Raw genomic sequence first — 44,816 nt, 5'->3', positions numbered from 1 at the left:
TTCATTACTAATGCTGGTGGACTGCGATGCCCGATTTGATTCACTTAAGGAATCTGACAGACTAGCAGAATCGCTAACCTGCTTGTTTGATGTTGAATTTGACAGGCTGACTGAAAGACTTTCACTATCGACTTCCGACTGTGACACGCTAGCCGAAACACTCTCGCTGGCAGCCTTCGAACCTGACAAACTACCAGAAACCGACCCGCTAAGCGATGCACTCCGCGACTGTTTAGCGCTCTCTGAAGCAGACATGCTTGCAGACTTGCTATCAGTAACCGACTTGCTAGTCGAAGTATCCGTGGACTTGCTTGCGCTGGCAGATAAACTCAGGGACTGGCTACCGGAATGATCGCTCGACCGGCTGCTACTTAGTGATGCACTTAGTGACTGGCTCTTCGAAGCCTGCGTTGATGCGGATGCACTCGTTGAAGCAGACAGTGACTTGCTCGTACTTTCACTTGAGCTTTTGGATGCAGACGTGGAAGCAGATGGCGTCGTGGACGGATTCTTACTGATACTTTCGCTCTGCGAACGACTAGCTGATTCCGACGCACTCTTAACGGCGGATTTGGAATCAGATTAGCTCAATGATGCACTCTTCGACTGACTGTAAGCAGTTGAAAGACTATCACTCTTCGACTGCGAAGCACTGGTGGAACCACTGTGATCTGCTGACTTACTCAAAGACCCGGATAGGCTTGCCGACTTGCTCAACGACGTGGCCGTCGACAAACTGTTAGCAGTGGACTTGCTACTACTTTGCGAGCCACTAATAGCCGCTGAAATCGACTCAGAGGTAGACTTCGAAGCACTGTGGGCTGCGGAGGCTGACTTACTCATAGAAACAGAGTAGTTCAGCGAATCACTATCCGACGCTACGCTCTGGGACGCCGACGTCGACTGACTTTGCTCAATACTCTCGGACTTGGACGCCGATTCCTGGGCGCTGATGCTCTCACTCGTGGAGACCGATTGTGAACGTGAATGGTCGTCGCTGATCGAGTTCGATTCAGAAATAAACTTACTCTTGCTGTCGCTGCTGGACTTCGACGCGCTGAGGGAGAGACTCGTGTCGGTACTCTGCGACTGTGAACCCTTACCACTAATGCTACTAGATAGGGATTCCTGCTTCGAAACGCTAACCGAACCCGATAGGCTGGCGGAATCGCTTGCCTGCTTGTTTGATTCCGATTCGGAAAGACTGTCCGAAAGACTCTTGCTGGTGGCAATGGAGTCAGAGACACTCGCTGCCTTGCTCAAGCTTTCAGACTGGGATCTGGAGCTGATGTCGGAACGACTACGTGACGTCTGCTGAGACAGGCTATCAGATACAGATGCGGATAGTGACAGCGACTCCTGCCGACTCTTTGATGTAGCGGTAGACCGGCTGACGCTCTTGGATACCGATCCTTCTAAAAACCCTGAAACAACACCAGAATCCCCTGATGATTCCGATGCACTGTTCCTGGTAGAAGCAGACAGCGACGCCGAACGTGACGCCGAGGTAGATTCTGACTGCAGAATCGAGTCTTCTGTGCCACCAACACCCAGTCTAGCTAACGAAGCAGACTCGGACAGCGATGTTGCTGTACTGATGGAGTCCGACACACTTGCAGACAGAGACTCAGAAGTTGAGGCCGATTCAGAAAGGCTCTGCGATTTAGCAATTGATTCCGAACGAGAAAGCGAGCTGGACGTCGAGTAGCTGGCTGAATCTTCAGCTGATTGGGATGCTGAAAGCGACTTGCTCAGCGATGCTGCTTTGGACAAAGATGCAGAAGCCGACTCGCTAAAGAAACTGCTGGTGGACTCACTTTCCGACTTATCAGCCGATATTGACTCACTGTTGAACGTAGACGCGTTTGTACTGCCACTGTTGCTTTGCGCAGACGCAGAAACTGATAACGATAAGCTGGCAGTCTTGGAAAGAGAGGTGCTACGGGCAGTGGAAATAGACTCGGACGTAGAATTAATGTTCTCGGAATCACTAACACTATTCTTCGAGATACTCGTTGAATTGCTGCGCATGTCACTCAATGACAGCGAATCCGACTTGGATGCCGAAATTGATAGCGATTGGTCCGTGGACAGCGAACCCTGACGCGATAATGAAGCGGAATCCGACAGAGAATTAGTCCTTTCGGTGACTTCATTCGGAATAACGGTCAGCGTAGCCGGGTTGGTTTCAATGACCGTACTCTTACCTGCCGCAGAGGTAACGGTAATTTGGACTTTGTACTCCGTGCCGTTATCCGCCATCGTAGTGGCCGGCGTTTCGTACGTTTGACCCGTAGCACCAGGGATAGCCGTATCGCCCTTGTACCACTGGTAGGTCAACGTCCCACCGGCATCAATAACTTCGGCAAACTGATCAGCCCCACTGGCTTCAAACGTCGCCGAATCGCCTTCAGTAACGGTTTGCGAAACCGGCAACCCTTTACCAACTTCAATGGTGAAAGTTTCGGTGTAGGTATTCCCATCCGTGGTGGTGATATGCGCCGTGATTGTGGTCGAGCCTTCAGCTACGGCAGTAATCAAACCGCTACTATCAATAGTGGCAACACCAGCATCACTACTGCTCCACGTAACCGCCTTCACAGTATCCGTGGTATTGCTTGGGCCCAATGTGACGTGGGCCTGCGTCGTGGACGTCGTAAAGTCGAGGCCCAGGTCGTTGCTAATCACGTTAACGTTGTCCAACAGGTAATCAGCGTCTGGGTAGGCTGTCGCACTAGTCGAGGCGACCGGCTTTGCAACAACAGCGACGTCAACAACATTGCTGTAGTAATTTTGTGAACCGCCACTGAAATTGAGGGAAATTAAGTTGGCAATTTTTGTAATGAAACTTGGATCGTACTCGTAAACAACCTGGTAATAATTGTCGCCAGTGCTATCAAGGGTGACGGTGAAGGAACCGGTACTATTGTGATCGGCGCTCGCGTTTTCCCATTTGCCAGTGGTGGAATTGTAATGGTATAGGTAGTAAGCAGGTGCCGGCGCACTAATAAGGCCTAACGTAGCCCAACTGGTAATTGTATCAAGTGCCGTGCCCCAAGCCTGGTTAAATGCGTCCGCTGCCGTCTGATCCAAGGTAGCACTGATAGTGGCTGAATCACCAGCAACAATGGTGCTACTCGAAGGCTGTGACGCCACCCAGAGGTAAACCGAATCCCAAAAATAACGATCCCACTACCCGTAGGTGACTTCACACCAGTAGGCGCATTATTACCGGCCAAAACGCCAGTAATCGTCTGTGCGTTGCCCGTGACGTTGTACAGCGCATCAGCTACTAGCTTGGCCAAAGTGACTGCTGATTCTGCGTAGGTTTCATCGGACAACGTAATGGTAGTGGTGTTATCCTTGGTCAGGATTTCCGCTGCCGCAGTGGTAATCGTTAACTGCGTGATACCTTGCTGGGTCATGTACTGCGCGATGTTTGTCGCCTGTGCAGCAGTTAGCGTAGCATCAGCGGACAGGGTCACGTTTAACCCACTGGTTCCCTGCGTTGCACTGATATCATGGCCATCTAATCCCAGCGCGGCACTCACGTCCTGCGTTGTGCACTAGTATTGCTCGTACTGGTGGTCGTAGTCAGCGAATTAGACAAAGACACCGAAACGGAACCACTAGCACTCTGGCTACTGGTTTGACTTTGGCTATTCTGATTACTCGTCTGGTCAACGTTGGTCGCACTCTGGCTACCACTATTGCTCAGACTTGTACTGCTGGTACTTCCCGAGGTCGAGACGCTAGTTGACTCGCTAATGCTCGTTGACAGTGACCCACTCGCTGATAAACTCAGCGACTGTGAGGCACTGTCGGAGTTGGTCTGGCTTTGGGAGTTAGTCTCAGAAGTACTATTAGAGCTAGTTTCCGAGGTCGCCGGGATGGTCGTGCTCTGCTTAGTTGCAAGCACGTCCCCCGTATCAACCTGCTTAGTGGCCGCCGGCGTGGTATCCGCGTGGGCTAACCCTTGTGGCAACATGAGTAAGCCACCCAGTAAACCGCCTAAGGAAGCAGTTCCAGCTACTAGCCATTGCCGGCCCGCTTTAAACATTTTAAAACGAACCTTACTGTTGTTGTTAAAAATCTCTGATCTCTTACGTCTGAAATAATTCATGAGGGTCCCTCCCAAAAAGAATCCGTTCAAAGTAATACCCGATTTTTATTCTATAACACGATGGACTCTCATCTCGTGCAACTTTAGATAGAAAATTTTTGTTTTTATAAACAACGATTATGCAACGCTAAGTAAAACTATAAGTTTTTAAAAAAATAGTGTTGCAGCCATCAGTTGCCACCGTTACCGGTTCGCAGCGGCTCATCAGTCATCTATAACTGTAATTTTACGGTCGCTCATACCAGCGGCAACCACCGCATCACGGTCTGCGCGTGTCATCCGTACTTCCTGAATATACGGAATTTCGTCCTGTAAAATACCTGCCAGGTTACCGCGCACCGCGCCCGTATCATCCAAAGGGGATTCCACCATCTCCAGCACGTTGTGGGCGGGCGACTGGGCCACGGCATCTAGCTCCACGCCTAAGTAGGTGATCGTCACGGTGTCTTGCGGCCCCACGATTTTGGCTAACTCATGCGCATAAAAATCAAGTTGGGTATTGTACTTGGTTTGTACCTTGTGGGTTTGCGGATCTTCAATGGTGATAAAGTTCAACGCCCCGCCATAATAAAAGAAGCGTAACCGTGCATTGCCCGCATTGTCGTAAAAGACCATCTCTTGTAACTCGTTATTGTAGTAGAACAAATTGCTGAACCGGTTACCATCAAAGGCGTACTCTTCAACGTAATCCATGGTGCCATCAAGGTTGTGGTACCGTACGTCCTGCGCACGGCGCCGGGTATTGGCATATAGGAACTCCTTGCCGATTTCAATGCCTTCATGAATGAGCGAAATACTGCCATCCTCATTCATAAAGATTTCCGTGTTTGTGGGCACCGGCACGTCGTTAAAGAAGCGGTAGCCATCAGGATCGTAGGTGCGGCTAGTGATTTGATCCACCAGGTTGATGCCCTGCACCTGTTCTGCCGCTAGCACGCCGCTAAATCCCGGCATGGGGGCCAACGTCAACATTTGCCGCTTGTTTGCCTGTACACGGGCCTTAATCGCCGCCCAGTTGGGAGATGCTGTGTTAATACTAGTCAATAGCTCGTAATCCATGAATAAGCTCCTTCCACTTGTTAGCAATAACGTGATCCTGAAACTGCTTGACTGAGGCCTGTGTGTTCTTGACCAGGCGACCATAATCAGCTTGCATCAGGCGCTCCAGCCCCTTAACCAGTTGGGCAACGTTAAAATCATCATCATCCCGCTTAAACTCCTGCAGGAAACCATTGTTGCCGTCTTTGACTAACTCCATTGCCCCAAAACGAGCTTTAAAAGTAACGACGGGCAAAGCGGCGTTTAGCGCTTCAATGTAGGTCAAGCCAAACCCTTCCGAGAAGGAAGCGGAAATAAAGGCGTCATACTGCGGATAGACGTGTTCCAAGTCGTTCGACAACCCCTGCAGCTGCACGTACTTTTCCGCGTGCACGTCCTGAATGGTCTGCTTCAGCTTTTTATCCTCGCCACCCTGACCATAAATATCAAAGATAATATTGCTACCTAAATCATGTAATTTGGCTACGGCACGAATCGCCAGGTCAATATGCTTTTCACTGGCTAAGCGGCTAGCCGTAATAATTTTGATTGGGTCACCCAATTTACGCTTGTTACGCCGCTTACCACCATCGCGCACGCCGCCCACGGGAATCGTCACAATTTTCTTGGTGGCTTGCGGGAAGTCGATCAGTAGATCTTTGCGTTGGAGCTTAGTGGCAACAACCACCCGGTCGTACAGATCAATATGTTGTAGCATGAACTCGTTGTAGTTGTTCCACAGCGGGTGCGCGGGTACATCACGGTCGGATAGATGGTCCGCATGAATCACATCCACCAACTTCACGTCCGGAATCTTGTGGGTGGCTAACGCAACTTCATTTTCCTCACCCCGGTCGATTAGGAACGTGCTGTGGCCGCCAAAGACACGGTCCAGTTGCTGGAAAAAGAAGCGGTGCAGGTCGACCAGATTGTTGAATAAATAGTGCTTCCCGTTTTGGTGGTACAGGTGGATGTTCGTCATCAACGCTTTGCGGTTAGGATCATCCACGTACTCGATCATCACCCGCCGTTCGTTACTCTCGACGTTGAACAACTCGATTCGCCCGGTGCTAACCACCAAGAGTTTGTTATTCGGGTCGTGCTTGTCGGGATACTTGACGTAGTGGTACACCATGCGCATCCCCGCCGACGTCACCGAATGACGAATACGGTGCGTGTTGGTGCCGTCCACTACCAAATCTTCACTCGTGGGGTACCGTTTCTTCAATCCATGCCGCAAATAATCGTCGTCATGCACAAAGTACTCCCACATGTTAATGACCTGGTCGTCCCGTAAGTGCCATTTATCCATGGCCTCGTGTAGTTCCTTGACCAGTTCCACAAACACAAATCGATACGGGATCTTGGCTTGGTCAAACCTGGCTGCACGATAAAATTCAGCGTGCTCAACACCAGAATTACCAATTCCCATTGCTCCATCAATAAAGAAATTCATTAGTGACCTCCATCGGCTTTCAAGGCTTTATTTACTGCCGCAACGATACTCGACGTACCAAACCCAAAACCACGTACCCGTGGTTCGGGTCCCACCAACCGTTTGACCTGGTTGACGAACTCACCAACTTCCAACGCGTCGTGCTCCTGACGCGGTACTTGATAGTACAAATTGTCCCCACCAGGTACAAACGGCCGGCTAACCACTGGCCCAGAACGTGGGATGATCCAGACGGTGGCGGGGCCACCGCGATCGTTACGCCACAAGTGCCAACCGGGCGTTGACAGCCGCACCGGTCGGTAACCGTCCAGGACATTACTTTGCCCCAGCGTTAAGGAATAAAACTTAAAATGCTCATTATTTAAGTTCACTAAGGCGATACTGTAGTCCACCGCCCCGTCGGGTACCGTGAACGTTAGGTCCAGAGTACGTTCCAAAATTTGCTGCACGTTCACACCCTGCGCATCCACAAAGTTAATGCTCAAACCCAGGGTGTCCTCCGGCTCGCTATCAATATCTGCGGTCAGCGTATATTCACGGTCATTCCGCAACAGCGGTAAGTATGGACCGCGGCCGTACGTCGCATCATTGCTGCGACTAGACCACGTGTGGATCGCAAACCCTGGTGATCGCCGGCGGGCACGATAGCTTACTATGCCATTGGCCGCGTAATCAATGATGGCGCCATGACCCGCGGTGGCCATGCCATTGACTGGCCAGTAAAAGTCATAAATTATCTCGGTCATTTGGCATTCACCGCCTTCGTCGCGGCATTGGTCCCCGCAGTTCGCTGATCATGTGTCAGCGGGTTACGGCGGCCAAAACCCTGTTCAAGTAGGTGCCAGTACTGGAATAAGAACCAGTTGACGACGCCACCAGTGTCATCGTTATGGCGACCGACTAAGCCTTGTACAGCACCCGCGTCTCCGGAAAGTGTTGCTTCAGGTAATCGCGGAGCATCGGAAACGCCCGCTGGTCATAATCATCATCATACATATAGGCCACTGCAAACGTGGTGTCCTTAAAATCGCCGCCCTTAAATTCATCCCAGAACTGTGCGTTCATTTGGTCCAGGTTCTGATGATGGAGGTCACCCGTGTACGTCAGCACCATGTCGAGTGCGGTAGCAAACCCACCAACACCTAACATTTCGGGACGCCAGAGTCGCCCGTTGCGGGCAATATTGCCCAAATTTACCAATGGTTTACCAATAACAATGCCATAGGGCTGTAACTGAGCCCCGTAATATAACGCGGCATAGGTGCCCATGGAAATTCCGGAAAGGATCAACTGGTTATGACTAAAGCCTAGCCGGTGTAAGGCTTGCCGGATAACGTCCCGGACTTGTTGCTGGAGGTCATCGCTACCCAGGTAGAATGCCCCACCTTCTAGCCGCGGATCCATGATCAACATGAACGGGGTACCAAAACGCCGCATCATCCCAAAACCTTCAAAGGCTTCAGCCGTTTGGTAACCGGAAAAGTACACGCTTAGTGGTGGCCGCAAATCACCCGGATCGAAATAAGCCATAATTTCTTGCCGCATGCCGGCGTGATCCATCAACCGTTGACCGCCCACCAGGATCTCGCCATACTGACCACGCGAACGACGGAAATGGATCCCGGCGAGGTTCAGTTGCCCGTGACCACGCACAAAGAAGTCCAGCTGCAACCCCGTGGGGTGATCAGCGGGTGGGACTTCCACCCCCACCGGTAACTCCTCGTTAACGGCCTGGTAGCTGCCACTGACCTTCTGGGCCCCGTTGATCACGTGTATCCGCGCCATAATATCAACGGTGGTGTCAACTCGCTCGACCTCGATGACAGCCCGTTCAGCGTAGTTGGCCGGCAACCACATAACGTTGGTGGTTTCACCCAAATGCTGCCAACTATCACCGTAATCACCGGTCACGACGCGGTAAGCTTCACCAACTTGTTGGATATGGCCGCTAAAGCGACTATCAATATGCAATTCCGTAAAGTCCGTTTTATAGGTCGCCTGCTGGTCATAGAAATAAACCTGAATCACGTGTGCTAAATCCTCAACGTCGGTGAAGTCCAGCCGCTGTGCGTTCTTTAACGCCATGACGTGCTCCGCGGCGGCCGAAAAGACGACGTCATTGGCCACAATGATGCGGTTTGCCGGTAGCGCCCGTAGCCGGGCAATATCGCTCAACCACGGGCAAGTTTGGTCGATGAGCACTACTGCGTCACGGTACTGCGCGTTCCACTTGGCACCATCGAACAATGGTTTTTTTCGCCACGGGCATCACATCATCCGTCACGGCCCAAAAATATTGGTACGGCGGGGCTAATAGCCGTCCCAGTGCCAAAGCCGTGCTCCCAATGTGGATAACATTAATTGTCCTTTGCGCCATCGCTCATCACCTTCTTCCAAGCCGCAATAATCCGTTCCGCAGAATACCGTTCAATTAGCTGTGCGTTCACCACTAGTGCCTGATTCCAATGCGCTAACGTGCCCAAGTAATAATCTAAGCCACGGGCAATATCGCTGCTGTCGTGTACCAGCCGCCCGTTTTGGTGGTCAATCAGTAAATCAGAGGCCGCCATGTTCAGTTGCGGAATGCCAGCACTGACCGCCAGCACTTGCAAACTTAAATCTGATTGGCCGTCAGTATTGATCACAATGCGGGCGCTGTGTATCTGTTGACCCCAATCAGTGATACTCAACGGCTTCCGAATAGCAATACGTGCCAGCACGCTGTAGGCACCACTCAACGCGCTCCAATCTACCCGTTTCTTTAATGACTCTCCGACCCGCTCAGTTTCAACCATCATTTGCCCCTGGGCCCTGGCGTTGAAATAGTCAGCTACTTGTTGGTAATCATCACTGTCCAGATCCACGCCATACTTGTCCGCAACCCACGCCTGCACGTGGTCGGTCAAGTCGGTTTGCTGCGCGGTGCTGGCTGTGCCAATGACGAGCTGCCAATCATCGTGCTTGGCCATGCCCGCGGTTAGTGTCGCCATCACCTGACGCACCAGACTGTCACTGGCATCGCCAACCCGCCAGGCAATAATTTGCTCGGCCAGTTCGTTGCTGACACCTAGACTCAACGTGGTTGCCCGCGTCGGTAACACCACTTGGGGTACGTGACTGATCCGACGGGCCAACGGCGACTGTTGAATAATGCGTAGATCCGTATGGGTAGGGCTAATAATTAAATCATGCCGGGCTAACTGACCCAGATTCTTAAGACGGTCGCCTGCCGCTAAATCGCGGCTCGACATCAAAACGCCCAGGCGTAGCCGTAAGTCTCGCAGTGAGCGTAGCGCGAGTAACCCGGAAAACGGACCGGTAATGGCTAACTCATCGTGATCTTGCGCAATGTGCCGGCCCAGTACTTCAGCGACCACCGCCTCCACCGACGGGTAGTGCCGCTGGTCAAATCGGGATGCCGCCACGTCCATAATCTGCACACCACCACCTTGTGTGGCAATCATGACAACATCTCCTGCCGGCGAATACCATTGTCGCAGTAGAACTGCGTGATCGCTCGCACTTTTAGTTCGTGTAAGTAACAGTCCACGATCATCGTACTGATCGGTCATCACCGTACCGTCTGCTTGCGGATAGTCTACTTGCCATACAAAACCGTCCTTGTACAAGTGCACCAGCGCAAAAGTGTCTTCGCCCTGGTAATACCGCACGCTCCCCTCCAAGTATACCGGCGTCACTCCCGGTGGAAAAGGCAACTCGTTAACGTTCATCGGCGTACCAGCCGTCACATCAATACCTTGAATCTCATCATAGGCTTGCCACACATCAACGTTGGCCAAGCCCGCCTCCCGTAACTGGTAGTGAATTGCCGGTAATTGCGTAACCGTAATTAAATTAAACGGATAGTCGTTGGCGGTCATAATGCGCGCAATCTGCACAACTTCGTCCTGATCGAAACTATGCGTATCCATATTGAACCCTGGGATTAAATACATGGCAATGCACTCCTTAGACATGCGTAGTTACAAATCCAGTAACCGGTAACGATTCTTTGAGTAGAGCGCCCTAAACTGTTCAATGACGTTGTCAAAGATGGTCACCACAATGAAAATGTTACCCAAAAACAGGGAGTAATTAGCCACGCCGGGCCAAATCAAGCCACAAATGAGTGGAATTACCCCAATCAAGATTTCCACCAAGTTACCGATCGTACACAGCAGGAAAAAGTGGTTGGTGATGAAGCTTTCGGTATCGTCACCGGGAACCACGTTCAGAAAATAATCACCGGCATACTTCAACTGTCTAGCCGTCTGCACCGGCCGCACGTTCATGTAGCCAAACGCATACCCCAGCAACATAATCACAACCGCATAGATGACCATACCGTTGACCGTCTTATACGACGTCCAATGCAGGATGGTGTGCCCAATGGGCTGCCAGCGTAAAGCGGTGTTTTGAATAATCATCTTGGGCAAACTGAATAACGAGTTGGAAAACATAAACGGCATGGCGCCCGCGGTGAGCACCTTGATCGGCAGGTATGAATTACGGTAATCACCTTCTAACAACGTCCGTTGAATTGGTAGCCGCACTTCGCCTTTGTATAGCCAAACCGCCGCAGCCGTGAACAGTAAAATAACAACGGCAGCCGTCAGTAGGTGTTCCGGTGAGAAACTGTAAACTTCATCCCCCCAACCCTGATGCAGGGAATTGGGTGTACTCAACAAGATCCCGGGCAAAATCATAATGGCGGTCGAGCCAATCCCGCGGTTGCTGTTCACGTCGGCTAACCAGGTCACCAGCATGGCGCCGGCCACTAACAGCAACCCCGTCACCCATGGCCCCCAGTCGTACGGGTAACCGAAGAGGTGTAACGGCTGGAGCGCGGACGCGTATAACCGCATCATGGTGATGGCTTGTACGATGGCTAACACTAACACCAGCACCCGCTGAATCAGGCCCGCCTTTTTCATGGAAAGACTATTGATGCTCTTCAAATCCAGACTCTGTACGGCCGACCAGACGATCATCGTCGTCATGTAGGGCGATAATCCCAGCGAAAACAGTGTGGGTAAGTTCAAGCGGCCCCCAGTCGCACTACTCAAAATGGACAGGAAGGTCGGTTGCTTCAATACTGTAGCTGCTGCGACCTGGTCCACACCGGGCAGTATTACTTGCTGCCCCGCAGCTAAAATCATTACTAAGAACAGGGTCCAGGAAACCCGTTTGATTATTTCATGGTTGTCTGACATACAAACATCCTATTCTAGCACCGCCTATGCAAACTGTAAGTCGATCGATCCATCTGGCTTCATCACCAGTACCGATTGTAGTAGATTTCTGACGATATTTAACTTTACTTTACCCCGCATAACACCGTAACTACGCTGCGATTCCATCTGGTACTCGTAAATAGGGTTGTGTTGCGCCAAACTACGATTATTCGTGATTGCTTGCAGTGACTCCAAGTTATCCACTTGGTCGATCCAGGCATTATCGATGGCTTTGAGTATGGCCACCCGCTGAAAGTATTGCCATTGATCGTTGGCTGGCAGTTGCTGCCGCTTACGTTGTATCCGGTCCTTAATCAGTTGCTCCAAATAGACCACCCGTTCCTGCGGTCGCCCTAATTGCGGCAAGGCAGACGGCAAAAAGTCGCTATCAACATTTTGATAAATAAAGTCCAATATGTCCGCTTCCTGGTACTGGGGGTGCTGCTGAACATAATCCGCCGCCACATTATGAATGACCCGCTGGACGGACGCATCCAAATTTTGGCTATTCATCACGCGGTTCCGCGTACGGTAGATACTTTCGCGCTGAATGCGGAACACTTCCCCATATTGCAAGGTTTGGAAGCGGGACGCACGTTGTGAAACCATCAGCCGTTTTTGCGCGGCATTCACCACACCCTTAAACCGGCCCCGTAACCGCAGCTGTTGTTGTCGCCGACTGGCGTGGCGTTCACGATACTTGGCCACCCAGCGGGGCGAATTTTCCTGCACAACGGTGTCCTCCAAGGAGGTGAAAAAGATACTCGTACCAGGATCACCTTGGCGCCCCGCACGACCACGGAGCTGGTTATCGATCCGCGGGTTATCCATTCGTTCAGTACCCAGAACGAGCAGACCACCCTTTTCGACTACACCATCGGCCAACCGGATATCAGTACCACGTCCGGCCATCGAGGTAGCTACGGTCACGGCACCCATATTTCCGGCTTCAGCCACAATTTTGGCTTCCTTAGCGGCCGAACGCGCATTGAGCAGGTTGTGAGGAATTCCTTCCCGCAACAGCAAGCGTGAGAACAAGTTGGACAACGATAACGATCCCGTTTCAACGAGCACCGGTCGTTGGTTAGCGTGGGCGCGCTTTACCACGTCCAGTGCGGCCATCAGCTTGGCCGTGTTGGTAACATACAACTTATCCGGCAAATCATCGCGAATCATCGGTTTATGCGTGGGGACCGTGTACACGGCTAACCGGTATGTTTCCAAAAATTCATCCGCGTCCGTTTTGGCCGTACCCGTCATCCCCGCCAGCTGGTGAAACATCCGAAACAAGCTCTGATAAGTGATGGAGGCCATAGACCGCTGTTCCTGCGTAATATGCAGATGTTCCTTAGCTTCAACGGCCTGGTGCATCCCCGCCTGCATCTTCATGCCTTGTAGTTGTCGGCCGTTTGCCCGGTCCAGCAAGATAATTTCACCGTTTTCAACCACATAATTCCGATTACGTACAAGTAACACGTTAGCGCGCAATGCCAACACCAAGTGGCGGTATAAGTCCGCATAGTGCTCACCCAACAACCCGGTAATGCCAAAAAAACCGTTCCATGCGCTGAATACCGTCGGCAGTAAACCACACGTTCTTGGTGTCTTCACTCCGCTCATAGTCGCGGTCCTCGTCCAGAAGCTTAACCATCTGGTCGGCCATCCCGTACAAGTTCGACTGTACCCGGGGTGCGCCCGAGATAATTAACGGGGTGGAGGCTGTGTCCAGCAACACCGCATCCGCTTCATCGAGTAATGCGAAGCTAAAGCCGTGTAAAAACTGCTCCGTTGGGTTAGCAGCCAAATTATCAAAGAGGTAATCAAAGCCCAAACCGCTATTGGTGGTATACACAATATCGGCTGCATAAATGGCTTGCCGATCACGCTGGTTGTCATCCTGGCCTTCTGCCGCGACCCCGGGCATCACGGTCAGGCCCAGCCAACGGTACACGCGCCCCATTTGCTCCGCGTCACGGTTGGCAAGGTAGCTGTTCGCGGTAATCAAAAAGTTACCCGGACCCGTCAGGCCGTGCAAATACATGGGCATGGTCGCGGTGAGCGTCTTCCCCTCACCTGTTTTCATTTCCACGATATTGTTGAATTCCATGGCCACAGCCCCTAGAATTTGGTTGTCAAAGGGGGCTAGACCCAAGACCCGCTCATCGGCGACACACACCACGGCGTACGCATCCACCATAATGTCCTTCAGCGTGCTCCCGCTATTAATCTGAGCACGCAGCTTGCCCGTCTGGGCCTGCAAATTAGTATCAGACAACGTAGCAAAATATTCGCGCCGCTTAATAATGCGTTTGGTGATGCGACGGTAGCGTCTACTTGATAAAGATAATTTCATATCGGTCCCGCCTCTCCGCAAATAATTGCTTTTAACCGCTAAATCAATATAATGAGGGTTATTATGACAGGTAAAAAAAACAATCTGATTGATCGTGACATTCACGATCGCATTGCTGACGAAGATAAGCTGGTACTACCACCGAAAAAAAGAACGGGACCACGGTCGCTTACCGCAAATCATTATTGGTATCGTGATCGCGGCAATCGCGTTATTTGGTATTCTGTACCCACTTTTCAACTAGTCAATGCTATTTATTACGACATTTCGTCAATCATGGCCTGCACGATTGCACGCTCAGGATGTTCATTCTGTAGCCACTGCTTTGTGTTGGCCTTTTGTTGTGGCCGCAGTTCGTCCGGGTGGTTCAGCAAACGTAAAACCATTTGTTGAGCGGCAACCACATCGCTAGTAGCGTGCACTCCGCGCATCAACCGTTGTCCCACCTGCGTAAACTCTGCGTGGTCAGGGCGCAGGAGGGCTACTATCGGCTTGCGTTGGACCTGCATCTCGTATAGCGAGGAAATACCGTCCGTTAAGATGACGTCCGCCGCGGCGGTGAAGCCATACTGACTTTGATGCTCCACCACATTACCGTTTGGGAGCGCCGTAAAGTCACGCAAAAACTGTTCGTACGCAGCCATCGGTAGCCCCGGGTACTGGTCATTACGCAGGTTCTCCCGTAACAGTGGGTGGGGATTAAACACCACGTTCACATCGCCATGGTCCCGCGTCCACTGCAACATCTGCTTGTAAATACGTGGAAAGGTGCCAAAGTTAAACCACGCATCAAAAATACTGTGGTGGGCCATCCACACCACCCGCTTACCAGCGCGGTCATCGGGCCACTGCGGCCGGGCCTGGCGAATTACCTGGCCTTCATTGAGCCGACATACTGAAAAATGTCCCTGGCAACGAACGAACCACCGATTGCGTGCAACTGCTCCGCACTCAGAGGCTCCGGGGTAAAGTACCGCCAAACGTGCTCGTAATACGGATTTACCAGTAACGATTGGTGGTCAGAATTAGGAAGATTAAGCGCAGATTCAGTAATGGTATACGGTACGTGGATGAGCCGCGACCAGTCGAGGTGTTCAGCGCTTAGTGCGGGCAAGTAATCTGCGTCCCACTCAGACTGACGCACAATAAAGTCTGCCTGCCAGCGGTGCAACCCCGCAACGGCCTCCGTTCCGTCACCAGTAACTTCAATAAAGGCGTACCCACGCTGACTAAAATAGGCTGCCACTTCAGGCAGGGTGTTTTGTGACTCGACGTAATCGAACATTTTGTTGGTCACCAACAGCTTCATTTCAAAACGGTCATCACCATGTACCAGCGTAATTAATGGTTCCAGCGCGGGTAAGGTCTCCATACTTTGGAGAAGGAAGGCCACACGGATGCGTTGGTGTTTGGGTACCATTCGGGCTGCATTTTCGGCCGTCGTCCGCACATCGTGGTGTACCTGGTCCTGCACCCGGTGAACAATTAGGTCCACTAGTTCCGGCGCAAAGCCCGACCCATCGCGTGCCCGCAATGTATGTACAACCTGATCATCTTTGAGGTAATGCCCCACCAGCCCTTGGGAGGCGACTGCCTGCGGAGTAGCCGGTAGTGGGAACGTGGTAGTCGGTCCACCATTACCATCCAGCAACACGAGCTCGTCGTCGTTGAGCTGCCAGCGGCTCTCGTTGAAAGCGGGGTAATTCTTCACCGTGCCATCACTACCAAACTCCATGGCGGTAGTGTACGGTACCCGACCCTGCTGCCCAAAAATAAAATAATGATTTTCTAGGTAATCCGTCCACGCTAATTTATCTATACTCATAACCGGCCTCAACCACGTGTGTTCTGACTGCATTAAAGTCTTGTGCCACCGTGACCACCCAAAAATTACAGCAGTCCAGCAGATTGTCCTGGTGTATAATACCATTATTATAACTACTTGTTCGCCTTATTGGCTAGGCCTCTGAGCGGAAAACACGGCTTCGGTAATTTTTAGGAGGATTCCTCATGCATCGCTGGATTACAAATATGATTCAACCCACTACGGTTAATTCTGTTTTCAAGGCAAAAAAACGATATTAATGATATTGCCCAGCGGATGGGCTACCAAACTCTTTCTATCTTTCGTTACGATGTGGAGGCCGATACGGACGATCAATTGTACTCCCGTATTGACGGCATCACCGCGCCCGTCGTCAGCGGTGACCTAGTCATCTTTCAGTACCCCACTAACGACGGGTTCAAGTTTGATGAACAGTTTATGTCCCACCTCGTAGACCGGGGCGTCCACGTGGTCATCCAAATTCACGACGCCGAATGCCTACGTGGCTACGTTCCTTACGATGAGGTGGCATTCTTCAACCGAGCCAGTGCCATCATTACACATAATGACAACATGACTAACGCCTTGGCAGATAAGGCGTCACTGCACCAATGTTTGCCAACTATGCCTTTGATTATCTGAGTGTAAACACCAAGAACCGTTACACCCAGGCTGATAAGCACCTGGAGAAATCGCTGGTACTGGCCGGTTCCCTTGATAAGTCACGTTACCTAGAACACTGGCCATACCAAACAAACCTCGTCGCCTTTGGCCGCAACGAAACCATGCAGCTGGATCCACAAATTGATTTTCGCGGCGAAGTGAAGCCGGAAGAGTTAGGTTACATCATCCCCTACCGCTTCGGGCTGGCTTGGGATAGCAACATCCCGAATGGTGGTCAGTACAAGGACTACACCCGATTTAATAATCCACACAAAGTCTCGATGTACCTGGCCAACGGCTTACCGGTCGTCTTGTGGAAAGACGCCGGCATGGCGCCGTTCGTCGTCAAAAACCACCTGGGTATCACCATTGAATCCCTCGATGAACTGGACGACGCCCTCGCCGCCTTGTCGCAGGCGGAAATCGATGATATTCTGCAACACGTTGAAACCGTCAAGTGGGCCCTCCGTGATGGCTTCTTCACCCGCCGCGCAATTATGCGTATGGAATTGGCCATTTTGGGACGGCAAATCAAGCTGTAACCACCCGCAAAATAGAATTGCACAAAATGAGGCGGACTGGACAACGGTTATGCCTCGATATACAAACGTGGGCCAGCAACAATCCCTAACTAAGGATCGTTGCTGGCCCACGTTTTAGTTTGCGGACGCTACACTCTGTGTAATATTCCACCTGCCATTTATTGGCGTAATGCCTTCAACCACTTGATCATCACGGCCGTACGTAAACTCCCGGGCCCACGCCAAAGCCGCGGCACTCTTGGCAGACCAGTCACGTTTGTCCGTCAGCAACTTGGATACTTTGGCCGCCATCTGCTTGGTGGCATTATCAGGCACGACGTAACCGTTATCCCCGTTCCGCACCAGGTTAGCCGCCCCGTACGGCACGTTATAAGTGACCACCGGCACCCCGTAACTCATCGCTTCGACCAGGTTCATGCCGAAACTCTCGGAGCTGGAAGTTTGCACGATCACGTCGGCCGTAGCGTACACGTGGGCCAGGTCTCGTTGGCTCAGGTAGGCGCCGACAATTACGTGGTCCTTCAACCCCAACTTGTTGATCTGGCGGTTGAGGTTGGCCAGCGTGGCGTCATCCGGTGCGTAACCATAAAGGTGCAGTTGCGCGTTGGGCACGCGTTGGACCACCTGGGCCATCATCTGGATGGCTTGTTCGGGGCGCTTATCCGGCCCAAACCGGCCAACAAAGATAACCGTTGGCTGTGCGCCCGCCTGGTGGTCATACGTCGTAGGCACGGTGGTATCGGGTGCCACCCGCACCGTCATGTCGGGGAACCGTTGCTGCAACTCGTGCTGTTGCTCGGGAGTGGCCACAAAGACCCCATCAAATGCATCCGCGCGGTCTTGCAACAGGGTGCGGTACACGTTGAGGATGTGTCCGCGTCCCGGGGTCGCAGGCTTATCGGTATGCACCCCGTGCAAGTAACCCCACTTGGCCTTGGCCCCCTGCACGTCAGCCACGACGTAATCCAGAGTGTGGCGGTCACTGATCAAGATTGCCTGGTCATCTTTGCTAATCAGCTCGTTCAGGAAGAACAGGAACAACTGGTCCTCCGTATTGAAGCGGTAATTGTGCCCACGATAGTTCAACAGTTCCCACATCGAGGGAGCCAACTGCCCGTTGACGTTCATCCAGACCTCTTCCAAAACGGGACGACCCTGCCGGTTAAAGTAAGTGCGCGAGGCCACACTCCCGTCCGGGTGGAAGTGATCTTGCGAGGACTTAAATCCACGCCAGTCCCAGTTCTCCCGGGCGACGATGTTGCCGCGCAGGTCGCGGCTCTCCACGTCCATCGTCAAACCCACCGTGGCGGGTAAAACGTTAATGCGGCCGACTTCCCGGCCTGCATGCTTGATCACCGAATAGTTGGCACTCACACCATCCACGTGGTACTTATTCAGCGGAACCTCCGGCAACAGGCGGAGATTTTGCTCCCGCCGTGGCACGTCCAGAGTGTCCTGAAAAAAAGTCGTACATGTTGATCGATTCCTGGGGGTTCAGGCCAATGTTCGCTAAATCCCGGCTGAGGAACCGGTTGTAGTTACGCGAAACGTAGTAGGCCCGCTCGCCCTCAGCGTTGAACAGGTTGGTGCGCCGGGCCGCTGCGTGTTTCGTCCCCGAATTCAAGCCGAAAACATTTTCCGTTATGAAGTAATACATCTACTTGTCCCCCTTTGCTGCCGTTCCGTCGAGCCGCGCCGCCGCCAACTTAGCCGGCCACAGCTGGTCGGCGTCGTCAAGTAGCGCCCGCCAGGCCTGCCAGACATTCGCCTCGGAGTACCGCTCAGCTGAAGCGTACGCCGCGGTGCTGTAGCGCTGCGCGAGGTCGGGATCCTGCAGAATTTCGATGGCGGCCTGGGCAAAGGCATCGATGTCACCGTATGGCACCACCCGCCCATTTACGTGGTCCTGGGTAATCTCGTTTGGTCCGTAATTGACGTCATAGGTGATGGGAATCAACCCGTGGGCGATGGCTTCCATGATGGCGAGGTTAAAGCCTCCATGTTGGACGTTAACCCATACAACATGGCATCGTTCTCGGCCGTATCGACGTCAGTCGTGTACCCCTTGAACGTTACGGCATCTCCGAGGTGGTTGGCGTCGATCACGCGCTGCACCGCCCGCTTAGCTGCGTAATTATTGTTGTTATCAGCATAACCGTACAGGTCCAGCGTTGCTGCTGGTACCGCCGCGTGGATCTGTGCGAACGCCTTGGTCAGCTGATCCAGTTGCTTTTCTGGCGCAATGCGGGCAAAGACGACCATTTTACCAAAGGTGCGTTCGCTCACCGGAATACGTGGAGCCTGTAACAGGCGGTCGGGTACCACGCCCACCGGGATCGTAAAGAGCTTAGCCGTCGGGTGGTAGCGCCGTTCGACGTCGGCGCTTTGCTTGTGCGTCGACGAAACGATGGCGTCGTAGCCGTTAATGGCATTGAGGGTGAACTCGTAGTTGTTGTTAACGATGGGCGCCATCGGATCCTGGCCGCTCGCGTGGGCGTTGTGCAGATGATTAACGGTGTACGCTGGCCGGTCGAGGTGCAACAGGCCCCAGTCCGCCACGTGTCCGCGGTCCAACACAAAGATGTTGGGGTGCTCCTGGGACCAGTACTCAGCATTCAGGTCATTGAGAAACTGCAACGTCAATTCCTCGACCGTATCGAACATGTACACTTTGCCGTCGTTGCGGTCCGTCAGGCGCCAGCCGGTCGCGGTCAGTTCGCCCGTATTGTCCGGGCGGTAGAACTTTTCTACCACGGGCAGCCCGTGCACATCCAGCCAAGCCTCGGTACCAATTTTGTTGTCAGGCGTGTACCACTGTTCCAGCGTACGGAACCCCCGCGTGTCGTAATAATCCACGCGGTACAAGTTGCCAAAGCCGTCGAACAGCTCGGTGGATGTCACCACCTGGTCGTCGCCGGTGAAGTTGACCCGCGCTACCAGCTGGTTCTGCGCGTTATACACCAAAAAGCGAGTGGCTTCCTCCGTCGCGTGGGTACCCCCCACGCCAAAATCAAGGTCCGCTAAGTGTACTGGGTGGTCTGGCAGCGTCATGGCGTCTTGAAAGTATTCAAACATATTAATTAGCTTGTCGTCGGGCACTCCCGCCGCCCGCGTGACCGGGTGCAACTTGGGGTCCCAGTCCCGCACGATCAGCCGGTAGTCCTCATGGTGATCATTAAACAACTCAATGCGTTTGAGTTGTGCAAACTCGATCCCTGACTTGTTAGCCTGCATAATACTGTTAATGAAAAATATCACTTCAACAACCCCTTACTTTGGCTTTCAACGGCTTTGTGTGTCTACGCTCTATTTTAATCCATCTACGCCGCTGCGCATAACGCAACGACCGGTACGTGGCACACAGGTTACCCTCATGTTAACGCGGACCGTGACCCACACGCTTAGCGACCACCCACTCCCAAAACTAACTTAACTTTCTCGGTGCACGCGCCCACCACTCGTAGTGCCGTTTGCAGCCGTTTTTGATAGGTCCATGTTATTTTGGCCACCAAATGGTTAGCCGCCGCCCACGCATTTATCATGCAGTACCGATCTTGCTCATCTAATTGCCACGTGCAACTATTCATGTCACCAACCACGCCAGCACGCCGCAATACGGCCGGCACGGGCTGACGACCGTCAACTTAACGTTTGGCCTTGACCTGCCCCCACAGCGCACCCAGTCACCCGGTAAAACTCGACTTTTCCGCGCTAATTGTCTGGTGACCAACCGTTATCCCATTTTGTACAATACGGGTGGGCTTGGGTATGCTCATAGCCGCACGCACACCACCTAGTCCCCGGCACGTAGCCACCGACCAGACAGCCACTATCAATAGTTCTTATATTTTGGTATAGGCGTACCCGTAATATCCTGATATGACAACACAACATATATAATGATGAACAATTGCACCCTACCCTGAAACCACGGAGGAAATTTACCTTGGCCAACCATAACCGCAACTGGGAACGTACGCATCAGCGCATCGCACAAGCCGTCTTTTCCCTGTGGTCACAAAAACCCATCAACAAGATTACCGTCAACGAAGTCTGCCAACTGGTGGGCATCAACCGGTCGACGTTCTATGAACACTACGACAGCATCTACACCGTCGTGGACGAAACCGGCGACAGTGCCTACAACCTGTTACTGACCTTTTTCTACCCCGAAACCGGGAAGTTTTACCTCGCCAGCAGCCTCGAAGACGCCGCCATGCACTTCTTAGCGATGATCAAAGCGGACGAGGCGTTCTACCGCGTCTACTTTGCCCACCTCAACACGTTACCGTTCGGTCACGATGAGCCCTGTATGAACGTCTGCACGAGGCGCTCATCGAGCCGTACCATCAGCGCCACCCAGAACTATCCGTCCTGGAACTGGACTACATGCTCTCCACCTTTGAAGCGTCCATCGCCATGATTCTGCGCGAGTGGACCCAAAATGACTGCCGGGACCCCGCCACCAGCCTGGCGCGCGTCATTACCCTCCAGCCGCTGATTGCCCAGTTTAAGGAAGATGAATAACCACAGCTAAAAGCCCTACCGTAGGCACTTACGGTAGGGCTTTGTCGTACTATCGGGATGTTACCGTGCCAAAACGGCAGCGCGGAACGCATCCATATCAAAAGTTTTGCCAAACTCAGCCAGGTGGACCAAGTTGCGCAGAAAATTATGCGTCGTAGCTTCAAAGCCGTGGGCATGCCCCACCTCATAGATGTAGCCGTTGATATAATCGACCTCAGTGGGCCGGTTCTTCGACATGTCCTGATACATCGACGGGTAGTGCAATGGGTTGGCGTCCCGACTAACGTGCACCACGCTCTGCCATTCCTCCTCACGAGTATTCAGCAGTTGAATTCCAGCCGCCTCACAGGCACTGTAAGCTTCGTCAATTAACTGTCGGGACAGTTTTTCCGCCACCGGTGACGCGATGAATTCCCCCATGGTGATCTCAAACATCGTACATAGCGTATTGACCACCGAGTTAAACGTAACTTTGGCCATTAACGTGCCCACAAAGTTGTCCGTCAAGTTCGGGTTGAGGTGCGCCGCCTGAAAGTCCGTGACCACTTGGTGGGTAAAGTCGTCCGCCACTTCTGTTTGCGGGCAGATGTTCATGGTACCAGCGCCGGGCCGACCAATAAAGTCAACGTCGCCGGGACCATTCAGGACCGTCGCAATCAGTGCAGTCCCACCCAGAACGTGCTCCTGGGGGAAGTACTGGTTGATCTTTTCAATGTGACCCATACCGTTCATACAAGTAATGGCGTACTGGTGCGGCTTGAAAAAGTGCGCACACTCCGTCAACATTTTCTGCAATCCCATTTGCTTGCAGAAAATAATGTAAGCGTCGGGGTCACCGGTGTACTCCTCCGGCCGGTAAATATTGATTGGCACGAGGTGCTTATCCTCACCATCACGGGACACAAACACCCCACCCTGCGAGTGAATCGTGTCTACTTCAGGGTCCCAGTTATCGACAAAGTCGACCTTCATCCCCGCAACCTCTTGTAACAAGACCCCATACCGTAACCCCATGGCGCCGGCACCAAGAACCGTATAATGCATAAGCTTACCCCCTGCGCGCTCCCAAATGAACGCGATGCAATTAAAGTAACTGAGTGATCATCAAAGTGCGTTGGCATTAGTATGAGACTTTTATTAAACAAAATCAAGATAAATTGCCATTTTGCTCTCACACAATTCGCCAGTAATTCTCATGGCCAGCAAAAAGCCGCCGACCACACTGGTCGACGGCTAGCATAGGCTACGTGCCCACAGTTAGTGGGTCGTCGCCGCCCGGTTCGCCCGGGCAATACTAAATTTCAACATGAACGGTGCAACGATGGTCACCACGATGATGGCCAAAATAATCGACGAATAAAAATCAGGCCGCAGCAGGTGCGCTGCATAACCAATCTGGGCAGTGATGAGCCCCATCTCGCCACGGGAGATCATCCCCGCCCCAATGACGTGTGCACTGGACCGCTCAAATCCGCTCAGACGGGCCCCCAGGCCACAACCCCAGAGTTTGGTCACGACACCCAGTACACTCAGCACTAGGATGAACAGCCAGTCGCGGCTAAGGCCATCGAACTTCACGTTCAGCCCCACGCTCACGAAGAACAACGGGATAAACGTTGCATAGCCCAGCGGTTCGATGTCCGATAGCGCTTCGGCTTTGTAATCCGTCTGCGCCACCGCGACTCCAGCAAAGAAGGCCCCAACCGCGCCACTGAGGCCCACTTCCTCCGCCAGCACGCGGTACCCAGGCAGATCACCATCGCCATGATGGTCGAACTACTGGTCATCGTCAGCCGGTCACTGAAGTGTAACAACATTGGTGTCAACCACCGGATCAGGATGTAGATGAACACGAAGAACGCCACCTGCTCCCCAAGGACGATTGCTAGGTTACTTTGTTGCCCCCCCGTATTCAGGCCCTCACCGCAAGAATCGCAATCATGACGCTCAACAGGATGACCCCGATAATGTCATCAGCCACGGCCGCACCAAGGATGGTGGCCCCTTCGCGCGTGTTGAGGTAGTGGAACTCTTTAAGCACGGCCACCGAAATGGAGACCGACGTTGCGGAGAAGATCACGCCGATAAACGCCGCCTCGGTCCAGCTCACGCCAAACCCACGGCTCGCCAGCCCAACCAGCACCACGGGCATGATGACCCCAGCGCAGGCAACAATCAATGCCGGCCGTAGGTACCGCTTGAGGAGGTCGATATCACTCTCCATGCCCCCAAGGAACATCAGGATAACGACCCCGATGTCCGCAAAGGTGGTCAGGTTGGTGTCAGCGTGGACCCAACCCAACATGGCGGGTCCCAGTACCACCCCCACTAGTAGCTGCGGCACTACGGCGGGTAACCCCACGCGTTGGCCCAGGTGTCCCGCCAACAACGTAGTAATTAATAATAGCGTTAATGTCCCAATAAAAGCCATTGTTGCCCCTCCCCTGCCAATCACTACACACGCCGTGATATTCCTGCCATCACGGTGCTATATTGCTATATAGTTTACCATACCAATAATTCGGCGGACAAAGCATATCGCCATCACCGATAGCGGACGCCTCCCCCGCAGTATATAATCCACTTTGAAGGGAGTGTGGCGAATGCAATTACGACGCGTGGTGGGTGTCATCGGCATGTTACTAGGCCTGAGCCTAATTCTGGGTAGCTCCATGGGCGTGAAGGACCAGGTGGCCTTCTTCATTATGGATGCCCTGGGCCTCGTTGTGTTCCTGTGGGGTCACCAAATCTGGCGCAGTGGGCGGCATAAAAAGCACTAAAAAAAGCGGTGTTGCGTAAACACCGCTTAATTAATTCATTAGTCATCGTAGTCCGGCGCCGAGTCGGGCCATTTTTGCGTGGCCATCCCGTAGTCAGTGTCGGTACCGTACCACCCAAAAGCGTCGTACCACAGGGAGTGACGGTTCTGATCCAACCCGGCGATGGCCTGCATGTCCTGTTCGTCGAGGGCAAAGTCAAAAATGTCGGCATTTTCTACCATCGCTGTTCGTGCACAGTCTTGGGGATCGTGACCACGCCACTTTGCACGTCGTAACGCAGGATAATCTGCGCCGCGCTCTTGTGGTGCTTCTGGGCAATCAGGCCGACGACGGGGTTACTCAACGCCTGCCCACCACCGAGCGGCGACCAACCCTCGACGACAATGTTGTGCGCGGCTGCGAAATCACGCATTTCGTGTTCCTGCATTACCGGGTTAAATTCGACCTGGTTCACGGCCGGCTGAACGGTGGCTGACCGCATCAAAACCTGTAATCGCTGGACGTCAAAGTTGGACACGCCAATGGCCCGTACCCGGCCGTCACGGTACAGTTTCTCCAGCGCCCGCCACGTTGCCACGTACAAACCGTCCACCGGCCAGTGGATCAGGTACAGGTCGAGGTAATCCAGTTGCAGACGCCGCATGGTCCCCTCAAATTTAGCGAGGGTGCGCTCATAGCCGTGATCGCCGTTCATTACTTTGGACGTCACAAAGACGTCTTGTCGCCGAACGGAACCATCGGCAAAAGCGGCGGCCAGGCCGCGACCCACGCCCGCTTCGTTACCGTACTGTTTAGCGGTATCAATCATGCGGTAGCCATGCCTGATGGCTGCGGTCACGGATGCGGCAGCGGTGGTATTATCCGTCTGCCAGACGCCGAGGCCAAAGCGGGGCATAGCCACCCCATTGTTGAGTTGAATGGTGCTCGTTAAGTCCAATTGTGCCAAAATCATTGCCTCCCACTTGTTGTCACCATTACGATACTCCTGTTCACGGTGGGGGTTAAGCAAATAGCACGCGGCGCAACTAACTGCTGACCAATACGGTGCATGTGGGCGATATGCATCGAGTAATGCGGCGCCACACGACCGGTACCGCGAGCCCCGGACTCGACCGACAAATCAATCCCCGTACACCGTGAAGCCGTACCCGCGGATGTGGTCTTTGAGCATGACGAGGTAGCGTTCCGCCGTATCGCTCAGCTCCATCTTCCGGTGCTGTAGGTACCCCAGCGTCATCGAGTCATCGACAGCCAACGGAATCGCCACGATTTTTTTCGTCGTTCAGCTCGCTAGAATGATGCCCGAACTGATAGTGTACCCGTTCAACCCCACCATCAGGTTGAAGATCGTCGCCCGGTCGCTAATTTGAATGTGCTTCTTGTGTGGTAACGTACTAAGAATCTCTTCGGCAAAGTAAAACGAGTTGGTATCCCCCTGTTCGTAGGATAAGTACGGGTAATCACGCAAATCGTCCAGCGTTAACCGCGCCTTTTTGGTCAGCGGGTTATCACGCCCCACAAAGACGTGCGGCAGGGCCTTAAATAACGGGACGAACTCCAAATCCTTCTCCGCAATCAGCCGCCGCATCACCGTTGCGTTGAACGGGTTCAAATAAATCACACCCAACTCGCTACGCAAAGTTGCCACGTCGTTCAGTACGTTCTCCGTCTGTGTTTCCCGCAGCGTGAATTGGTAAGCATCCCCACCAATTTCGCGCACGAGGTCGACAAAGGCATGCACCACGAAGGCGTAATGTTGGGCCGACACGCTGAACACCCGCTTGCGGACGTTGCCCTGACCAAAGTGTTCTTCCAGCAGCCCCACCTGGTCCAACACCCCACGCGAATAGTTGATGAACTCACGCCCGGCGTCCGTCAGCGTAATGCCGCCGCGACTACGATAAAACAACTGGATGTTAAACTCCTTTTCCAGTTCCTTCATCGCCTGCGACAACGACGGCTGACTAATGTACAGTTGTTTGGCCGCCTCGTTGATCGACCCCGTTGCCGCAATTTTCTCTAAATACTGTAATTGTTGAATCCGCATCTTCCCGCCTCCGTATTATAGGTGTTGCCTATTATATCACCAAGATATTAAGAATTACCTCATCAACGGACAAAGTGGTTAGAATGGTCTCAATCATAAAAAAACACGGAGGCAACCAACATGACTAAATCTCGTTTTCAAATCGTCGGCTCGCTATTACGGCCAGCCAACCTACTTACCTACAAGGATCAGATCGAACATCGTGACGATATCCAGTACCCCTTCTATCAGGATTTTCCCGGCTACCAGGAAACCGAAACGGCCGCCATTAAGCAGGTAATTGCTGAGGAAAAGGCACACGGTATCGACGTCCTCACTGACGGCGAGTACAGCAAGTCGATGTGGCACCTGGACTTCCTTTGGGGCTTTCACGGCGTTGAACGTTACATTACCGACCACGGCTACACCTTCGAGGACCATGACGGAGGCCACTTTGAAACCCGCAAGGACATCGGCATCCGCATCACCGCGCCACTCTCGGGTAAAAACCACCACTTCATCGACATCTTCAAGGAACTGAAGGCTCAGGCCGGTGACAACGACGTGAAGACCACCGTCTGGGGTGCCGCCCACGCCTTCACCGAACTGTCCGTGTTTGACCACCTCTATGGTGAGGGCCAGGTTTACCCCACTGCGGACGCGCTCAAGGATGGCTTGATCAACGCTACAAGGAATTCCTGACTGAGTATAAAGCCGCTGGTGGTACCATCATTCAGTTTGACGACTGCCTCTGGGAGCTGTTCGCTGACGACAACCAACAGAGCTTCTTCGCGGACGGCAAAGGTGGCGTGGATGGTCTGGCCGACGAGTTCGTCGCCATCAACAACGCCGTCACCGACTATGGCCACCAACTGGGTTTGAAGGTATGGACGCACAACTGCCGTGGCAACTATGCCAGCCGGCACGCTGCGGGTGGTTCCTACGCCGCCATCGCGCAGAAGTTCCTGCACGACCAGCACTACGACCGTTTCTTCCTGGAATGGGACGACGACCGTGCCGGCAGTATCGAGGCCCTCAAAGCCCTGCAGGACCGGCCCAACGTCGAGGTCGTCTTGGGTGCTCTATCCAGTAAGACCAGCACGTTGGACGATGAGGATCGCGTTCTCCGGTTGCTGGACAAGGCAAGTGCCATTTTGGGCAAGAACCGCTTGTACCTGTCTCACCAGTGCGGCTTTGCTTCCTGCGATGGTGGTAACGAACTAACTGCCGCTCAGCAGTGGGCCAAGATCGACCAGGGTCAGCGCATCGCCGCCAAGTACTGGCTCACGCCACGGTTTAACGGCCAGCCCACCAGGACGACGGCACCATGATCACAGAGCAAATAAACACCCGCTCGCACCGCGTATAGTAACGGTCGGGCAGGTGTTTTTGTTGGCAAAGAAGGTTTCGCCAGCCCTATTTGCCCATCATCATCGCTACTGGTACGCGTCATACCAACACCGAGCCAAACAAAATGGGCAACCCCATTAGGAAGTTGCCCCACAATTTTTGCTCGTATTAGCTTAGCCCACTTGGCCCCGCCGTAAACTTGGTTCGGTAAACCACAGCAGGATAAAGTTGAACAGTAACATAAAGGCGGTGCAGATAAAGACCGAGTTGTAGTCGAACAAGCCGGCCAGCGCCCCACCCAAGAACGCACCAAACATGTTGCCCAACGCCTGGAAAGATTGGTTCCAAGAGAAGATGGCGGACGTGGCGGTGATTGGTGAACTCTTGGTGAGCAGGGTCTGAATGGACGGGAACAACGCCGCGTCCGACACCCCGATCATCAGCCGCAAGACCCCGAGAAGGACGATGCTGCTGACAAAGCCTTGCGGGAAGTACATGATCACGGCAAAGAGGTAGCCAGCCGTCAGTACCTTCCCGGTCCCGTGGTGGTCACCATACCGCCCCAACCGTGGGGCGGCGATAATGTTGGACAGCCCCGGCAGCGCGGCAATGATTCCGGCCACGACGGTGATCGGCCCCCGGTAATGCATCAACTCACGCACGTACAAACTCAGGATTGGTGAAATGGACGCGTTCCCCAACTGCACGATCATCGTCGAACATAACAGGATGATGGTTAACTTGGGGTTGGGGAACCCGGCGAGGAAGTTCCGCTTCTCCCCTTTGGCGCGCTTCGGGTGCTCCACCGGCACGAAGAATTCCTTCACGAACACACCGGCGATAATCGTGGTGATGAGTAGCAAGGCCGCCGTAATGAAGAACGTACTCCGAATCGAGAAGATGTCAGCCAGAATCCCACCCACGATGGTCCCAGCAGCATGCCACTCGTGGACCCTGTCACCAGGGTGCCTAGCGCCCGGCCACTTTGGTTCCGCGGCGTCTGCGAAGCCACCAGGGCTTGCGAGTTGGAAATGAAGCCGGCAAAGATGCCTTGGAGGGCCCGGCAAGCAAACAGTTGCCAAACCGAGGTGGTCAGGCCCATCAGGAACATCGACAGCGCTGTCCCTAAACCAGCACGGAGCAACATGATCTTGCGCCCTTTGCGGTCAGCCAAGCACCCCAGATGGGGGAGGCAATGGCAGTGATCAGGAAGGTAATCGCGTAGACTAGCCCACTATAGAAGGTCACCTGTGATTTGGTGTAGTGCCCCATGCTGGCCACGTACAGTGACATAAAGGGCATAATTTCACTAAAGGCCAGCCCAGCCACAAAGGTACAAACCCACAGAATGTATAAATTCTTCTTCCACGGCCCCTTGGCGCGTGTTTCGTCGTCCATTACGACTCACCCCTCACTAAACTTCTAATTAAAGGGGCCGACACTTGGGTGTCAGCCCCTCCTCGTTGTTACACTGATAAAAGTCATTATGCACTTTTGGTAAGAAGTTGTAAAGTCAACGAACCAGGTAAGTGCGCTGCCAAACCGTGCAGGTGTACCGGTGAGTGGCCGGGACTACTATAGTTTGGTGAACAACCCCATAATGACCGTTGCCAGGGCGAAACCGCCAACTAGCAACTCACTACCGCAGCCACGTCCGGCGGCCAACAATCACGGCGACAATCAAACCTACCGTCACGCCAACGGCGGCGCCCACCATCATCATCGGGCTCATATGCTTCAACAGTACCAGGCCCAGCAGCACCACCACAATGGCGCCGACCACACCTATGCGTAATAGGTACATGAGCTGATCGTGTCGTTGCGTTTGCTCGTCATGCCCCTGCAGCCGCCGGAAATTTTTGCGTGCCGGGAACAAAACGCCAAAGTTGGCCAGCAACACGCAGATGGTGAGCGCTGTTGCCCCGCTGCCTAATTCAAAACCAGCAGTGTTAAAGGCAGACAAGATGAGCAACACCGCCAGTGCCACGTCGATGACCCATGATGCCCAAAACATTGCCCGTGCCTGCTTGAGTGCCATTGCATCGGAACGTACTTTCTCTGTCATTTTATTATCCTCCTTGAGTAAGATATCGAGGGATAGGCCATACAAATTGCTCAAATCGATCAGGCTGGCCACATCTGGATAGCTACGCTCATTTTCCCAGTTCGAGACCGTCTGCCGGGTTAAATGAAGTTGATCTGCTACCTGCTGTTGCGTTAACGCGTTGGCCTTCCGCGCCGTCGCTAACCTAATGCCAATTTGCATCCTGCTGCCTCCCACATCCTCAAGGTACCGCCATCCTTGTTATTGTACTAGCAAAGAACCATAGCGACCATCGCAATGGCCATATTCGCACCGCCAATAATCTTGGCGGTCAATATTTCCCGGGAAATATTGTCGTGTCTCTTGACGCGCACCCCGCCAACTGCCAGACTGGCGGTAAACTAATTTAAACGCATCCCCATGGAGGTATTGCACATGACCACCGCTAAGCAACAGGCGTACCCAACAAGCAACGAACTGGCCGCCATTATCCAGAAAACTTTGGCGACCCCCTATGTACAGTCACAGCAGCCACTCACCTTTGAACTCAACAGTGCCCTCCGGCAGCTCCAGCACCACACCCCGGTAGAGCGTGTGGCTCCTCACCTTGTGCGGACAGTGCTCAACTACACCGTGAGTGGCCTGACCATGCCCGATGAATTATCTGCTCTCTATGATGCAACGTACCGCGAACCCACGCTCAGCGAACAATACGGGCGTGCGGCTGGCTTGAGCGCCTTGTTTAGCCACATTTGGTTTCATTAGTAGACAGTTTATAATTAGCCTGCATCAGCCTCACTACTACCACTCAATGGGAAGGAGTTACCACCCGTGCTTGAACTGAAACACATCAAAAAAATACTACCAGGTGGGCGATACCATTACCAAGGCCCAGGATGACGTGTCCGTGGCCTTCCGTAAACAGGAATTTGTCGCCATTCTGGGGCCCAGTGGTTCCGGGAAGACCACCATGCTCAATATCATCGGTGGCTTGGACCGCTATGATTCTGGGGACCTACTGATCAAGGGCCGGTCGACTAAGGACTTTAAGGATAGCGACTGGGACGCCTACCGTAACAACTCGGTCGGCTTTATCTTCCAGTCCTACAACCTGATCAGCCACCTGAGCATCATGGAGAACGTCGAGATGGGTATGACCCTGTCCGGCGTGCCCGCCAAAGAGAAGGAACAGCGCGCGACCGACGCACTCATCCGCGTGGGGCTCAAGGACCACATGCACAAACAGCCATCCCAGCTATCTGGAGGCCAAATGCAGCGGGTCGCGATCGCGCGGGCCATTGCTAACGACCCCGAGATCCTGTTGGCCGATGAACCGACTGGTGCCTTGGATTCCGAGACTAGCGACGAGATCATGCAACTGATTCGTGACCTTTCCAAGGAACGTCTGGTCATCATGGTCACCCACAATCCGGACCTGGCCCACAAGTACGCCGACCGTATTATCGAGTTTGCTGACGGCCAGATTCAGCACGACTCCCACCCCCACATTGAAGGTGCCAAAGCTGAGCAGTTCCAGCTCAAGCGGACCAAGATGAGTTACTGGACGGCCCTCAAGCTCTCCTTTGACAACATTCGCACCAAAAAGGGACGGACGTTCCTGACCGTCTTTGCATCCAGTATTGGCATCATTGGGATCGCCGTCGTTTTGGCCCTATCCAATGGTTTCCAGAAGCAAATCACCAAAACCCAAAGTGAGGCCATGGCCTCCATGCCGGTCACCATCTCGCAGGTAGGAACCGATACCAACTCAATGATGACCGGGACTAAAACCAAAACCTTCGCTCACACCAAGACCGTGACTGCGGAAAAGAGTGACGCCGATAAGGCACAACACGTGAACAAACTGACGCAAAAGTACATTAATTACGTCAAGCGGATGCCCAAAGCCGACGCCAAGAACATTGCGATTACTTACGGCACGGGGATGAACCTATTGCGGAAAGTCAACGGCCAGTACCGGACGGTGACCTTCTCCACCAGCAACCCTGATAACAGCAGTAGCGTGGACACCGCGGCTTTGATGGCTTCCAGTACCGGCGTGGGCGGCTCCGTTTACCCCATCGACCGGAGCGGCCACCAGAGTTTCCTGAAGACTTACTACAAAGTCATTGCGGGTCGGTACCCAACAAAGGCGACCGACATTGTGCTGGTCGTCAACAAGGACAACTCCTTGAACATCAACGCCATGAAGAACCTTGGCTTTGACGTTAAGGAGGGCCAGAAGTACAACTTCCAAAGCCTGGTCGCACCACCATCAAGTTGGTTGCCAACAACGATTACTACACCAAACTGCCAACGGGCACCTTCATGCCAGGTAAGGACTACTCGACCATGGCCAACGCGGCTAACACTAAGACCCTGCGCGTGACCGGAATTGTCCGCGTGAAGTCCAAGAACTCCGACGGGCTGCTATCCAGCGGCGTGGCCTATAGTTCCGCGCTAACCAAGGACGTCCTGGATGCCAACAGTAACTCCAACATCGTGCAGGCACAAAAGGCTAGCGCCACTAACGTGATCACCAGCCAAAGCATGGACGCCTCGACGCGCTCAACGGTCCTCACCACTTTGGGCGGATCCCAGACGCCAACTAACATCCAGATCTACCCCACCACGTTCAAGCTGAAAGATAAGGTCCTCAGCTACCTTGATAAGTACAACCACGGTAAGAGCAAAGCTGACCGGGTCATCTACACCGACCTGGCTGGGACCGTCTCTGACATGACCGGTGGGTTGATGGACGCCATCACGTACGTGCTGGTCGCCTTTGCCGGTATTTCGCTGGTGACCTCGATGATTATGATTGCCATCATCACCTACACTAGCGTGCTCGAACGGACCAAGGAAATCGGTGTGCTCAAAGCCTTGGGGGCCCGGAAGAAGGATATTACCCGCGTCTTTGATGCCGAAACCTTCATCCTCGGTTTTGGTGCCGGCCTGTTCGGTATCCTTGTTGCCTGGCTACTGACGTTCCCCATCAACAGCGTGTTATACAACGTCACTAGCCTAGCCCACGTGGCCGTGCTGAACCCTGTACACGCCGTTAACCTGGTGATTATCAGCACCATCCTGACCATCCTCGGGGGCCACGTACCTGCCCGGATGGCGGCTAAGAAGGATGCCGCCGTCGCGCTACGGTCCGAATAGTTCGCAATTGTCAGCACAAACTAATTGGGTGGTTAACGTTACTACTAGCCACACGTCAAAAAGACGCCACCGCAGCGTATGCGGTGGCGTCTTTGCGTTCTCTAGTTATTCTGTTGGTTAAGCCATAACGGTAGGTGCCGCGAGCGCCTGCTTAATGGCATTTTCCATGGCGTTAGGCTGGGTGAGTGGCCCGTAGCGATGAATCAGCTGGCCATCACGCCCAACCAGGAACTTGGTGTAGTTCCACTTGATCATCCCCGCCTTGGATACATCCTTGAGGTACTTAAACAGCGGTGCGGTCTGCTTACCGTTCACCGCAATCCGCTGGGTGATGGGAAAAGTAACGCCGTAGTGCATCTGGCAGTACTCCGCCGCGTCGTGATCATCCGCCAGTTCCTGGTGAAACTGGTCCGACGGCATACCAATAATGGCTAACCCCTGGTCATGGTAATCCTGGTACAACCGTTCAAGTTGTTCCAATTGGGGGGCCAACCCGCACTTACTAGCAGTGTTCACCACAATCAACACCTGGCCCTTGTACAACCGCAGCGGAATCGACCCGCCGCCAATTTCTTTCACCGTAAAATCATACACACTTGTTGCCATGATGATCACTCCCATCAACTACCAACTGAAATAAAAGCTACTAACCACTTACTATTAATATTATCACGCATTTTTAGCCGTCCGTGTGCTAAGAATCGGTAAATGTGATTATATTTCTGTGCTAAACCTACGAGAATACACCGATATGCGACCGTATTGTCCGCCAACGTATTGCATTTGCAATACGCATGTGTATAATTATGAATCAAAAGGAAGTGACAACGTGGAAAACGCATTACGCGCGATTGGCATCATCGCCCGCGCGCTCGACAGCATTGCCAACATCGAATTTCGCACCCTCAACCTGACCCGGGGACAATACCTCTACGTAGCCCGCATCGCCGAGCACCCCGGTATTATTCAGGAGCAGTTGGTCGACCAACTGAAAATCGACCGGGCGACGGTTGCGCGCAGCGTGGGTAAGTTATGTGATCAGTGCCTCGTCACCAAACGCCCAGACCCGCACAACGCCAAGGCCAGTCAACTGTTTCTGACCCCCGCTGGTACTGCGGCAGCAGACTTGATCCACCGCGAAAATGAGTATTCGCTGCAAACCGCGTTGCGGGGGATGAATAGCACGGAAATTGCCCAGCTTGAGCGGTTACTCAACCAGATGAGCGCCAACGTCGCGGCGGACTGGCAGTTCGTCAAAAGCGGCGGACACCGCAATTACTAAACAAGGAGTATAAATAATGACCAACACGATTACACGTATTACCAAAGCAGATATTCCCACCCTGGTCCAGATGGCCCGGACCACCTTTGCCAACACCTTCAACGCTAATACTGCTCCAGATGACATGCACGCGTTCCTTGACACGGCGTATTCTCCAGATCAATTAACTGCCGAGTTAATGACCCCCGGCACCAGTTTTTGGTTTGTCAACGTCGACGGCACCCCCGCCGGCTACCTCAAACTAAACGTTGACGACGCGGTGACCTCCGACGTTAAGGCCACCAATGCGTTGGAATTAGAGCGCATCTACATTCTGCCCGCCTTCAAGCGTCACGGCTTGGGCACCCTGTTGTTTAACCACGCTGTGCACATGGCACAGCAGCTGCACAAGGACACCATCGCGTTGGGCGTGTGGGAACACAACGAGCCGGCCAAGGCCTTCTACGCCAAGCACCACTTCCACAAAGTCGGCGAGCACGCCTTCGTGGTCGGTAACGACCCGCAGCGTGACTGGCTAATGGAAGCACCGGTACCGCAACCAAGATAAGGCGTAAACAAACCCGGTGGCAACCAAATAATGGTTGCCCACCGGGTTTGTTAATAGCTCCGTGTTTAGGTGCGGGCTGACGCTCTCGCTTTTTCACCGGGGTGCTCCACTCTCTACTTAAAATATGCGTCATAGAAAAAGTACGCCGCCAGTCCGAACGCCCCAAACGCAATGACGCGTTGCAACAGCTTCACGGATACGTGCCGCACCACAATCGGGCCCGCATAGCCGCCGATGAATAGCCCCACGCCCAAGGGCAACACCATGCTCCAGTAGACCTTCGTGGTCAACGCGTAAATAACGATTGAAAAAAATGTTGGCTACGAACGTGGTGAAATTCTTAATGGCGTTACTGACCGTAAACGTTTGGTCTAGCGTCACGGACAAAATTGCCAGCAAAATAATGCCGGCCGATGCACCAAAATAACCAATGTAAAGGCCCACCAAAAAAAATCGCGGTATTTTTGGCCAACGTCACCAAGCGTCCCTGCATCCGCGGCTGTCGCCGTGCTGCGGCCGGTCTCTTTTTCCGACCGGAGACCAGCATCAGCACCCCGGCCATCGCAATGAGAAATGCACGATATGTTCAAAGGTACTTTCCGGAGCCACCGTCAGTAAAAAGCTCCCTATAATTGCCCCAATTAACGCCCAGATGGTCACACTCAGGGTCAGCCGCTTATGACTACGCAGTTCCTTCTGCGAGGACAGCGCTGCTCCCACGCCGGTAAAAATCATCCCCGCGGTGTTGGTTACGTTCGCCCCCACGGCTGGTAACCCCAACGACAGTAGTACCGGGTACGTCACTAATGACGCCATCCCCGCCATGGTGCTGATCAACCCACCAACAATGCCTGTCACCACTAAAATCAATGCCAACCAATACCAGGCCATTACGCATCCACCTTCACGACAGTTTTATTACTACGCCCAGTATACACTACCCGGGAAATATTCACACTGTTCAGGTCATCGACCACTACCAAGTCAGCTAACTGTCCCGGAACCAGGGCGCCACGGTCCGTCAGCCGGTGGGCACGCGCCGCGTTGTTGGACGCCATGGTGTACGCCAATTCAGCCGGCAAACCGTACTCGATGGCGAGGCGGACGTTGTGGTCGATGGAGCCTTCGCCAATCAGGTCACCAATCGTCTTGTCGTCAGTACAGAACGCAAAGCGGTCGTAATTACGCGGCGTCACGGCCCCAATCGTATTAGCAATATCACGTTCTACCGTGCCCTCACGCAGAAAGACGTACATACCGGCATCTACACGGGCCAAGGCATCGGCCACGGTCGCACTTTCGTGGTCCGTGTCCATGCCGTGCGCGCGCATCACTTCCAACTGCTCGGGAGTCAGGCCCGCCGCGTGCCCATCAGCGTGATGCCCATGTGCATACGCGTCGTGGACTTTGGCCATGGTATCAGCGTCATCACGCGCCACGGCCCCATAGTCCATCACTTCGGCTAACCCGTTGATTTCCGGGTACTTATACAATGGTTCCAAGTCGGCAGCGTGCAAGGTCGCACCGTTATTATCGAACGGTACGCAGGGCACGGAGGACGGTAGCATGTAGCGAATATCCAGTGGCGTTTGCCGGGCATCCTTAATCATGTACTCAATGCCAGCTGTACCGGCTACATTAGCTAGCTCGTGGGGATCAGCCACGATGGTAGTCACCCCGTGTTGGAGCAAGATGTGGCCGATTTCACTGGGGGCCACCAGCGCACTTTCAATGTGCACGTGCGCGTCAATCATGCCGGGCACCACGTACTGACCCGCTAAGTCAACGGTCGTCCGTGCCTTCATATCAGGGTGTGGCAACCGCGAAACCACCCGCCCGTCATCCAACCACAAGTTAGTTTGTTCAAATTCGCCAGTATACACATTCAACACACGCGCACCGGTCAGTACCATCGCTACTGTTCGCAAAAAGGGGCCTCCTCGTACCCAAATACCATGGTGTGGAGGAGGTCCCTGGAAAGCCGGAGTTCAGAAAGGTGGCTGCACAGCGTTGCCGTTTGATTGGCCAGCACGGAAAAATGAGCCTGACCACCGTTGCGGGGGCTGGTGGTAGCTACAACTACAACCACTATCCCACTCGCTATGCATCTCACACCTATAGTCCGGGCTTTACGGGTCCGGGTAGAAACTGACCATCCACATCATGGCATTATATAGGCAAATAATTTGTAAAAGCTATTTGATTGTTGTCCACTCTACCACCCACCCCCACGAGTTGCAAGACCCGTGGTAGTTAGATAGTGGTGAGTACGCTGACCCGCTACGGCTTGGTGAACCGCTCCATGCACCACTACCCGAGCGCAACCTCTGAGCGGCCACACCGGCCACGCGCACCGTGGGATGCCCCACTTTACACACAAAAAGGAATCGCGTTCCACGCGATTCCCATAACACCGACATTCTTAGTGCCGATCGCGTTGCACACCCCACTGGGTTTCGGTGTCCTCACCGTTAACCTTCAACAGCAGGTTGTACAACGCACCATACATATTAGCATCGTTTTGGAACTTGCCCGCCAGGATCTCCGGCTGCGACAACGTCCGGTCCAGCAATGGCATCGCGCGCCGTGCCTGCTGGTACGCCGCGTTGATTTCCGTCACTACGATTGGCTGTGCCGAAATCCCGCCACCAATCACAAAACGCTCCATATCGACCACCGACTGGACGTTAACAATCAGCATCGCAATCTGCCGGCAAAAATCCCGGAAAATACGTAACGCAATCGCGTTGCCAGAGTTGATTTCGTCAAAGACGGCGCGGCCGTCTGTCCGCGTTGGCAACCCCATCGCCATGGAAATGCGTTCAATCATCCCCACGGCCGAGCCCGCGTGAAAACCAAGCAGGCTTTGCTCGCTGAAGTTGGCGTTGTCCGCCATAAAGCTGAACTCCCCCGCCTGGAAGTGGGAGCCAAAGTACAGGTGCCGGTTGATGATCAAGCCACCACCGATCGCCGTACCCAGTACAATTGCCGCGCCGTTAACGACACCATTAAGGTTGCCCAACCACATTTCCGCTAGGGCCGCTGACTTGCCGTCATTCTCAACGGCAAACGGCACCCCTTCCGGTACGTGAATGAAATGCGGTAATTCCTTTTGGTCCAAAAATGGCACCATCCCGCCGCCAATCACTTGTTCCTGCGGATGAATCACCGTCCCCGGTACACTCATTGCCACCCCTTTGAGCCGCGGCGCGTAATCATCAACAATGTGGTTCACGGTCGCCGTAAATTCATCAAAGTTGGTGCGGGGCGTCGGGGTCGTATGTTTTTCCATGAGGTGACCGGCCCGGTCGATCAACCCATACTTAATGTTCGTACCACCCACATCGATTGCGAGATATATGTCAGCCATACTTGTGCCTCCCATTTGGATTAGCTTACAACTCTATGATAGCGCTTTACGTCGGTACGTGCAGTGTTATTTTTGTTCGTAAAACCGTGTCATGTTAACGTATTACCATTAACGAATAGCTAATGCTCAAGATTAATATTTTTATTGTTATGAGTTGCTTTTGATAAGTTCACCTTGGTAAGCTGGAATTAGGGGAGATACAGACCAACACAAGAAAGGATGATCAACATGCTTAGTTTCATTTGGATGCTTATTGTCGGAGCCATCATTGGCTGTATTGGTCAAGCAATTGTCGGCCGCGATATGCCGCTAGGCTGGGTTGGCAACATCATCGGGGGCCTAGTAGGGGCATGGTTAGGTACCGCCCTGCTTGGTGACTGGGGCCCACGGGTAGCAGACATGGCCATTTTCCCAGCAATTATCGGGGCCATCATCGTGGTCTTCATCATTTCACTCTTAATTGGTGGTCTCCGCAGCCGCTCCCGTACGTAGGGAGGCGGTCCCATGCGCCCACTAACAAAACTAGGTCTGGGACTCATTGCCATCGTCGGTCTCGCAACCACTGCGGCGTTCGCCGCTACGTTGTGGCCAGTACCCAACCTGCTGGCGCTGTACACGACCCAGACAAACTGGCTACGACCACTGTTGCTCGGCATGGTGGCGGTCACGGCGGTCACCTTTGTGGTCATGCTACTGATGGCTATCTTCCGCCGCAGTACGACCCAACGCCTGGCCCTCGCTACACCAAACGGGCAACTGACCATGGACCGGCAGGCCGTGGAACATGCAATCGCCAAAGCGGTAGCGGCTAACCACCCCGTACGGGACGCCGACGTGACGGTTACGATGCACGAACGGTCGGTGCACCACGTGGCGGTTGACGCTACGCCGCTGCAACGCCAACAGTTGGCAACGTTGGCGACCGGAATCGAGCAAACGGTTAAGGACGTCTTGGCTAATACCCTCGGCGTCCCGGTCCAGCGGGTCAGCATTCACCTCACCCCGGTGAACGCACGACAGCGGCCAGCCAAGGTGCTCTAGGAGGTGATGACAATGACCAAAACACTCATGGGTATACTCACGGGCGCGGCAGTTGTCGTTGTGTGGTTACAGTTCGGCTTTGGTAGCCTGCTCCTAGTGCTCTGCGGAGCCGCGCTGGGCGGATTAACCGCACGGTACCTGGTGCCCCTATGGCCCGCCATCACGCAATGGCTAACTGCCGGTAAGGACCTGTTCACTAAAGAAAGGCAGTGACCGCAATGCAGACAACAACGAACGACCTGATGGCCAACAGTCGCCTAACGTTTGACGACCAGGTTATCACCAAGATCACCACCCTGTGTGCCCACGAAATCGACGGGATTTTGGGCATGGATGGCAACGTCATCGATGCCATTACCGATACCCTCAGCAAGGGTGACAACACCAGCAAAGGCATCAAAGTCGACGTGGGTGAGCAGCAAGTCGCCATCGATATCGACGTGTTGCTCGAATACAACCGGGACGCACACGCGTTGTTCGAACAATTATGTACGCGTGTCAGCTCCCGCATCAAACAAATGACGGGGTTACAAGTCGTCGCCCTCAACATGAACGTGAAGGATGTACTCACCAAGCGTGAGTGGCAACAACGCTAACGCGAAAGGACGGAATCAATATGGACGCAGCTAAGACGCAAACGAACACCAACAAAGTCGACCAGGAACTCAAATTTGACGACGCAGTGGTCGCCAAGATCGTGGGCATTACCGCCAACGAAGTGACCGGCGTATACTCGCTGGAAGGTGGCATGGTCGCTAACATGACCGACTTTTTCCGCAAGGACAGTAACCCCACTAAGGGTGTCGACGTGGATATGGATGACGACCAGACGGTGACAGTCTCCCTCGACGCGGTGCTCCACTACGGTGAGAACGCCCCCGCCATCTTTGACAAGCTCACCACTGCCATTGCCAAAAACGTGCACCAAATGACCGGCCTGCGCGTGACGGCCGTCAAGATGACGGTGAAGGACATGCTGACCAAGGACGAAATTGCCCGTGAGAAGGACAAGGAAAAAGCCAAGGAGAAGGACCAAGACGCCAAGGAGGACCAGGGCAAAGACGCGCGCCCAGCTGGCCGACCGGAACCGGCGCCAGCGTAACCCTCCAATAATTAAAATAGCGGCGGATGCTTCCTCATTTGGAAGCGTCCGCCGCTATTTGTGTGCCGTTGTGTTTCACGTGGAACAATCCTCATCCCGCAAAAATTTGTGCCGCAATGCAATCTGCCGTACTGATCACCGAGTCGGGCAATCCGGGGTGGGGGGTGGTCGTGGTAAACCATGTCGCCCCTTCCGTCGGTACACCCCAGAAGAACAAGCCATCGCTGTCGTCCCGACCAGGTAGCAACGTCGCCCGCAGCGGGTCAACGTCCACAGCCCCCGTCACCTGGCGGGCATTCGCAACCGTTAACCGTTGTGGCCGCGCCAGGTGTTGTTGTAATAATGACCGTACTAGTGGGTTTTGTGTCGTCTCCGCGTTAACCGCGGGTAACCGCGCCTCAACCAACCAGTCCGCATAGTATTGCTGGTGCGAATACGTCTGGGACCACGCCCGGAACTGGTGGTGGGCGGGATCAACCGTCACCGCCATTGCTGGTCCCAGGATGGTAACCACGCCCGCCAGTACCAAGGCCCGTAGTTCTTCGATACGCGTATCCGGCGGGCCCACTGCTAAGTAAGCCTCCGCCCGCTTAAAGCGTCCCAGCAGCTCCTGATAATAATCAGTCTCGCTTAGCAACCGCCGTGCGACGATTATGCGCAGGTCATTGCGCACGTCACGCAACACCTCGAGTGCGGCAGCGTCAGGACCATCTTTGGTGCCACGACGGGCCAGTTGCACATCGGCCGTTAAGTACGCCGCCATGACCTCGCGGCGGTCACTGTGCGGATACTGTCGTTCAGGATGTAGGAGTGCGTCGGGATCGAACACGTCATGGGCCCGTACCGGTGTTTGTGCGATGACCGCGTCAGGGTCCGGCGACTGCACCCACTTTGCCAGCAGTGCATCCGCGTCCACCTGCGGGTACTGTGTCCGCAACAGCACCCGGTAGTACGCGTACGCCATCTCCCGGCGCACCCGGCTCAATAGCTCCTGTCCGCTCATGGTGCCAGGTTCCGTGAACTGGGCGACCCACTCTGGATTGATAAACTGCCCGTGAAACTGTGTATCGTCGGTCATGTTGACGCCCTTGGCCCGCAACGGAAAGCCGCGGCGGGAACCCGCCACAATTTGTGGCTCCTGTCCGGATGGTCGGTAGGTCAGCCATCCGTCCGTTCCGCGCGTGAAACGGCCGCCGCGCCCCTGCGTTAGTAGCGTGACTGCATCAAAGAAGTTGAGTCCCAAGCCGCGGAGAATGACGGTTTGCTGCGGCTGCAACTGGCTGAAATCGTACTCCTGCGGTTCCGTAGGCAAAACGTAGGTCAAGCCGTACAGCGCTGCTTGCTGAGCCAAGTCCGCCTGCTCTGGCGTCGCGTCATTAGCATAGTGGCCGAGCGCCATGACGACTTTGTCCACCAGCAATTGTTGCGTGGGGAGCGTAATGGTGTAGCGCCCATCCTGTGGCCGTACCCCCTGCGCCTCGGCGGTCAATACGCGCAACGTGACTCCCGCCGGCAGCTTAGCCTGTATTTGGGTATAAAACCAGGCGGCGTAGAGGGCAAACAACTGTCGTGACGCAAAGCCATTCGGGGCCAGCGCCGCCACTTCAGCCAACAGTTCATCGGTGTGCGGGGGCGCCACCTGCCGAATGAAGTCCGCAGCCAGAGTTTGCGTCCAGGTGTATAGGTCCGGTCCCGGCACAATGGGCCCCGCGATGTGATCCACCGCGTCCGCGAACAGCGTTACGTTAGCGGGGTTAGTGTTCATTAGGAGTAGGTGCGATTGGTCCTGTCGCCAGACACGACCACCCACCCCGTACGGATCAATGAGCGTAATGCGCAACTGGGACCAGTGCGTTGTTTGCCGGGCCCATGCAACTAGCCGCTGGGTTGCCACCAAACCGCGGGAGCCGGCGCCAATGATTGCAATTTCCATAGTCTCCACTCCCTTCAGCTGGTGGTACACTGCGACGACTTATGACTGCTCGCCCAACCGGACGTAACCCCGGTCGTTACGGGTGAAGCCCAAGTGGCTATAATAGTCGGCTGCCCCTGGTGACGCCACCAGGACCACGTTTTTATCCGCCCCTACAGCTTGAATCACTAGGTCCACCAGGTGCCGACCAATGCCCTGCCGCTCGTAATCTTTCACAACCGCCAGGTCAGCCACATAAATTACGTCGGCATAATCCGTCAGGGCCCGGACAAAGCCAACCGGGCGTTTATCGTCCCAGGCACTAATCAGCACATCAGCATTTTCGATCATCCCCGTCAGCCGGTGTTCATCGTCGGTACGCCGCTGTAACCCTGATTCTTGAATGATCTGCTTCAGGTCAGCCGTCCGAATTAATCCCGTTTTGTAAGCTACCATGATTGTTAACCTCTTTGTTATATTATTTTTTTGTACGGCGTTATTGAATTAAAAGCGCCAGTCTGGTACTGGCACAGTCCGTTACAACTCCAGTTTCTGGGCGCTGGAGACTCGTCCCCTAAAAAAAGGTGGGTCGCCCCAGCGCGCCCACCTTTATTTTAACACCTTCAGTATGGCCACCCCGTGCGCAGCGCCACTTTCACGACGCCAACCGCTAGAGCGCGTCACCCTTGCTGGCTCTCGGCGCGCTGAATGAACGCCAGCACGTCTGACCATACGTCGCCTAAGTACGCCTCACCATGCCGCGTCCCCGGCAAAAATCGAACCGTCACCGGCACTTGTTGGGCCACCAGCGCCGTGGCCAACCGCAACACCCCATCGTTGGGCACAAACTCGTTCATCGAATTGGCCAGATACATGGGTCCCGCCTGTGCCGTTACGTGGTGGTAGGGCGTGCCGGCGTGGTAATCCTGATTCGTCGCAAAGTACTGCTCAATAAAGCCCTTGTAAAACTCGTCGTCTTGACCATCCTGGTCAATGGCTGTCGTGTCCGCATTCGCGGGTGCCTGGTGGTCCAACGAACCCACGACGTGCGGGTGCTCCTGGAGCCACTCCTCAATGTTGAGAATGCCCGACAGCGACACCGTCGGCCAGCCATACTTCAAACCAACTTCCACAGACATATTGCCGCCGCTGGAGGCGCCCACTACGGCGACAAAGTCGGTCAACCGGCCACTGGTACGTAGCCAACTAACCAACGTATCCATATCCACCAGTGGCGCGGGGTAATGGTTGGCCGGAGCTAACCGAAAATTGGGCACTACAACTTGGTAGCCCGCGGTGGCTAACTTGCCGGCTGGCTGCGCCTCTTTGGCCTTATCACCGCGAAACCAGCCACCACCATGAAGCAGCAGAATGGTGCCTCGGGTCTGCGCGCTGGTGGCCGGGTAAATATCCGTCATCAGGTGTCGCTGCGCATCATACTCCACGTCCCGTTCAATCGTTGCCATCTGGAAAACTCCTCTCTCGCGCGGTTGGGCGCACAGGCCAGCCGCATACCGTTACTCCAACGCCACCATGATAAAGCAGTCACCACTGAAAGCGCAACCGCGCTAGTATTCCAGTAGGTTACCAACACGTAAAACATGGGTCCGCGCAAACCCTTAGTTAGGGATTTGCGCGGACCCATGTTTGGTATATATGGCGATGTTGTCCCCCCTGAACGCGTAGTGGCACCGTGTTACGTCACCGCCTTGTGACTTACTCCTAGCATTCCCCGCTGATCAACCGCCCAAGTACGTTGACTGGACCTGCTTGTTGGCCAATAGCTCGGCGCCGGTCCCAGTCATCTTCACCTCACCGCTGGCCAGTACATAACCGCGATCGGCGATGCTGAGTGCCTGGGTGGCGTTCTGCTCGATCAACAGGACGGTCGTCCCCTGGGCGTGAATGGTCTTGATGATGTCAAAGACTTTCTGGATGTAGATGGGTGACAGCCCCATCGACGGTTCGTCCAGTAACAGCAACTTGGGCTTAGCCATTAACGCCCGACCCATCGCTAACATTTGCTGTTCGCCTCCGGACAAAGTGGCAGCATCCTGCTTACGCCGTTCTGCCAGGACGGGGAACTGGGCAAAGACCTCGTCCAGGGCGGTCGACACGTCAAATCCCCGCGGTTGCGTAAACGCCCCGAGTTGGAGATTCTCCAGGACGCTGAGGCCCTCAAACACGTGCCGTCCCTCCGGCACTTGGGAAATACCCAACTGCACGATCCGCGATGCACTCAACATGTTGATGACCCGGTCCTCGTACGTGACCGTGCCGGCTTTGGCACGCATGATTCCCGAAATGGTCTTGAGGATGGTACTCTTGCCCGCACCGTTTGCGCCGATCAGCGTGACAACTTCGCCGGTGTGAACTTCAAAGCTAACATCCTTGACGGCCTTGATGGCGCCGTAATTGACCATCAGGTGTTCAACT

At 54.0% G+C, this 44,816-nt stretch carries 40 protein-coding genes, 7 pseudogenes and 1 riboswitch (1 of these 48 running past the window's edge); of the genes and pseudogenes, 16 read left to right on the top strand and 31 right to left on the bottom strand.

The genetic code is table 11. The features are described from left to right. The coding region (locus JCM13996_RS11780; protein WP_225353506.1) for a hypothetical protein at nt 1–352 on the top strand (352 nt) is incomplete at its 5' end. A 230-nt stretch (nt 353–582) separates the two neighbouring features. Here JCM13996_RS11780 and JCM13996_RS06500 read toward each other — a convergent pair. From JCM13996_RS06500 to JCM13996_RS11770, 13 genes are all read right to left on the bottom strand, one after another. After that, nucleotides 583–3,093: an Ig-like domain-containing protein gene (locus JCM13996_RS06500; protein ID WP_054750514.1), complete on the bottom strand. Its 2,511-nt coding sequence runs from the start codon at nt 3,091–3,093 to the stop codon at nt 583–585. Beyond that, the gene (locus JCM13996_RS11125; protein ID WP_054750513.1) at nt 3,015–3,551 is read right to left on the bottom strand and encodes a hypothetical protein; all 537 of its coding nucleotides are present in this window, start codon (nt 3,549–3,551) and stop codon (nt 3,015–3,017) included. The genes JCM13996_RS06500 and JCM13996_RS11125 overlap by 79 nt, the downstream gene beginning before the upstream one ends. Next, entirely contained in the window at nt 3,548–4,123 is a 576-nt protein-coding gene (locus tag JCM13996_RS06490) for a KxYKxGKxW signal peptide domain-containing protein (RefSeq protein WP_054750512.1), read from the bottom strand. The genes JCM13996_RS11125 and JCM13996_RS06490 overlap by 4 nt, the downstream gene beginning before the upstream one ends. 204 nt (nt 4,124–4,327) lie before the next feature. Beyond that, on the bottom strand, nt 4,328–5,182 hold the full coding sequence (locus tag JCM13996_RS06485; RefSeq protein ID WP_175577027.1) for a hypothetical protein: 855 nt from the start codon (nt 5,180–5,182) through the stop codon (nt 4,328–4,330). After that, nucleotides 5,160–6,617 carry a glycosyltransferase gene (locus JCM13996_RS06480; RefSeq protein WP_054750511.1) on the bottom strand — a complete coding sequence of 486 codons (1,458 nt, stop codon included), beginning with the start codon at nt 6,615–6,617 and terminating at the stop codon, nt 5,160–5,162. Before JCM13996_RS06480 ends, JCM13996_RS06485 begins: the two co-directional genes overlap by 23 nt. Continuing rightward, nucleotides 6,617–7,363, bottom strand: coding sequence for an accessory Sec system protein Asp3 (gene asp3, locus JCM13996_RS06475; RefSeq protein ID WP_054750510.1), 747 nt, complete (start codon nt 7,361–7,363; stop codon nt 6,617–6,619). The genes JCM13996_RS06480 and asp3 overlap by 1 nt, the downstream gene beginning before the upstream one ends. Nucleotides 7,364–7,517: 154 nt before the next feature. Then, nucleotides 7,518–8,864, bottom strand: coding sequence for an accessory Sec system protein Asp2 (gene asp2 / locus JCM13996_RS06470; RefSeq protein WP_054750509.1), 1,347 nt, complete (start codon nt 8,862–8,864; stop codon nt 7,518–7,520). Between the two features lie 110 nt (nt 8,865–8,974). Beyond that, nucleotides 8,975–10,573 carry an accessory Sec system protein Asp1 gene (gene asp1, locus JCM13996_RS06465; protein WP_054750508.1) on the bottom strand — a complete coding sequence of 533 codons (1,599 nt, stop codon included), beginning with the start codon at nt 10,571–10,573 and terminating at the stop codon, nt 8,975–8,977. Between the two features lie 27 nt (nt 10,574–10,600). Then, nucleotides 10,601–11,830: a hypothetical protein gene (locus tag JCM13996_RS06460; RefSeq protein ID WP_054750507.1), complete on the bottom strand. Its 1,230-nt coding sequence runs from the start codon at nt 11,828–11,830 to the stop codon at nt 10,601–10,603. Nucleotides 11,831–11,854: 24 nt separating this feature from the next. Beyond that, entirely contained in the window at nt 11,855–13,471 is a 1,617-nt protein-coding gene (locus JCM13996_RS06455; RefSeq protein ID WP_500778411.1) for a preprotein translocase subunit SecA, read from the bottom strand. Then, complete coding sequence (locus JCM13996_RS13285; protein WP_500778410.1) at nt 13,377–14,204, bottom strand: DEAD/DEAH box helicase; 828 nt, start codon at nt 14,202–14,204, stop codon at nt 13,377–13,379. The genes JCM13996_RS06455 and JCM13996_RS13285 overlap by 95 nt, the downstream gene beginning before the upstream one ends. A gap of 257 nt (nt 14,205–14,461) precedes the next feature. Further along, entirely contained in the window at nt 14,462–15,016 is a 555-nt protein-coding gene (locus JCM13996_RS11775; protein WP_054750506.1) for a hypothetical protein, read from the bottom strand. Between the two features lie 56 nt (nt 15,017–15,072). Continuing rightward, entirely contained in the window at nt 15,073–16,029 is a 957-nt protein-coding gene (locus JCM13996_RS11770; protein ID WP_054750505.1) for a hypothetical protein, read from the bottom strand. 228 nt (nt 16,030–16,257) lie between these two features. On the opposite strand from JCM13996_RS11770, the gene JCM13996_RS06440 reads away from it, so the two are divergent. Together JCM13996_RS06440 and JCM13996_RS06435 are read left to right on the top strand one after the other, a co-directional pair. Next, the gene (locus JCM13996_RS06440; protein WP_500778413.1) at nt 16,258–16,671 is read left to right on the top strand and encodes a glycosyltransferase; all 414 of its coding nucleotides are present in this window, start codon (nt 16,258–16,260) and stop codon (nt 16,669–16,671) included. Next, nucleotides 16,641–17,234 carry a glycosyltransferase gene (locus tag JCM13996_RS06435; RefSeq protein WP_054750503.1) on the top strand — a complete coding sequence of 198 codons (594 nt, stop codon included), beginning with the start codon at nt 16,641–16,643 and terminating at the stop codon, nt 17,232–17,234. Before JCM13996_RS06440 ends, JCM13996_RS06435 begins: the two co-directional genes overlap by 31 nt. A 114-nt stretch (nt 17,235–17,348) precedes the next feature. On the opposite strand, the gene JCM13996_RS06430 is transcribed toward JCM13996_RS06435, so the two are convergent. The 3 genes and pseudogenes from JCM13996_RS06430 to JCM13996_RS06420 form a co-directional block, all read right to left on the bottom strand. Beyond that, on the bottom strand, nt 17,349–18,677 hold the full coding sequence (locus JCM13996_RS06430) for a glycosyltransferase (protein ID WP_156321892.1): 1,329 nt from the start codon (nt 18,675–18,677) through the stop codon (nt 17,349–17,351). Then, nucleotides 18,625–18,891 carry a hypothetical protein gene (locus tag JCM13996_RS10875; RefSeq protein WP_054750501.1) on the bottom strand — a complete coding sequence of 89 codons (267 nt, stop codon included), beginning with the start codon at nt 18,889–18,891 and terminating at the stop codon, nt 18,625–18,627. The genes JCM13996_RS06430 and JCM13996_RS10875 overlap by 53 nt, the downstream gene beginning before the upstream one ends. Next, nucleotides 18,892–20,492 (bottom strand): annotated as a pseudogene (locus JCM13996_RS06420) (glycosyltransferase). It lies immediately after the preceding gene. Between the two features lie 688 nt (nt 20,493–21,180). On the opposite strand from JCM13996_RS06420, the gene JCM13996_RS06415 reads away from it, so the two are divergent. Both JCM13996_RS06415 and JCM13996_RS10870 read left to right on the top strand, forming a co-directional pair. After that, the gene (locus tag JCM13996_RS06415; protein WP_054750500.1) at nt 21,181–21,657 is read left to right on the top strand and encodes a TetR/AcrR family transcriptional regulator; all 477 of its coding nucleotides are present in this window, start codon (nt 21,181–21,183) and stop codon (nt 21,655–21,657) included. Further along, nucleotides 21,624–21,761 carry a hypothetical protein gene (locus JCM13996_RS10870; protein ID WP_156321891.1) on the top strand — a complete coding sequence of 46 codons (138 nt, stop codon included), beginning with the start codon at nt 21,624–21,626 and terminating at the stop codon, nt 21,759–21,761. The genes JCM13996_RS06415 and JCM13996_RS10870 overlap by 34 nt, the downstream gene beginning before the upstream one ends. Before the next feature lie 60 nt (nt 21,762–21,821). Here the strand turns inward: JCM13996_RS10870 and JCM13996_RS06410 are convergent, their stop codons facing one another. Beyond that, nucleotides 21,822–22,805, bottom strand: a complete 984-nt coding sequence (locus JCM13996_RS06410) for a ketopantoate reductase family protein (RefSeq protein WP_054750499.1) — start codon at nt 22,803–22,805, stop codon at nt 21,822–21,824. A gap of 213 nt (nt 22,806–23,018) precedes the next feature. Then, a pseudogene (locus JCM13996_RS06405) lies at nt 23,019–24,192 on the bottom strand (cation:proton antiporter). A gap of 172 nt (nt 24,193–24,364) precedes the next feature. Here JCM13996_RS06405 and JCM13996_RS10865 point away from each other — a divergent pair. Next, nucleotides 24,365–24,541: a hypothetical protein gene (locus JCM13996_RS10865; RefSeq protein WP_156321890.1), complete on the top strand. Its 177-nt coding sequence runs from the start codon at nt 24,365–24,367 to the stop codon at nt 24,539–24,541. Between the two features lie 38 nt (nt 24,542–24,579). Here JCM13996_RS10865 and JCM13996_RS12920 read toward each other — a convergent pair whose 3' ends face one another. From JCM13996_RS12920 to JCM13996_RS06395, 3 genes and pseudogenes are all read right to left on the bottom strand, one after another. Continuing rightward, nucleotides 24,580–24,762 (bottom strand): hypothetical protein, encoded by a 183-nt coding sequence (locus tag JCM13996_RS12920; protein ID WP_369395702.1) that lies wholly within the window; start codon nt 24,760–24,762, stop codon nt 24,580–24,582. After that, nucleotides 24,756–25,487 carry an aldo/keto reductase gene (locus JCM13996_RS06400; protein WP_369395701.1) on the bottom strand — a complete coding sequence of 244 codons (732 nt, stop codon included), beginning with the start codon at nt 25,485–25,487 and terminating at the stop codon, nt 24,756–24,758. The genes JCM13996_RS12920 and JCM13996_RS06400 overlap by 7 nt, the downstream gene beginning before the upstream one ends. A gap of 174 nt (nt 25,488–25,661) precedes the next feature. Continuing rightward, nucleotides 25,662–26,588, bottom strand: a pseudogene (locus JCM13996_RS06395) (LysR family transcriptional regulator). Between the two features lie 120 nt (nt 26,589–26,708). Here JCM13996_RS06395 and JCM13996_RS06390 point away from each other — a divergent pair. Beyond that, a pseudogene (locus JCM13996_RS06390) lies at nt 26,709–27,898 on the top strand (cobalamin-independent methionine synthase II family protein). A gap of 192 nt (nt 27,899–28,090) precedes the next feature. On the opposite strand, the pseudogene JCM13996_RS06385 reads toward JCM13996_RS06390, so the two are convergent. Further along, nucleotides 28,091–29,315: pseudogene (locus JCM13996_RS06385) on the bottom strand (MFS transporter). Nucleotides 29,316–29,556: 241 nt separating this feature from the next. Beyond that, complete coding sequence (locus JCM13996_RS06380) at nt 29,557–30,183, bottom strand: helix-turn-helix domain-containing protein (protein WP_054750498.1); 627 nt, start codon at nt 30,181–30,183, stop codon at nt 29,557–29,559. A gap of 213 nt (nt 30,184–30,396) precedes the next feature. On the opposite strand from JCM13996_RS06380, the gene JCM13996_RS06375 reads away from it, so the two are divergent. Together JCM13996_RS06375 and JCM13996_RS06370 are read left to right on the top strand one after the other, a co-directional pair. After that, complete coding sequence (locus tag JCM13996_RS06375; RefSeq protein WP_054750497.1) at nt 30,397–30,726, top strand: hypothetical protein; 330 nt, start codon at nt 30,397–30,399, stop codon at nt 30,724–30,726. A gap of 66 nt (nt 30,727–30,792) precedes the next feature. Beyond that, a pseudogene (locus JCM13996_RS06370) lies at nt 30,793–33,126 on the top strand (ABC transporter ATP-binding protein/permease). Nucleotides 33,127–33,243: 117 nt separating this feature from the next. Here JCM13996_RS06370 and JCM13996_RS06365 read toward each other — a convergent pair. Beyond that, nucleotides 33,244–33,732 (bottom strand): glutathione peroxidase, encoded by a 489-nt coding sequence (locus tag JCM13996_RS06365; RefSeq protein ID WP_054750496.1) that lies wholly within the window; start codon nt 33,730–33,732, stop codon nt 33,244–33,246. Nucleotides 33,733–33,955: 223 nt separating this feature from the next. Here JCM13996_RS06365 and JCM13996_RS06360 point away from each other — a divergent pair, with 223 nt between their 5' ends. Both JCM13996_RS06360 and JCM13996_RS06355 read left to right on the top strand, forming a co-directional pair. Beyond that, nucleotides 33,956–34,408 (top strand): MarR family winged helix-turn-helix transcriptional regulator, encoded by a 453-nt coding sequence (locus JCM13996_RS06360; RefSeq protein ID WP_054750495.1) that lies wholly within the window; start codon nt 33,956–33,958, stop codon nt 34,406–34,408. Between the two features lie 16 nt (nt 34,409–34,424). Further along, nucleotides 34,425–34,955 (top strand): GNAT family N-acetyltransferase, encoded by a 531-nt coding sequence (locus JCM13996_RS06355; protein ID WP_054750494.1) that lies wholly within the window; start codon nt 34,425–34,427, stop codon nt 34,953–34,955. A 113-nt stretch (nt 34,956–35,068) separates the two neighbouring features. On the opposite strand, the pseudogene JCM13996_RS06350 reads toward JCM13996_RS06355, so the two are convergent. The 3 genes and pseudogenes from JCM13996_RS06350 to JCM13996_RS06340 all read right to left on the bottom strand — a co-directional run bounded on the left by JCM13996_RS06350 (nt 35,069) and on the right by JCM13996_RS06340 (nt 38,325). After that, nucleotides 35,069–35,846: pseudogene (locus tag JCM13996_RS06350) on the bottom strand (sulfite exporter TauE/SafE family protein). After that, complete coding sequence (locus JCM13996_RS06345; RefSeq protein ID WP_225353505.1) at nt 35,846–36,883, bottom strand: amidohydrolase family protein; 1,038 nt, start codon at nt 36,881–36,883, stop codon at nt 35,846–35,848. Before JCM13996_RS06345 ends, JCM13996_RS06350 begins: the two are co-directional and overlap by 1 nt. A 170-nt stretch (nt 36,884–37,053) precedes the next feature. Continuing rightward, a riboswitch (purine riboswitch) is annotated at nt 37,054–37,152 on the bottom strand. A 225-nt stretch (nt 37,153–37,377) separates the two neighbouring features. Continuing rightward, nucleotides 37,378–38,325 (bottom strand): ROK family protein, encoded by a 948-nt coding sequence (locus tag JCM13996_RS06340; protein ID WP_054750493.1) that lies wholly within the window; start codon nt 38,323–38,325, stop codon nt 37,378–37,380. A gap of 228 nt (nt 38,326–38,553) precedes the next feature. Here JCM13996_RS06340 and JCM13996_RS06335 point away from each other — a divergent pair, with 228 nt between their 5' ends. Genes JCM13996_RS06335 through JCM13996_RS06315 form a run of 5 tightly spaced genes read left to right on the top strand, consistent with a single transcriptional unit; the run spans nt 38,554 to nt 40,468 of the window. Then, on the top strand, nt 38,554–38,817 hold the full coding sequence (locus JCM13996_RS06335) for a GlsB/YeaQ/YmgE family stress response membrane protein (RefSeq protein WP_054750521.1): 264 nt from the start codon (nt 38,554–38,556) through the stop codon (nt 38,815–38,817). 12 nt (nt 38,818–38,829) lie between these two features. Continuing rightward, nucleotides 38,830–39,366, top strand: a complete 537-nt coding sequence (gene amaP, locus JCM13996_RS06330; protein ID WP_054750492.1) for an alkaline shock response membrane anchor protein AmaP — start codon at nt 38,830–38,832, stop codon at nt 39,364–39,366. A 12-nt stretch (nt 39,367–39,378) separates the two neighbouring features. Then, nucleotides 39,379–39,579 carry a hypothetical protein gene (locus tag JCM13996_RS06325; protein WP_054750491.1) on the top strand — a complete coding sequence of 67 codons (201 nt, stop codon included), beginning with the start codon at nt 39,379–39,381 and terminating at the stop codon, nt 39,577–39,579. Between the two features lie 5 nt (nt 39,580–39,584). After that, nucleotides 39,585–39,962, top strand: a complete 378-nt coding sequence (locus JCM13996_RS06320; protein WP_054750490.1) for an Asp23/Gls24 family envelope stress response protein — start codon at nt 39,585–39,587, stop codon at nt 39,960–39,962. A 20-nt stretch (nt 39,963–39,982) separates the two neighbouring features. Further along, complete coding sequence (locus tag JCM13996_RS06315; RefSeq protein ID WP_054750489.1) at nt 39,983–40,468, top strand: Asp23/Gls24 family envelope stress response protein; 486 nt, start codon at nt 39,983–39,985, stop codon at nt 40,466–40,468. Between the two features lie 91 nt (nt 40,469–40,559). On the opposite strand, the gene JCM13996_RS06310 is transcribed toward JCM13996_RS06315, so the two are convergent. From JCM13996_RS06310 to JCM13996_RS06295, 4 genes are all read right to left on the bottom strand, one after another. After that, nucleotides 40,560–42,401 carry an FAD/NAD(P)-binding protein gene (locus JCM13996_RS06310; RefSeq protein ID WP_054750488.1) on the bottom strand — a complete coding sequence of 614 codons (1,842 nt, stop codon included), beginning with the start codon at nt 42,399–42,401 and terminating at the stop codon, nt 40,560–40,562. 39 nt (nt 42,402–42,440) lie between these two features. Continuing rightward, nucleotides 42,441–42,836 carry a GNAT family N-acetyltransferase gene (locus JCM13996_RS06305; protein WP_054750487.1) on the bottom strand — a complete coding sequence of 132 codons (396 nt, stop codon included), beginning with the start codon at nt 42,834–42,836 and terminating at the stop codon, nt 42,441–42,443. A 224-nt stretch (nt 42,837–43,060) separates the two neighbouring features. Beyond that, nucleotides 43,061–43,846 carry an alpha/beta hydrolase gene (locus tag JCM13996_RS06300; RefSeq protein WP_054750486.1) on the bottom strand — a complete coding sequence of 262 codons (786 nt, stop codon included), beginning with the start codon at nt 43,844–43,846 and terminating at the stop codon, nt 43,061–43,063. Nucleotides 43,847–44,119: 273 nt separating this feature from the next. Then, on the bottom strand, nt 44,120–44,816 hold the 3' portion of the coding sequence (locus JCM13996_RS06295; RefSeq protein ID WP_054750485.1) for an ABC transporter ATP-binding protein. Its footprint extends 8 nt past the window's final position; 697 of the gene's 705 nt are visible here — the last part of the coding sequence; its start codon lies beyond the right edge, outside the window — the gene reads right to left on this strand; its stop codon occupies nt 44,120–44,122.

It is taken from the genome of Lacticaseibacillus thailandensis DSM 22698 = JCM 13996 (assembly GCF_001312865.1).
In the GTDB taxonomy this organism is placed as follows: domain Bacteria; phylum Bacillota; class Bacilli; order Lactobacillales; family Lactobacillaceae; genus Lacticaseibacillus; species Lacticaseibacillus thailandensis.
The sequence above is the reverse complement of the archived record's forward strand: the minus strand, read 5'-3'. Positions and strand labels throughout refer to the sequence as shown.

Bases quoted from the DNA above. Each gene is read 5' to 3' on its own strand.
- JCM13996_RS06490 (WP_054750512.1), bottom strand. From the start codon at position 4,123: ATGAATTATTTCAGACGTAAGAGATCAGAGATTTTTAACAACAACAGT.
- JCM13996_RS06485 (WP_175577027.1), bottom strand. From the start codon at position 5,182: ATGGATTACGAGCTATTGACTAGTATTAACACAGCATCTCCCAACTGG.
- JCM13996_RS06480 (WP_054750511.1), bottom strand. From the start codon at position 6,617: ATGAATTTCTTTATTGATGGAGCAATGGGAATTGGTAATTCTGGTGTT.
- asp3 (WP_054750510.1), bottom strand. From the start codon at position 7,363: ATGACCGAGATAATTTATGACTTTTACTGGCCAGTCAATGGCATGGCC.
- asp1 (WP_054750508.1), bottom strand. From the start codon at position 10,573: ATGTATTTAATCCCAGGGTTCAATATGGATACGCATAGTTTCGATCAG.
- JCM13996_RS06460 (WP_054750507.1), bottom strand. From the start codon at position 11,830: ATGTCAGACAACCATGAAATAATCAAACGGGTTTCCTGGACCCTGTTC.
- JCM13996_RS06455 (WP_500778411.1), bottom strand. From the start codon at position 13,471: ATGAGCGGAGTGAAGACACCAAGAACGTGTGGTTTACTGCCGACGGTA.
- JCM13996_RS13285 (WP_500778410.1), bottom strand. From the start codon at position 14,204: ATGAAATTATCTTTATCAAGTAGACGCTACCGTCGCATCACCAAACGC.
- JCM13996_RS11775 (WP_054750506.1), bottom strand. From the start codon at position 15,016: ATGGCCCACCACAGTATTTTTGATGCGTGGTTTAACTTTGGCACCTTT.
- JCM13996_RS11770 (WP_054750505.1), bottom strand. From the start codon at position 16,029: ATGAGTATAGATAAATTAGCGTGGACGGATTACCTAGAAAATCATTAT.
- JCM13996_RS06435 (WP_054750503.1), top strand. From the start codon at position 16,641: ATGTTTGCCAACTATGCCTTTGATTATCTGAGTGTAAACACCAAGAAC.
- JCM13996_RS10875 (WP_054750501.1), bottom strand. From the start codon at position 18,891: ATGTATTACTTCATAACGGAAAATGTTTTCGGCTTGAATTCGGGGACG.
- JCM13996_RS10870 (WP_156321891.1), top strand. From the start codon at position 21,624: ATGCTCTCCACCTTTGAAGCGTCCATCGCCATGATTCTGCGCGAGTGG.
- JCM13996_RS06410 (WP_054750499.1), bottom strand. From the start codon at position 22,805: ATGCATTATACGGTTCTTGGTGCCGGCGCCATGGGGTTACGGTATGGG.
- JCM13996_RS10865 (WP_156321890.1), top strand. From the start codon at position 24,365: ATGCAATTACGACGCGTGGTGGGTGTCATCGGCATGTTACTAGGCCTG.
- JCM13996_RS12920 (WP_369395702.1), bottom strand. From the start codon at position 24,762: ATGGTAGAAAATGCCGACATTTTTGACTTTGCCCTCGACGAACAGGAC.
- JCM13996_RS06380 (WP_054750498.1), bottom strand. From the start codon at position 30,183: ATGCAAATTGGCATTAGGTTAGCGACGGCGCGGAAGGCCAACGCGTTA.
- JCM13996_RS06375 (WP_054750497.1), top strand. From the start codon at position 30,397: ATGACCACCGCTAAGCAACAGGCGTACCCAACAAGCAACGAACTGGCC.
- JCM13996_RS06365 (WP_054750496.1), bottom strand. From the start codon at position 33,732: ATGGCAACAAGTGTGTATGATTTTACGGTGAAAGAAATTGGCGGCGGG.
- JCM13996_RS06355 (WP_054750494.1), top strand. From the start codon at position 34,425: ATGACCAACACGATTACACGTATTACCAAAGCAGATATTCCCACCCTG.
- JCM13996_RS06340 (WP_054750493.1), bottom strand. From the start codon at position 38,325: ATGGCTGACATATATCTCGCAATCGATGTGGGTGGTACGAACATTAAG.
- JCM13996_RS06335 (WP_054750521.1), top strand. From the start codon at position 38,554: ATGCTTAGTTTCATTTGGATGCTTATTGTCGGAGCCATCATTGGCTGT.
- amaP (WP_054750492.1), top strand. From the start codon at position 38,830: ATGCGCCCACTAACAAAACTAGGTCTGGGACTCATTGCCATCGTCGGT.
- JCM13996_RS06325 (WP_054750491.1), top strand. From the start codon at position 39,379: ATGACCAAAACACTCATGGGTATACTCACGGGCGCGGCAGTTGTCGTT.
- JCM13996_RS06320 (WP_054750490.1), top strand. From the start codon at position 39,585: ATGCAGACAACAACGAACGACCTGATGGCCAACAGTCGCCTAACGTTT.
- JCM13996_RS06315 (WP_054750489.1), top strand. From the start codon at position 39,983: ATGGACGCAGCTAAGACGCAAACGAACACCAACAAAGTCGACCAGGAA.
- JCM13996_RS06310 (WP_054750488.1), bottom strand. From the start codon at position 42,401: ATGGAAATTGCAATCATTGGCGCCGGCTCCCGCGGTTTGGTGGCAACC.
- JCM13996_RS06305 (WP_054750487.1), bottom strand. From the start codon at position 42,836: ATGGTAGCTTACAAAACGGGATTAATTCGGACGGCTGACCTGAAGCAG.
- JCM13996_RS06300 (WP_054750486.1), bottom strand. From the start codon at position 43,846: ATGGCAACGATTGAACGGGACGTGGAGTATGATGCGCAGCGACACCTG.